45 protein-coding genes and 5 tRNA genes (2 of these 50 running past the window's edge) are annotated in these 57,671 nt (G+C 41.3%); 25 read left to right on the forward strand and 25 right to left on the reverse strand.

The window, feature by feature from the left end:
- From SD427_RS04865 to SD427_RS04885, 5 genes are all read right to left on the reverse strand, one after another.
- Positions 1-142: the 5' end (the start) of a porin gene (locus tag SD427_RS04865; protein ID WP_320560160.1), read on the reverse strand. 944 nt of this gene lie to the left of the window's left edge; only the first 142 of its 1,086 coding nucleotides appear in the window; the start codon lies at positions 140-142; the stop codon falls past the left edge of the window.
- 95 nt (positions 143-237) lie between these two features.
- A complete protein-coding gene (locus tag SD427_RS04870) occupies positions 238-786 on the reverse strand; it encodes a potassium-transporting ATPase subunit C (RefSeq protein ID WP_320560161.1) in 549 nt (182 codons plus the stop codon).
- Positions 787-886: 100 nt separating this feature from the next.
- Positions 887-2,926, reverse strand: a complete 2,040-nt coding sequence (gene kdpB / locus SD427_RS04875; protein ID WP_320560162.1) for a potassium-transporting ATPase subunit KdpB — start codon at positions 2,924-2,926, stop codon at positions 887-889.
- A gap of 121 nt (positions 2,927-3,047) precedes the next feature.
- Positions 3,048-4,742, reverse strand: coding sequence for a potassium-transporting ATPase subunit KdpA (gene kdpA, locus SD427_RS04880; protein ID WP_320560163.1), 1,695 nt, complete (start codon positions 4,740-4,742; stop codon positions 3,048-3,050).
- 448 nt (positions 4,743-5,190) lie between these two features.
- Complete coding sequence (locus tag SD427_RS04885) at positions 5,191-6,516, reverse strand: sigma-54 dependent transcriptional regulator (protein ID WP_320560164.1); 1,326 nt, start codon at positions 6,514-6,516, stop codon at positions 5,191-5,193.
- A 364-nt stretch (positions 6,517-6,880) separates the two neighbouring features.
- Between SD427_RS04885 and SD427_RS04890 the strand changes: the two genes are divergently transcribed.
- Entirely contained in the window at positions 6,881-9,748 is a 2,868-nt protein-coding gene (locus SD427_RS04890; protein WP_320560165.1) for a M16 family metallopeptidase, read from the forward strand.
- Positions 9,749-9,810: 62 nt separating this feature from the next.
- Here the strand turns inward: SD427_RS04890 and SD427_RS04895 are convergent, their stop codons facing one another.
- From SD427_RS04895 to ligA, 4 genes are all read right to left on the reverse strand, one after another.
- Positions 9,811-11,949: a S46 family peptidase gene (locus SD427_RS04895; protein ID WP_320560166.1), complete on the reverse strand. Its 2,139-nt coding sequence runs from the start codon at positions 11,947-11,949 to the stop codon at positions 9,811-9,813.
- A 368-nt stretch (positions 11,950-12,317) separates the two neighbouring features.
- Positions 12,318-12,962: an MgtC/SapB family protein gene (locus tag SD427_RS04900; protein ID WP_320560167.1), complete on the reverse strand. Its 645-nt coding sequence runs from the start codon at positions 12,960-12,962 to the stop codon at positions 12,318-12,320.
- 136 nt (positions 12,963-13,098) lie between these two features.
- On the reverse strand, positions 13,099-15,387 hold the full coding sequence (locus tag SD427_RS04905; RefSeq protein ID WP_320560168.1) for a leucine-rich repeat domain-containing protein: 2,289 nt from the start codon (positions 15,385-15,387) through the stop codon (positions 13,099-13,101).
- Positions 15,388-15,485: 98 nt separating this feature from the next.
- Positions 15,486-17,492: an NAD-dependent DNA ligase LigA gene (gene ligA / locus SD427_RS04910; protein WP_320560169.1), complete on the reverse strand. Its 2,007-nt coding sequence runs from the start codon at positions 17,490-17,492 to the stop codon at positions 15,486-15,488.
- A gap of 223 nt (positions 17,493-17,715) precedes the next feature.
- Between ligA and SD427_RS04915 the strand changes: the two genes are divergently transcribed.
- The 8 genes from SD427_RS04915 (at position 17,716) to SD427_RS04950 (ending at position 28,861) form a co-directional block, all read left to right on the forward strand.
- Positions 17,716-18,462 (forward strand): glycerophosphodiester phosphodiesterase, encoded by a 747-nt coding sequence (locus SD427_RS04915; protein ID WP_320560170.1) that lies wholly within the window; start codon positions 17,716-17,718, stop codon positions 18,460-18,462.
- Positions 18,463-18,789: 327 nt separating this feature from the next.
- Positions 18,790-21,765 carry a SusC/RagA family TonB-linked outer membrane protein gene (locus tag SD427_RS04920; protein WP_320560171.1) on the forward strand — a complete coding sequence of 992 codons (2,976 nt, stop codon included), beginning with the start codon at positions 18,790-18,792 and terminating at the stop codon, positions 21,763-21,765.
- Positions 21,766-21,776: 11 nt separating this feature from the next.
- A complete protein-coding gene (locus SD427_RS04925; protein WP_320560172.1) occupies positions 21,777-23,228 on the forward strand; it encodes a SusD/RagB family nutrient-binding outer membrane lipoprotein in 1,452 nt (483 codons plus the stop codon).
- A 31-nt stretch (positions 23,229-23,259) separates the two neighbouring features.
- On the forward strand, positions 23,260-24,843 hold the full coding sequence (locus tag SD427_RS04930) for a calcineurin-like phosphoesterase family protein (protein ID WP_320560173.1): 1,584 nt from the start codon (positions 23,260-23,262) through the stop codon (positions 24,841-24,843).
- Between the two features lie 307 nt (positions 24,844-25,150).
- Complete coding sequence (locus tag SD427_RS04935; RefSeq protein ID WP_320560174.1) at positions 25,151-25,864, forward strand: 3-ketoacyl-ACP reductase; 714 nt, start codon at positions 25,151-25,153, stop codon at positions 25,862-25,864.
- A gap of 265 nt (positions 25,865-26,129) precedes the next feature.
- Positions 26,130-26,957, forward strand: a complete 828-nt coding sequence (gene prmA, locus SD427_RS04940; RefSeq protein WP_320560175.1) for a 50S ribosomal protein L11 methyltransferase — start codon at positions 26,130-26,132, stop codon at positions 26,955-26,957.
- A gap of 4 nt (positions 26,958-26,961) precedes the next feature.
- Positions 26,962-27,807, forward strand: a complete 846-nt coding sequence (locus SD427_RS04945) for an SH3 domain-containing protein (RefSeq protein ID WP_320560176.1) — start codon at positions 26,962-26,964, stop codon at positions 27,805-27,807.
- Positions 27,808-28,012: 205 nt separating this feature from the next.
- Positions 28,013-28,861: a GNAT family N-acetyltransferase gene (locus tag SD427_RS04950; RefSeq protein WP_320560177.1), complete on the forward strand. Its 849-nt coding sequence runs from the start codon at positions 28,013-28,015 to the stop codon at positions 28,859-28,861.
- 194 nt (positions 28,862-29,055) lie between these two features.
- On the opposite strand, the gene SD427_RS04955 is transcribed toward SD427_RS04950, so the two are convergent.
- The 5 genes from SD427_RS04955 to SD427_RS04975 all read right to left on the reverse strand — a co-directional run bounded on the left by SD427_RS04955 (position 29,056) and on the right by SD427_RS04975 (position 29,936).
- Positions 29,056-29,129 (reverse strand) — tRNA-Arg (locus tag SD427_RS04955).
- A gap of 32 nt (positions 29,130-29,161) precedes the next feature.
- Positions 29,162-29,236 (reverse strand) — tRNA-Pro (locus SD427_RS04960).
- Between the two features lie 391 nt (positions 29,237-29,627).
- Positions 29,628-29,701, reverse strand: a tRNA-Arg gene (locus SD427_RS04965).
- 50 nt (positions 29,702-29,751) lie between these two features.
- Positions 29,752-29,826 (reverse strand) — tRNA-Pro (locus SD427_RS04970).
- Positions 29,827-29,851: 25 nt separating this feature from the next.
- Positions 29,852-29,936: transfer RNA gene (locus SD427_RS04975), tRNA-Ser, on the reverse strand.
- A gap of 135 nt (positions 29,937-30,071) precedes the next feature.
- Here SD427_RS04975 and SD427_RS04980 point away from each other — a divergent pair.
- The 4 genes from SD427_RS04980 to SD427_RS04995 all read left to right on the forward strand — a co-directional run bounded on the left by SD427_RS04980 (position 30,072) and on the right by SD427_RS04995 (position 34,670).
- A complete protein-coding gene (locus tag SD427_RS04980) occupies positions 30,072-31,097 on the forward strand; it encodes an N-acetylmuramoyl-L-alanine amidase (RefSeq protein WP_320560178.1) in 1,026 nt (341 codons plus the stop codon).
- 98 nt (positions 31,098-31,195) lie between these two features.
- The gene (aspA, locus tag SD427_RS04985) at positions 31,196-32,596 is read left to right on the forward strand and encodes an aspartate ammonia-lyase (RefSeq protein WP_320560179.1); all 1,401 of its coding nucleotides are present in this window, start codon (positions 31,196-31,198) and stop codon (positions 32,594-32,596) included.
- A 104-nt stretch (positions 32,597-32,700) separates the two neighbouring features.
- Complete coding sequence (locus SD427_RS04990; RefSeq protein WP_320560180.1) at positions 32,701-33,555, forward strand: glycosyltransferase family 2 protein; 855 nt, start codon at positions 32,701-32,703, stop codon at positions 33,553-33,555.
- A 74-nt stretch (positions 33,556-33,629) separates the two neighbouring features.
- On the forward strand, positions 33,630-34,670 hold the full coding sequence (locus SD427_RS04995; RefSeq protein ID WP_320560181.1) for a hypothetical protein: 1,041 nt from the start codon (positions 33,630-33,632) through the stop codon (positions 34,668-34,670).
- Positions 34,671-34,673: 3 nt separating this feature from the next.
- Here SD427_RS04995 and SD427_RS05000 read toward each other — a convergent pair whose 3' ends face one another.
- The 3 genes from SD427_RS05000 to SD427_RS05010 all read right to left on the reverse strand — a co-directional run bounded on the left by SD427_RS05000 (position 34,674) and on the right by SD427_RS05010 (position 37,755).
- Positions 34,674-36,152, reverse strand: coding sequence for a polysaccharide biosynthesis protein (locus SD427_RS05000; RefSeq protein ID WP_320560182.1), 1,479 nt, complete (start codon positions 36,150-36,152; stop codon positions 34,674-34,676).
- Between the two features lie 4 nt (positions 36,153-36,156).
- A complete protein-coding gene (locus SD427_RS05005) occupies positions 36,157-36,951 on the reverse strand; it encodes an FkbM family methyltransferase (RefSeq protein WP_320560183.1) in 795 nt (264 codons plus the stop codon).
- Positions 36,952-37,086: 135 nt separating this feature from the next.
- Entirely contained in the window at positions 37,087-37,755 is a 669-nt protein-coding gene (locus SD427_RS05010) for a DUF2461 domain-containing protein (RefSeq protein WP_320560184.1), read from the reverse strand.
- Between the two features lie 255 nt (positions 37,756-38,010).
- Here SD427_RS05010 and SD427_RS05015 point away from each other — a divergent pair, with 255 nt between their 5' ends.
- The 8 genes from SD427_RS05015 (at position 38,011) to SD427_RS05050 (ending at position 45,532) form a co-directional block, all read left to right on the forward strand.
- The gene (locus SD427_RS05015; RefSeq protein WP_320560185.1) at positions 38,011-39,714 is read left to right on the forward strand and encodes a DEAD/DEAH box helicase; all 1,704 of its coding nucleotides are present in this window, start codon (positions 38,011-38,013) and stop codon (positions 39,712-39,714) included.
- Between the two features lie 149 nt (positions 39,715-39,863).
- Positions 39,864-40,502, forward strand: coding sequence for a DUF47 domain-containing protein (locus tag SD427_RS05020; protein ID WP_320560186.1), 639 nt, complete (start codon positions 39,864-39,866; stop codon positions 40,500-40,502).
- A 20-nt stretch (positions 40,503-40,522) separates the two neighbouring features.
- Positions 40,523-41,665 (forward strand): inorganic phosphate transporter, encoded by a 1,143-nt coding sequence (locus SD427_RS05025; protein WP_320560187.1) that lies wholly within the window; start codon positions 40,523-40,525, stop codon positions 41,663-41,665.
- A gap of 85 nt (positions 41,666-41,750) precedes the next feature.
- Entirely contained in the window at positions 41,751-42,107 is a 357-nt protein-coding gene (locus SD427_RS05030) for a hypothetical protein (RefSeq protein ID WP_320560188.1), read from the forward strand.
- Between the two features lie 145 nt (positions 42,108-42,252).
- Complete coding sequence (locus SD427_RS05035) at positions 42,253-43,224, forward strand: polyprenyl synthetase family protein (protein WP_320560189.1); 972 nt, start codon at positions 42,253-42,255, stop codon at positions 43,222-43,224.
- A 68-nt stretch (positions 43,225-43,292) separates the two neighbouring features.
- Positions 43,293-44,252 carry a GSCFA domain-containing protein gene (locus tag SD427_RS05040; protein WP_320560190.1) on the forward strand — a complete coding sequence of 320 codons (960 nt, stop codon included), beginning with the start codon at positions 43,293-43,295 and terminating at the stop codon, positions 44,250-44,252.
- Positions 44,245-44,760, forward strand: coding sequence for a DUF4269 domain-containing protein (locus tag SD427_RS05045; RefSeq protein ID WP_320560191.1), 516 nt, complete (start codon positions 44,245-44,247; stop codon positions 44,758-44,760). The genes SD427_RS05040 and SD427_RS05045 overlap by 8 nt, the downstream gene beginning before the upstream one ends.
- Before the next feature lie 4 nt (positions 44,761-44,764).
- Positions 44,765-45,532: a TatD family hydrolase gene (locus SD427_RS05050; protein ID WP_320560192.1), complete on the forward strand. Its 768-nt coding sequence runs from the start codon at positions 44,765-44,767 to the stop codon at positions 45,530-45,532.
- A 41-nt stretch (positions 45,533-45,573) separates the two neighbouring features.
- Here the strand turns inward: SD427_RS05050 and SD427_RS05055 are convergent, their stop codons facing one another.
- From SD427_RS05055 to hpt, 7 genes are all read right to left on the reverse strand, one after another.
- On the reverse strand, positions 45,574-46,833 hold the full coding sequence (locus SD427_RS05055) for a DEAD/DEAH box helicase (protein WP_320560193.1): 1,260 nt from the start codon (positions 46,831-46,833) through the stop codon (positions 45,574-45,576).
- Between the two features lie 163 nt (positions 46,834-46,996).
- Positions 46,997-47,485, reverse strand: coding sequence for a DUF6438 domain-containing protein (locus tag SD427_RS05060; protein ID WP_320560194.1), 489 nt, complete (start codon positions 47,483-47,485; stop codon positions 46,997-46,999).
- Between the two features lie 43 nt (positions 47,486-47,528).
- Positions 47,529-47,732 (reverse strand): hypothetical protein, encoded by a 204-nt coding sequence (locus SD427_RS05065; RefSeq protein ID WP_320560195.1) that lies wholly within the window; start codon positions 47,730-47,732, stop codon positions 47,529-47,531.
- Positions 47,726-48,190 (reverse strand): porin family protein, encoded by a 465-nt coding sequence (locus SD427_RS05070; RefSeq protein ID WP_320560196.1) that lies wholly within the window; start codon positions 48,188-48,190, stop codon positions 47,726-47,728. The genes SD427_RS05065 and SD427_RS05070 overlap by 7 nt, the downstream gene beginning before the upstream one ends.
- A 117-nt stretch (positions 48,191-48,307) precedes the next feature.
- On the reverse strand, positions 48,308-49,291 hold the full coding sequence (gene obgE, locus SD427_RS05075; RefSeq protein WP_320560197.1) for a GTPase ObgE: 984 nt from the start codon (positions 49,289-49,291) through the stop codon (positions 48,308-48,310).
- Between the two features lie 81 nt (positions 49,292-49,372).
- Positions 49,373-49,951 (reverse strand): adenylate kinase, encoded by a 579-nt coding sequence (locus SD427_RS05080; RefSeq protein WP_320560198.1) that lies wholly within the window; start codon positions 49,949-49,951, stop codon positions 49,373-49,375.
- 125 nt (positions 49,952-50,076) lie between these two features.
- On the reverse strand, positions 50,077-50,631 hold the full coding sequence (gene hpt / locus SD427_RS05085) for a hypoxanthine phosphoribosyltransferase (protein WP_056221953.1): 555 nt from the start codon (positions 50,629-50,631) through the stop codon (positions 50,077-50,079).
- A gap of 922 nt (positions 50,632-51,553) precedes the next feature.
- On the opposite strand from hpt, the gene SD427_RS05090 reads away from it, so the two are divergent.
- Positions 51,554-53,059, forward strand: coding sequence for a T9SS type A sorting domain-containing protein (locus SD427_RS05090; RefSeq protein WP_320560199.1), 1,506 nt, complete (start codon positions 51,554-51,556; stop codon positions 53,057-53,059).
- Between the two features lie 369 nt (positions 53,060-53,428).
- On the opposite strand, the gene SD427_RS05095 is transcribed toward SD427_RS05090, so the two are convergent.
- Entirely contained in the window at positions 53,429-54,112 is a 684-nt protein-coding gene (locus tag SD427_RS05095; protein WP_320560200.1) for an SMI1/KNR4 family protein, read from the reverse strand.
- A 527-nt stretch (positions 54,113-54,639) separates the two neighbouring features.
- Between SD427_RS05095 and SD427_RS05100 the strand changes: the two genes are divergently transcribed.
- The 3 genes from SD427_RS05100 to SD427_RS05110 form a co-directional block, all read left to right on the forward strand.
- Positions 54,640-55,926 carry an adenylosuccinate synthase gene (locus SD427_RS05100; RefSeq protein ID WP_320560201.1) on the forward strand — a complete coding sequence of 429 codons (1,287 nt, stop codon included), beginning with the start codon at positions 54,640-54,642 and terminating at the stop codon, positions 55,924-55,926.
- Positions 55,927-56,231: 305 nt separating this feature from the next.
- On the forward strand, positions 56,232-57,068 hold the full coding sequence (locus SD427_RS05105) for an energy transducer TonB (RefSeq protein ID WP_320560202.1): 837 nt from the start codon (positions 56,232-56,234) through the stop codon (positions 57,066-57,068).
- A gap of 163 nt (positions 57,069-57,231) precedes the next feature.
- Positions 57,232-57,671: the 5' portion of a ParA family protein gene (locus tag SD427_RS05110; RefSeq protein WP_056214863.1), read on the forward strand. 334 nt of this gene lie beyond the right edge of the window; only the first 440 of its 774 coding nucleotides appear in the window; the start codon lies at positions 57,232-57,234; its stop codon lies off the right edge, out of view.

Here is a 57,671-nt window from a genome sequence, read left to right on the forward strand (position 1 = left end):
CGGGTTCATTAAAATCATACGTGTAGAAAAGCTCCGCGTATGCAGAAAAACTGATTTTAGGCTGGGCAGCCAGGGAATCTGAAGACTGCGCTTTCGGGAAAAACACGCCCAGAATGAATGCTGTGATGATGTATTTTTTCATTTGACTGATGTGTATAGCAATATCTATACTTTATTAAAACTTTATATATGGGTGATGTGATGTGATGTGATGTGATGTAGTTTTTTCAAGAAAAATTAATTCATCTGGTCTAAAGCGATATTTAATTTCAGGACATTGATTTTTGAAGGTCCGAACAGTGTTTGTTCTGTCTGTCTTTTGATGAGTTCTTCGATTCTTTCTGCCGCTATTTTGCGTTCTTCAGCAATTCTCAGAACCTGATACCGGGCTCCTTCTTCAGAAATATCAGGGTCCAGGCCGCTTCCGCTTGCCGTTACCAGTTCTACGGGAACCTTTGTATTGGCCATTCCCGGATTCTGCATTTTCAGGGTATCGATTCTTTTCTGAACCGTTTCCAGGTATTCTTCATTACTGGGCCCTTTGTTGCTTCCTGCGCTTCCTGCGGCATTATAATCCACAGCGGAAGGTCGGCCGTGAAAATATTTCGGAGATTTGAAATCCTGTCCGATATTGGCGTAAAATTTTTGGCCCTTATAACGGATGATTTCTGCGTTTCCCTGAGTGGGTAAAATTTTAGAACCTGCGTAAACAATACCTGAATAAATTCCCACGATAACGAGCATAACGAGGGTCAGCCTGAGTGCAGATAAAATATGATTTTTCATTTTGATTCAATTTTTTGGTTAATGAATGTAATAACAGGAGAGACGGATGATGGAAATTTATCGTCGGTATTCCTCCGGGCTTCCTACTTCGGCTTTCTGTCTAAAAGAACAAACTGATGAACAGATCAATCAATTTTATTCCGATGAATGGTGCGATAATCCCGCCCAGACCGTAGATCAGAAGATTTCTTCTCAGCAATGCACTGGCACCGATCGGTTTGTAAGCCACTCCTTTCAACGCCAGCGGAATCAGAACCGGGATAATAATGGCATTAAAAATAATCGCGGATAAAATAGCAGATTCCGGGCTGTGAAGTTTCATGATATTCAGTTTCTGAAGCGCCGGGATAAATGTGATAAAGAGCGCCGGGATAATAGCGAAATATTTAGCCACGTCATTCGCGATACTGAATGTGGTAAGCGTCCCGCGGGTCATCAGCAGCTGTTTCCCGATTTCTACAATTTCAATCAGTTTTGTAGGGTCGTTATCCAGATCAACCATGTTTCCCGCCTCTTTGGCGGCCGCAGTTCCGCTGTTCATGGCAACGCCCACATCAGCCTGGGCAAGGGCAGGCGCATCATTGGTTCCGTCTCCCATCATAGCCACCAGCTTTCCTTCCTGCTGTTCTTTTTTAATATAGTTCATTTTGTCTTCCGGCCTGGCTTCGGCAATAAAATCATCCACGCCGGCTTTTTCAGCAATAAATTTTGCAGTTAAAGGATTGTCACCGGTCACCATTACCGTTTTCACACCCATTTTTCTCAGCCGCTGGAAACGTTCCTGGATGCCGGTCTTGATAATATCCTGCAGCTCAATGACGCCCCATACTTTTTCATTAACGGAAACTACCAGCGGCGTTCCTCCGTTTTCAGAGATCTGGGTTACGGCTTCCTGGGTTTCTTGTGGGAAAATATTCCCGGCTTTTTCAGTAAGCTTTTTAATCGTATCATACGCACCTTTCCGGATTCTTGTGTTTTCAAAATCTATCCCTGAAGTTCTGGTTTCAGCGGTAAATTCAATGTAGACAGGATTAGGGACCAGCAATTCCTCAGATTTTAACTGGCTTAATTCGATGATGGATTTTCCCTCCGGTGTTTCATCCGCTACAGAGCTCAGGGCTGAGGCTCTGATGAATTCGTTGAGATCGGTTCCGTGGGCCTGGTGAAACTGTGTGGCTTTCCGGTTCCCGATGGTGATGGTTCCTGTTTTATCCAGAAGCAGGACATCGATATCACCGGCGGTTTCAACTGCTTTCCCGCTTTTGGTAATCACGTTGGCCCTCAGCGCCCGGTCCATCCCTGCAATCCCGATTGCAGAGAGCAGGCCGCCGATCGTTGTCGGAATCAGACAAACGAAAAGTGAAATGAATGCTGCAATGGTGATCGGCGTCTGCGCATAGTCTGCAAAAGGTTTAAGGGAGACGGTAACGATGATAAAGGTCAGCGTAAATCCAGCTAATAATATGGTTAATGCGATTTCGTTGGGTGTTTTCTGTCTTGAAGCCCCTTCCACAAGGGCAATCATCTGATCCAGGAAAGATTCTCCGGGCCTGGTGGTCACCTTCACCTTAATCCTGTCGGAAAGTACTTTGGTGCCTCCCGTTACGGAGCTTTTGTCACCTCCTGCTTCACGGATGACGGGGGCACTTTCCCCGGTGATGGCAGATTCGTCAATGGTAGCGAGCCCTTCGATGATTTCGCCGTCCATCGGGATCTGGTCGCCTGCTTCGCAGAGGAAGATGTCGCCCAGCGTCATATCGGCAGATTTTTTTAAAACCGTTTCTACCTGAAACCCCGGTTTTTGGTCAACGACTACTTTTGCAGGGGTTTCTTCACGGGTTTTCCTTAACGTATCCGCCTGGGCTTTTCCTCTGGCTTCAGCAATGGCCTCAGCGAAATTGGCAAATAAAACCGTAAAGAATAAGATGATAAATACCAGGAAATTATAAGCGAAGCTGCCCTGGGAATGATCTCCCGTTAAGCTGAATATGCTTACAATGAGCATGACCGCCGTTCCGATTTCCACCAGGAACATAACCGGGTTTTTAAACATGATTTTAGGATTCAGCTTGACGAAGGACTGTTGGATGGCCTCGTTAACCAGATCTTTCTGAAACAATGTCTGTGATTGATTTTTCATTGCTTGAATGGTTGTATTTTGAATTTAATTTGAACCCTTAAGAAGATGTAAGATATCAGGAACACGAAGTTTGCTGAATATTTCTATACTCCTCTTTTCCGGATGGTCCAAATAATTTTAATTATTTAGAAAAATGTTGTAGTTGTTCTGCAATCGGGCCTAGCGTCAGTGCAGGGAAGAATGACAGGGCGGCAATCAGCAGAATTACGGCTAAGGTCATAAATCCGAAGGTAGCGGTATCGGTCTTCAGCGTTCCTGCGCTTTCCGGGATGTATTTTTTTCCGGCCAGTAATCCTGCAATCGCAATCGGGCCGATAATCGGGATGAACCTTGAAAGCAGTAAGACGATTCCTGTTGAGATATTCCACCAGGGTGTATTGTCGCCCAGGCCTTCAAACCCGGAACCGTTATTGGCAGAAGAGGACGTGAATTCATACAGCATTTCACTGAATCCGTGAAATCCGGGATTGTTCAGCGTTTTGGCTCCTAATTCCGGCAGATATGCTGTCAATGCGGTTCCGGCAAGGATCAGGAACGGATGGAATAAAGCGACAATCATGGCGATCTTCATTTCTTTGGCTTCAATCTTCTTACCTAAAAATTCAGGTGTCCTTCCGACCATCAGGCCGCTCATAAATACAGCAAGGATAATAAAGATAAAATAGTTGAGGATCCCTACGCCGCAGCCTCCGTAGAAGCAGTTGATCATCATGGCCAGCAACTGGTTCATTCCGGAAAGCGGCATGGTACTGTCATGCATAGCGTTCACGGAACCCGTTGAGATTACCGTTGTAGCAATGCTCCAGTAGGCAGAAGCGGCGCTTCCGAAACGGATTTCCTTCCCTTCCATCGCGCCGAGGTGAGAATCGGTTCCCATTTGGGTAATCAGTGGGTTCCCGTTGGTTTCATTGATAACATTCGGAACGGTGAGGGCGAGAAATCCTACCGTCATGACGGTAAAAATGACCCATGAAAGTTTTCTTTTCTTCAAATAAAATCCAAGAGCAAATACCAATGCAAACGGAATAATCATCTGGGTAACCATTTCGGTTATATTCGTCAGGTAATTCGGGTTTTCAAGCGGGTGTGCCGAGTTGGCCCCGAAAAATCCGCCGCCGTTCGTTCCGAGATGCTTGATGGCAATAAAAGCTGCCGCCGGGCCTCTGGAAACTTCAACATCCTGCCCTTCCAGCGTAGTGATATGATCTTTGCCTTCAAATGTCATCGGGCTGCCGTTGGCAGAAAGAATAAATGCCACCACAATACTGATAGGAACCAGGATTCTGGTAACGGATCTGGTGAAGAAGTCGTAAAAATTACCGAGTTCCGTAGTCGTTTTATCTTTAAATGCCTTGAACAGTACAGCCATTGCTGCCATTCCTGTAGCGGCTGTTACAAACTGCAGGAACATCAGATACAGCTGGCTCAGATAGCTTACGCCCGTTTCCCCGGAATAATGCTGCAAATTACAGTTGACCAGGAAAGAGATGGCCGTATTGAAGGCGAGGTCCGGAGACATATCCGGGTTGCCGTCCGGATTGAGGGGAAGCCAGGACTGGTTGGACAAGATGAAAAACCCCAGTATAAGCCAGACTACATTGATGGTCAGCAGAGCATACATATTCTGCTTCCAGGTCATCTGCCTGTCAGGGTTGATTCCTGAGATTTTATAAATTAAGTTTTCAACCGGCTGAAAAATTCTGTCTGAAAGGTTTTTTTTATACCCGTAAACATCAGCAATATATTTCCCTAAGAAAATACCGATAACCAATGTGATGGCAAACATGGCAATTATGCCTAAGATTTCTGTATTCATGATTGTTGGTTAAAATTTTTCAGGTTTTATCAGGACGTAGCAGATATACCCAAATGCGAGTAGGGAAAGGAAAAATAAGCTCCACATAATTTTTATATTTGGTCAAAGAATTCAACGGATTTGTATAAGAGCCAGAACATGCCTGCACACAGCAGGATCAAACCGATGGTCATCATACCGCTGTAATTAATGTTAGGATGGTAAAGACTGCGTACGAAACAATCAGCCGGCTGAATACTGAGTGCTCCTGTTTTCTGAACGTTTTTCTTGAAACTGTCATTTTTTTAAATATTTTATTCTGTACGGTTAATGCCAAAATAAAGTCCATTATGCAGGTTTTTGGCTTAAGTAGTTTATCTTCAGTGGTTTGTTTGTTTTTAAGGTGCTTCCGGGAAACAAAAAAGCCTATCAGAATGATAGGCCCGTTATTAAAATGATAGGGTTTAATTTATCTCAGATTGTATTCTTCCAGTTTTCGGTACAGCGTAGCAATCCCGATTTCAAGTAGCCTTGAAGCCTCTGCCTTATTGCCTTTGGTATACTGCAAAACTTTTAAAATATGTTCTTTCTCCAGAGACCTGATGCTTAAGGAATCCTGATCCGCAGGAATTTTTGCTGCATACAGGGGAAGGCTTTCTCCATCCAGCATATTATTGTTCATAAGGATCAGGCTTCTTTCCACCGTATTGCGGAGCTCCCGGATGTTTCCTTTCCAGTCGTTTTTTTCCAGGATCTTATAATATTCCGGCAGTACCTGAATTGCAGGCAGGTGCATTTTTTCAGAAAAAATGCTGACAAAGCCTTTCGCCAGGGCTTTTATATCATCTTTCCTTTCGCGGAGCGCCGGCAGCCTGATTTCAAAGATATTCAGCCTGAAATATAAATCTTCCCTGAAATTCCCGTTCCTGATTTCTTCTTCGAGGTTTCTGTTGGTAGCGGCAATCAAACGGAAATCTGATCTGGAAACTTTGGTTTCCCCCATTTTGATGAACTCTTTGGTTTCCAATACACGAAGCAGCTTGGCCTGAAGTTCTACCGGCATTTCACCGATTTCATCCAGAAATAAAGTCCCTCCGGCAGCCTCTTCCACAAGGCCTTTCTTATCTTTTACCGCTCCCGTAAATGATCCGGCTTTGTGCCCGAAAAGCTCGCTTTCCAGGATTTCTTTGCTGAAGGCGGAACAGTTGATGGCCACGAAGCTGTTTTTCTTCCGGTCGCTTCCCTCATGGATGGCGTTGGCAAAAACTTCTTTCCCGGTTCCGGTTTCCCCGGTGAGGAGGACAGTCGCATCCGTAAGTGCAACCCTTTCCGCCAGCTTTTTGGCCTGGAGGATCTGGGGTGAAGTCCCGATAATGCTTTCAAATCCTTTTTGTGCCGTATTTTTCCGGACGATCCCGGATTTATTATGTTTTGCCTTTTCCAGGGCTTTGTATACCAGAGGAATAATTTTCTCATTGTCGTCACCTTTTACCAGATAGTCATAGGCTCCGTTTTTCATCGCTTGGACGGCATCCGTAATATTTCCGAAGGCCGTCATTAAGATTATTTCCAGATAGGGATATTTCGTCTTTACGGATTTGATCAGATCAACCCCGAATGCATCGGGGAGGCGGACATCGCTTAAGACCACATCAAACTCATGCTGTTCCAGCATGGTCATTGCCGAACGGGCCGTTGAGGCTTGTTTTACATTAAAATCTTCCTGGGAAAGGATCATTCCCAAAAGTTTCAGGAGCTTGATTTCATCATCAATAATCAGAATGGTTCCGGACATGGTATGGTGTGTGTTTTAGAAAACAGATGCAAACTTATTGAATTTATTCGGTAAGATGTGCCGGGGCCTGCATGTTTTTAGAATCTGCATCCTTTATGCCTGCCGTTCTGCCTTAGCCCGGATAGAAGCGGTTACCCCACAGCCGGAAGGTTCACGCGGAGGCGCGAGGCGTATGAGCGGATAGCCGGAAACAGCTCCTGAAACAGCTCCTGAAACAGTTGACCATCAGTTTTAACGGGAACTTTAGTTTTAATTTTTCACAAATGATGATTATAGATGCATTGGTTATAAAAACAATGACGGTTCTCTTATGATTGCTTACATTTGTATACCTCAGGTTTCTGAGTACAATGAAATGATAATTATGACGAAAAAAAAATACCAGGAAACGGTCCATACTGATCCCAATACCTACGAATATATCACTGTCACCAATGACGAAAACCAGGTAAGAATCTACACCCTTAAAAACGGACTGAAGGTTTTTCTTGCCCGGAATTCTGATGCTCCCAGGATCCAGACTTATATTCCGGTCAGAACGGGAAGCAATAATGATCCTGTTGACAATACCGGGCTTGCCCATTACCTGGAACATATGATGTTTAAAGGGACTTCCCGAATCGGGACCCAGGACTGGGAAAAGGAAAAAGTGCTGCTGAACCGAATTTCAGACCTGTACGAACAGCACAAAGCGGAACCGGATGCTTCAAAAAAAAGAGACATTTACAAGAAAATAGACGACATTTCCCAGGAAGCCAGCCAATATGCCATCGCCAATGAATATGATAAGGTGATTTCTTCTCTGGGTGCCTCCGGGACCAATGCCCACACGTGGTTCGATGAAACGGTCTATAAAAACAACATCCCGAACAACGAACTGGAAAAATGGCTGAAAATTGAAAAGGAAAGATTTTCAGAACTGGTTCTCCGGCTTTTCCACACGGAGCTGGAATCGGTATACGAAGAATTCAACCGTGCCCAGGATAATGATTCAAGACTTGTACAGTACGAAATGATGGATGCTTTGTTCCCGAACCATCCGAACGGCCAGCAGACGACCTTAGGAAAAGCAGAACACCTGAAAAACCCTTCCATGAAGGCCATCCACAAGTATTTCGATGATTACTATGTTCCCAACAACTTTGCTGTGGTTCTGGTAGGCGACCTTGATTTTGATAACACGGTTCAGCTTGTGGATCAGTATTTCGGGATGCTTCCCTATAAAGAGCTTCCGGAAAAAACACCGGTCAAGGAGGAGCCGATTACTGAAATTATAAAAAGAACCGTAAAAACCCCTACGACCCCAAGAATCCAATTGGCCTGGAGAACCGAAAGTTACGGAACCCGCGAAGCCATGCTTGCCGATATTGCTGCCAACATTTTGAGTAACAGGGGAGAGGCCGGACTGCTGGACCTGCATATCAACCAGACCCAAAAGATGCTTTGGGCGCAGGCCTATTCGGTAGGCCTGAAAGAATACGGATATTTTTCCGTTGTAGCAGTCCCTAAAGAAAGCCAGACATTGGAAGAAGCGGAGGATATGGTCATGAAAGAAATTGAACGGCTGAAAAACGGCGATTTCCCGGACTGGATGATCCCTGCCATCATCAATGACTTTAAACTGCAGAGAATGAAATCCCTGGAAACTGCGGACGGACTGGCTACCAATCTTTACGATACCTACATTAAAGGCAGAACCTGGGAAGAGGAACTGAATGAAATGGATGAATATGAGCAGTTTACCAAAGACGCTCTGGTGGCTTTTGCCCGGGAATTTTTCAGGGATAATTACGTAGCGGTATATAAGGAAAAAGGAATTAATGACCAGCTGTTGCGCGTGGACAACCCGGGAATTACGCCCATAAAAATCAACCGCGAAGCACAGTCTGATTTCCTGAAGGTGATCCTGGCTGAAAAGACAGCCGATATCCAGCCTGAGTTTATTGACTATGAAAAGGAAGTGCAGAGAGCAACCATTAAAGGAAAGCCGGTAAGCTTTGTTAAGAATAAGTACAATGACCTGGCCCAGGTCCATTTCATATTTCCTATGGGGAGCGACAACAACAAAAATCTGGTAATGGCTACGCAGCTTCTGCAGTATCTGGGGACTGAACAGTACTCACCTGAAGACCTGAAAAACGAGTTCTTTAAGATCGGCGTCAGCAATGATTTTAAAACGACCAGCGACCAGCTCCTGATTACCCTGAACGGCCTGGAAGAGCATATGGAACAGGGAATCAGGCTGCTGCAGCACTGGATGCAGCAGGTAAAGCCTGACCGGGAAATTTATGAGCAGTTTGTGGAAAACGTCCTGGAAAACCGGGCCGCTGTAAAGAAAGACAAAAACCGGATCATGACTGCACTGACCAATTATACCAAGTTAGGTGCATTTTCAAGGTTTACTGATATTATCTCCAAAGAGGAACTGGAAAGCAGCAGCCCCGAAATGTTTACCGACACCATAAAAACTTTATTCGGATACCCTTACCAGCTCTTTTTCTACGGAAAGGATTTTGAACATTTCAAAACTTATATTCCGGATTATATTGAGCAGGAAAGCCTTCAGATTCCTGAACCGAGGCTGTATCCCGAACCGGAAACTGCCGGGAATGTTTATTTCACCGATTATGATATGGTGCAGATGGAAATGAGCAAAGTGGGACGCGGAAATGAAGTGAATACAGGCAATTTCGGAAAAATCAATGTTTTCAATGAATATTTCGGAAGAGGGCTTTCATCCATTGTTTTCCAGGAAATCCGTGAAAGCAAAAGCCTTGCCTATTCTGCCTATGTTTCATATGCACCGAATGCCGAACTGGGGCACCACGATTATATCACTACCTATATCGGGACCCAGCCGGACAAACTTCAGATCGCTGTAGATACGATGGCTGAACTGATGGCTGAACTGCCGGATGTGCCCGCTCAGTTTGAGAATGCCCGGAGTGCGGCCCTGAAGCAGATCGCTTCTACCCGCATTACCAGAACCAATATTTTCTTCAATACTTTACGGCTGAAAAAACTGGGGATTGCCTATGATTTCAGAAAGGATATTTATGAACAGATCAGGAACCTGAAGTTTGAAGACCTGAAAACGTTTTACAATACGGAAATAATGCCTGTAAATTTCAATACCGCCATTATCGGGAAACGGGAGAACCTCAACCGGGAAGCTGCCGGGAAGCTGGGGACTTTCAAGGAAGTCAGCCTGGAAGATATTTTCGGCTATTAATAAAAAGCTTCGGCCGCTCCAAAGGAGCGGCCGAAGCTTTTTATTAAGTAAGTAAGATGAGGTTATTTTACTACTTTCATCTCATCGATCAGCCATTTGGAATCGGCAAACTTATCAATAATGAACAGGATGTATTTTGTGTCCACCATGATGTTCCTGCTGAAGCGCGGGTCATAATTGATGTCGCTCATCGTTCCTTCCCACTGTCTGTCGAAATTTAAGCCTACCAGGTTCCCGTTGGCGTCCAACGCAGGGCTTCCTGAGTTTCCTCCGGTTGTATGGTTGGTGGCGGTAAATCCTACCGGAACATCACCGGTTTTGTCTTTATAGTTTCCGAAATCTTTTTTCTGGTACAGGTCAATCAGCTTTTTCGGAACATCAAACTCATAATCTCCCGGCACATATTTTTCGATTACGCCCGCCAGATGGGTCTGGTAGCTGTAAGATACGGCATCCCTCGGTGAAGAACCTTTCACTTTTCCGTATGTTACCCGCAGGGTAGAATTGGCATCCGGGAAGAATTTGCGGTCTTTATCCGTAACCATCTGCTGGGCCATATAGGTTTTCTGCAGGGCATCTATTTTCGTCTGCAAAGCCGTGAACTGAGGATCCGCTTTCTCCGTATAGGTTTCCTTCATCGTCATGAAAAGCTGGTAAACAGGATCTTTTTTCAGGGTTTTGATCAGTTTGTCCTGGTTGGAAAAAGCTTTGTCGATATCTTTGCTTAAAAATGCTCCGTTGACTTCAGATCTTCCGGATATCACAGAGTTCTTAGAAAGGTCTTCAATCTTCTGAAGGTTCTGTGCTTCATTTTTATACTGATCGAAGCCTGCCGGTAAAAACTGGGGTGCTGTTCTGTTGGCGTACAAGGCCAAAAGCTTGGCTGTTACCTTGGCATCCAGTTCCGGATTGTAGTCTTTATAGAAAGAAGTCAGCCTGCTTTTAAAAGAACTGGTGCTTTTTTCATCTGTCTTTCCTGCTTCTACAGCCGTGATGTAATTGGAGTAGAGGTTAGCCAGGGTAAGCGTTTCCGCATTTCTGAGTACTTCCGTATAATAAGCATTGTTCAGTGCATAAGGTGCCTGGTCACTGTAAAGCTTGTTCAGCTGGTCCAGTGTAATTTTAACCTGGGTATTTTTTGTGCCTAAAGTATTTTCATAAGCCATTTTCTTAGCAACTGCATTGGATTTTTTCAGGCCTTCCACTTCGCCGATCCATTTTTTCCAGTAGTTGGCTACAGAAGCATACTTGGAAGCATACTGGATGCGGGTGGCATCATCAGAACGCATTTTTTCGTCTAAGGTTTTCAGGGCGACGTCCCGCACGGCAATTCTGGCCGGGTCGATCTCTTTCATGATCTTGTCTACCGCAATGGCAGGAAGGTATTCCGTAGTTCTTCCCGGGAACCCGAAAATGAAAGTAAAATCATTTTCATTTTTATCCTTGATGGAAACCGGAAGGTAATGTTTCGGTACGTACGGAACATTGTCTGTGGAATATTCTGCCGGCTTGTTGTTTTTATCGGCATAAATACGGAACATGGAAAAATCTCCCGTATGTCTCGGCCATACCCAGTTGTCCGTATCAGAACCGAACTTCCCGATACTTTGCGGCGGGGCCCCTACAAGGCGGACATCTTTATAGGTTTCAATGGTAAACGCATAAAACTTATTGCCGTAATACATTGATCTTACTGAAACCGACTGATAGGGTTCTGTTTTCTGACTGTTTTTATACACTTCCATATTGGAAGCAATCTTTTTTGAAAGGTCAGGCTCGGTAAGGCGCTCCGTTCCGTCCAGGATCTGAGAAGTAACTTCTTTGATGTCGACAATGAAATCAACGGTTACACCCGGATTCGGTAATTCGCCGGTCATATTTTTAGCCCAGAAACCATTGGTCAGAAGATCATTCTGAACCGTTGAATGATTCTGGATCTGTCCGTATCCGCAATGGTGGTTGGTAAGCAGCAGCCCTTTAGGGGAAATAATCTCAGCCGTGCATCCGCCGTTGAATTGTACCACAGCATCTTTAATACTGGGCTTCTGCGTGTTGAAGATATCTTTTGCAGAGATTTTCATGCCCAGCTCTTTCATTTCTTTTTCATTCAGCTCCGTTGGGATCCACATTCCGCCATATTGCTGGGCAAAGGTCATTACAGCCGGCAAAAGGAATACAGATAGAAGTATCTTTTTGGTCATAATTAAAATTTTGGCCTAATTTACAAAGAAATTGCGAGTTTCAGGGTCTGGGATCTGAGTTTTAGATTCTGTATCGGCTCTAACTGTATCAGAACAGCGGTGATGGCATTCTGGATATTAACTTCAAGTCCCTTCCCTGATCTGGTTATAAGATGAAAGTCTTCACGGTTTTTGATTGAATGTCCATGAAATAGTATAAACCGTGAGAGCCCGTTTGCATTTAGCTGAAAAATAATCTCCCGCAGGTCAAGGCAATTGATCGGGCGGATCTGAATACCAGTAAAAATCTGCTGGATCTGCGAGCATTTATTTTGAAAACAGGATTTAAATATGCTATGGAAAGGTAAAGTATAACTCTTAGACAGGCTCTAAAACTGATAGCTTATGATTTTTTCATCTTCCGCCAGGCTTCTCATCAGTGCTTCATGGCGGGCACTTTTGCCGGTAATCATCCATGAAGTGGTCAAGATTCCTTCTGAATATTGCTGTCTTGAAATGGTAAATTTCAGATGATGCCTTTCAAACAGATTTTTGCAGTAATCCATATCATGATGGTCGGCAACCGTTATCCTGTATTCCCGGATCTTATGCTCTTTATCGATAAGCCTTTCAAAAGAGGTAAGCGAACTTAAAATCAACAATACCAGAAGCGTCCCCAAAACAGCCAGGTACACATAACCTGAACCCACGGCCATCCCGATGGAAGCAGTTGCCCAGATGGTGGTTGCGGTGGTAATCCCGTCGATTTTATTGCCTCCTTTGAAAATGACGCCGGCTCCCAGGAAACCGATTCCGGTGATGATGTTGGCCGCAATCCGGTCCGGATCATCAACGCCAATCTTAATGGAAAGGATGGTAAACAGGCAGGTCCCGAAACAAATTAAAATAAAGGTCCGAAGACCGGCCGATTTATTCCGGTATTCCCGCTCTGCCCCGATCAGCACTCCCAGGATGACGGAAATAAAGATCAGCAGCAGTTCGTTATGAATAGAATTATCATGTAAAAATTCCATTGTTTTCCGTTTAAGTTTATCAGAATAAATGTAAGCAAAAATATATTTTGCTTTTTATGCCTGAAATCATTTTTCAGAGGGTGCAGGCATAAAAAAGGCTGCCTTTTGGCAGCCTGTGATCTATTGGTGTATTGTATTAATCCTTAATAAATTTCTGAATGACCGTTTTATCCTTTGCTGATAATCTGATGATATAGCTGCCTCTGGTAAGATCAGAAACATTGACGGAGTTTCCTTTGACATTTACTGAAGTAACGATTCGTCCTGCGGCATCGTACACTTCCGCTTTTACAATTTCTGTTTTAGACTGAATATACAGAACATCTTTAACGGGATTCGGGTATATCGTAATGTCTTTATTTTCCTTATTGGTTTCAGATGTGGCCAATACATTCTGGACATTAGTTGTATAGGTATTGGTTACAATGGGAGCATTATAGTCAAAATAAATTTTTGCCGTATTGCTGAAGCTGTCTCCAAGGCTTAAAGTAGATTTCGTTTTTATTTTAAACGAGACATATCCGTCATTGGTCGCATTGTTAAAAGGAAGCTGAATGTTTTCAAAGATAAATTCTACAGTATTTCCATTTGTAATTCTCGTTACAAAATTATGACTTCCGTTCATCGCCACCAAACTTGACAAATCGAATTTTGTAGTATCAATTTCATCTTTTACCACAATATTCTGTGCATTTGCAGTTCCCGTATTTTCAAACCGGATCAGGTAGTGAACGTAATCTCCGACTTTTGCCTGGGCAATTGAAGTTCCTTCCAAACAGGTTTTATCATTTGGGTCAAAAGAATTGATAACCGTTTGGTTTAATGTAAGTGTGTTGTCTGCGGGTGTTTCATCAGTTCCTGCATTTATCTGTGCTGTATAATGAAGGATATCGCCACTATTCAATGCAGGAATTTGTGTTGGAGTATTTAACGTAAATGATATGGTGATCTCCCTCGTTTCAAAAGGTGCAAGATTAGTGAAATTCCAGTTTAATAATCCTGTTGATTGTAAATTTGGAACTAACGTTGAGTTTAGATAGTTCATCAAATCATCATTGTAATTAAATATTAAAGTTCCAGATTGAGATATTGTTCCTTTATTGTAGTAAAAGATCTTATATTTAGCTTCAAAGCCAGGTCTTGCTGCATTTATTGGAAGAATTACTATTTCAAGATCATTATGTGTTCCGTTTGCCGCGAAACAGAAATTCTGAGTTATCGGACTTGCTTGTGCTGGAAAATTTACATTTAAACTTGCCGGTGAAATATTGAAATAAGTCGGGTTCTCTAATACAGGTGTAATTGTATGATTACCGGCTTGAACAGGAATTGAATAATTTCCTGAAGCGTTTGCTATAATATTTCCGGAATTAAAGCCATTTGTTATAGAGAATTTCTGAAATGCTTTTATAGGATCACTGATGTCGCAACCATTGTTATTAGAATCATATTTCGTATTTCCTTGTATTGTATAAAAATTTCCTCCGGGAGTGAAAGAACAGTATGAGTTTAATACAACATTAGGCTGATTATAAGAATATACTACCAGTGCATTTATCATTGCCAATTCAAAATCATCAACACATATAAATTTCAAGTTTGGAGTGTTTGAAAAATATGGAGTTGCACTTTGAGCATAATTATTTTTTCCGTTCTTAATATTAAAGTTTACAAGATTAGGATTATTAGAGAAATTAAAATTGTCAAGTTCTGTGAGTTGTCCGGCATCAATTGTAGTAAATAGATTATTATTAATGTATAGATTCGCCAGATTAGGAGCCTCCTCCAGAGAGATTGCTGTAAGCTTATTACTTGTTGCAGAAATATTAAGTAAATTATTATTGTTATTTAAAATTAATGTTGTAATTAAATTATTATTACATTCTAAGGTGACCAGACTTGGAAAATTAGAAATATCCACTGATGTTAATTGATTACCGCTACAAGAGAGAGTTTGCAGATTTGGTGTGTTAGTAAGTGAGAAATTAGTAAGTTGATTATTAGCGATACTTAAATTCTTCAGACTGCTTAAATTCTGAATAGAAAGAGTCGTAAGATTATTATTGGCTATATGTATAACCTGAAGACTGGATAATCCTGTTATTTGAAAACTTGTCAAAGCATTATTAAATGCAGATAAAGATGTAAGATTAGTAAACTGATTAATACCTGTAAGATCAGCAATCATATTACCGGTCTGACCAGGAATAAATAGCTTGGACACATTCAATGCTTCTGAAACCTGAATTTCTTGATCTCCATTTGTATCAATTACAATATTTTGGTTGCTACCGTTGGTTGCTATCCCGTTTGTTGCGTTGGCCAATAGAAGTTTGGCTTTGAAAACAGGGTCAGGAATATTCACAATCTGTGCTTGAAACCCAGCAAACATAATCATACAAATGATTAAGTAAATTTTTCTCATGGTTATTACTCGTTTTATATTTTTAATTTTTGCAAAAATAAGCCATTGAAAGTAAATCCCAATGACTTATTGTATCAATTTATTTTAGTAAAAAAGATTTATTGTTCTTCAATCAGATCCAGAAACTGCTGCTCGTCCAGGACTTCTATAGTCCCGATGCTTTGCGCTTTCTTCAGCTTGCTGCCGGCTTTTTCACCCACTACCAGGTAATTCAGGTTCTTGGAGACCGCTGAAATGTTTTTTCCGCCGTGTTTTTCCACCATATCTTCGGCTGCTTCCCGGGTAAATAATGATAATTTCCCTGTAAACAGAAATGTTTTTCCTTCCAGAACATTGGACAGGACTTCATTTGTACTTTCCCCTTTTTCCAGCTTTACGCCGTATGATTTCAGCCGTTCGATCATTAGAATATTCTCGGAATTGGCAAAGAAATCGACAATGCTCACTGCGATTTTTGTCCCGATGTCTTCCACCTGGCACAGTTCTTCTGCAGTGGCATTAATCAGTTCATCAATAGTCGGGAAGTTTTTTACCAGCTTTTTAGCCACCGTTTCTCCCACATGTTTGATCCCGATTCCGTACAGTACTTTTTCGAACGGGATTTCTTTTGATTTTTCAATCCCTGAAATAATATTCTGTGCTGATTTTTCCGCCATCCTTTCCAGAGGGAGGATCTGTTCTTTGGTCAGGACATAAAAATCGGCAGGGTTTTCAATCAGCCGTTCCCTGTACAGCTGTTCAATGGTTTCGCTTCCCAGGTTTTCAATATTGAGGGCCTTGCGGGATACGTAATGGATCATCCTTCCCACAACCTGAGGCGGACAGTGAAGCTCATTCGGGCAGAAATGAATGGCTTGGTCTTCTATTTTTACCAGTTCAGTCCCGCATTCCGGGCAGATTTTGATGTATTCGATTTCCTTATTTTCCGGATTTCTTTTTTCCGGGTTTACGGCAATAATTTTAGGGATGATCTCGCCGCCTTTTTCCACGTAGACAAAATCATGCTCATGAAGCCCAAGCTTCTTAATGATGTCTTCATTATGCAGCGATGCTCTTTTTACGATGGTCCCGGCCAGTAAAACAGGTTTCAGGTTGGCAACAGGGGTAATGGCTCCGGTTCTTCCTACCTGATAGGAAACACTCAGGAGCTCGGTTTCCACTTTTTCCGCCTTAAATTTATAGGCCATGGCCCAGCGCGGGGATTTTGCCGTATAACCTAGCTGGCGCTGCTGTCTCAAGGAATTGACTTTTAAAACGATGCCGTCTATTTCAAATGGTAAATTATGGCGTTCAAGATCCCAGAAGCTGATAAATTCCTTTACTTCATTCATGGTGGTGCAGAGGCGTGCCTGCCGGGAGGTTGTAAAGCCCCAGGATTTTGCTTTTTCCAGCAGTTCCCAATGGGTTTCTGTCGGGATTTCTTCAGAAATATATTGGTAGAGCACTGAGGAAAGACCCCGTTTCCGGACTTCACCGCTGTCCTGCATTTTTAAGCTCCCACTGGCGGTGTTTCTCGGGTTCATAAAAGGATCAAGGCCGTCTTCTTCACGCTGTTTATTGATCTTGTCGAAATTTTTCCGGGTTAAGTAAATTTCGCCCCGCATAAAAAAGTGCTCCGGGAAATCCCCTTTCAGTTTTAAAGGAACATCCGAAATCGTCCGGACATTGCCTGTAATTTCATCCCCCTGAAAACCGTCTCCGCGTGTAACCGCCTGTGCCAGCTTCCCGTTTTCATAGCGTATGGAAATAGAAGCACCGTCATATTTCAGCTCGGCTACAAATTCTACCGGATCGTTGATGGTTTTGATGATTCTTTTTTCCCAGTCTTCAAGATCATTGAAATCATAAGAATTATCCAGTGAATACATCCTGAATTTATGCTGAATGGTCGGGAAGACTTTGGTAATGCCGCCGCCTACACGTACGGTAGGCGAGTTCTCATCATAAAACTCCGGATGTTTTGCCTCCAGGTCACGCAGCTCTTCAAGCAGCATGTCGAAATCATAATCTGAAATCGAAGGCGCATCCATAAGATAATAGCTTTCATTATGCTGATGAAGCTCTTTGCGCAGGTCTTCTATTTTTTGTTGAATATTTTCGGGCATTGGATTTCTGTCTTTTCAGCAAAAATAATTAAACTCATATCATTAAAAGAATAACGGAATCAAAATATTTCAGCCGAATTAAAATACTGTTAAAACAAATATAGGCGAAGCAACAGGAAGTAATAATATCTTTGCAGTTACTTATAATGAAAAAATATCCCCGCAATTGAATGCGATCTTAGCAAAAGTTGCAGGACTTCATCTTTAATTATCAGATTATATTATGAAAAAAGTTATCTTAGGGTTAGCAGTTTTAAGCACCGTAATCATGAAGGCACAAACCCGGATTATTGCCCACCGAGGCTATTGGCAGACCCAGCCGCCGACTACCGAAAATTCTCTGAAATCACTGGAGAATGCGCAGAAATTGAAGATTTACGGTGCTGAATTCGATGTCAGAATGACGAAAGACGGCGTTTTGGTGGTAAACCATGACGAGCACCATGCGAAAATGGAAATTTCAGAGACTGATTTTAAAGAGCTCAGAAAAGTAAAATTATCAAACGGCGAAGACTTTCCTACACTTAAGGATTATTTAAAAAAGGGGAAAAAGGACGGTTCACTAAAACTTATTGTAGAAATCAAGCCTGATAAAACGAAAGAGAAAGAAGATGAACTGACGGCAAAAACGGTCAGGATGATCAAAGACATGAAGCTGGAATCCCAGAGTGAATTCATTTCTTTCAGCTTAAACATCTGTAAGGAAATCAAAAAGCTGGAGCCTGCTTTCAAAGTACAGTACCTGAAGGGCGAACTTTCTCCACAGCAGGTTAAAAACGAAGGACTGGACGGGATTGATTACCATTACAGTATCTTCCAGAAAAACCCAGACTGGATTGCCGAAGCAACGGCACTGGGATTAATTACCAATGCATGGACGGTAAATGACATCGCCGTATATGAAGAGCTGAAAAAGCAGAAAATAGGGTTTGTAACCACCAATATCCCTGATCAGCTAAAAGACAAATAACAGGAATCCACCAGTTTGAATCAGCCTGTCTCACTGAGACAGGCTGATTTTTTTTGCCTGAATACCAATTATAATGTAACCGCTAATCAATAATGGCATATATAAGGTATCTTATATTTTCTCATAAAAAGACAATAAAAATAGGCATAAAACCGGACGTGTTCATATTAAAAATCCGTAATTGTTTTAACCTGTTATTAACCAAACTTCTATGTTTCTTTGTTAAGCATAAATTCATATTTCGTTTAATAATTATTTAATTAATGTTAAAACCTTGTTAAACCCTTAGTCATAATGTCGTTCTAATTTTGCGCAAACAAAAAGGATATGCGTAAAGAGACACAAAAGCTGTTGATTCTTTCACTGTTAGGATTGGTAAGCGTCAATCTGGCAGCCCAGGAAAAAGCGAAGCGGGATACGATTAAGAATATTGACGAAGTGGTGGTAACAGCTTTGGGGATTAAAAGGCAGGACCGGTCTTTAGGATATGTGGCCGAAACCATTAAATCTGAAGAGTTATTAAGAACGCAGAACAACAACTGGTCCCAGGCGCTGGAAGGAAAAGTGGCCGGACTGAAAATTCAGACTGCCGGAGCAGGCCCGCTCGGAAGTTCCCTTATCAAACTGAGAGGTGACATCTCGATGAACCCGAACGAAAACAATGCCCTTATCGTAGTAGACGGCGTTCCGCTGAACAACAATATCACGGGAACAGGGTTTTCAGCATACGGAGCCGGATCCAAGGCAGACCTGCCTATTGACTACGGAAACGGGATCAACACCATTAATCCTGATGACATTGAATCCATTACCGTTCTTAAAGGTGCTACCGCATCTGCTCTTTACGGTTCCAGAGGGGCAGGGGGAGCCATCATGATCACGACAAAATCCGGAAAAAGCAGAAAAGGTAAAGTACAGGTAAGCTTGAATTCCTATTCAAGCTATGATTCTGTACTGAAATGGCCGGATTACCAGTATGAATACGGACAGGGAACCATGCAGAAAGATACGAAGGGGAATTATTTCTATTCTTACCAGGCTTCAGCAGACGGCGTGAATACAGGTTCTACCAGCAGCGCATTCGGGCCTAAGTTCGCCGGACAGTATTATTTCCAGTATGATCCCGCCACCCAGGGACAAAGTGCAACAAGGCAGCTGTGGCAGCCTTACCGGGATAACATCAAAGGGTTTTGGGAAACCGGAACTACTTTTTCCAATAACATCGCCGTAGAAGCGTCTAACGAAAATACATCATTCAGGTCATCTTTAACCTATTTAATGAACGAATGGATGATGCCCAATACAGGTTTCGACAGGTTTACCGCTGCTTTTTCAGTAGACCATAAACTAAGCGAGAAACTGAAGATCGGGATTAAATTAAATTACAGCAAAACAAAGAGTGACAACCTGCCGGCGACGGGATACAGCAACCAGTCTATTTCCTATTTCATGATTTTCCAGAATCCGAATGTGGATCTGTCATGGTACAGGCCGATCTGGAAAGCCGGACAGGAACAGGTAGACCAGATCCATCCCTTCAGTTCATTTATCGATAATCCTTACCTCATCGCTTACGAAATGCTGAATGGGGTCGATAAAAATTTCATCACCGGAAATGTAAACCTCAATTATAAAATTACAAAGGACCTTGACGTAATGGTGAGGTCAGGAATGGAGCTTAACAACGAACTGCGTACCCAGAAAAGGCCGTGGAGCTCTGCCAATTATCTTCAGGGGATGTACAGGGAGCAGCATATCAGGTTAATGGATCTGAATAATGATGTCCTGTTCACCTATAAAAACCAGTTCAATGATTTTGATTTCAGTGTTTCAGCCGGAGGGAATATCCGCTATACTGAATATGTGATGAATGATTATCTGGCAGAAGGATTACTGAAGCCGGGCGTATACACCATGCCCAACGGAATTGCAAATATTTCAAAATTTGCAAGGCCTAATGATAAGCAGGTAAACAGTGCCTATGGCCTGGCTACTTTAAGCTATAAAAACAAAATATTCCTTGACCTTACGGCAAGAAACGACTGGAGCAGCACGCTCCCGAAAGAAAACCGTTCCTATTTCTACCCTTCAGCATCAACGTCATTCATTCTCTCAGATATTTTCAAACTGACCTCGGACCGGTTTAATTACTGGAAACTCAGGGCTTCATGGTCCAGGGTAGGCAATGATACGGATCCGTACCAGCTGATCAAATATTATAACAACAGTGATTTCAACGGATCGGTAGAATCCCCCTCATTATATCCGAATCCAAACCTGAGGCCTAATATGATTACCAGTAAAGAGGCAGGGATGGAGTTCAGTATTCTTAAAAACAGGATCAGTTATACCGTCACGGCTTATCAGAACAACTCCAAAGATCAGATCGTAAGGGTACCTGTACTTTGGGAAACAGGTTACAGTACCCGTGTGATCAACACCGGAGAAGTAAGGAACAGAGGGCTTGAAATGACGTTGAACACCTATCCTGTTAAGAACAAGAATTTTTCATGGAGCGTTAATGCCAACTGGTCCCTGAACCGGAATAAGATACTTTCCCTTCCTGCGGAATTCAACGGCGAGCCTTATACGATGGGAAGTGTAGGCGGAGTGGTATACTTCAATGCATTTGTAGGAGGCTCATTGGGAGATATGTACGGATACGGGCTGATGTATTCACCTGACGGACAGGTAATCTTCAATGCCAATGACGGGTTGACGGCAAAGCCGACACAGATGAAGAAAATAGGGAACGCCTACCCGGAATGGAGGGCAGGGATCCAGAACGAATTCAGATACAAAGGCATTACGGTAAGCTTCTCTTTTGACGGGCAGTACAAAGGGATGGCCTACTCACAGTCGCACCACAAAATGTCGGAGCAGGGAAAACTGGGGCATACCTTATACGGAAGGGAAAATCCCGGAGGCTTAATTGTCGGAAATGGGGTAGTGCAGAATCCAGACGGCTCATTCTCTCCCAATACCAAAGGAATCCTGGTATCGGCTTACTATGCAGATTATTACAGGAGGGCAAATGTAGAAACCAATACATTTGATACTTCTTTCATCAAACTGAGGGATGCAAGGATTTCCTACACTTTCCCGAAAAGCATAACCGAACAGCTTAAAATAACAGATCTTACACTGGCCTTGTTCGGGAGGAACCTCTGGATGTGGACCAAATTCCCGCTCTTTGATCCGGAAGCAGCCACATTGAATGACAGCCAGATCACTCCGGGAGTGGAAGTAGGGCAGCTACCGACGGCAAGAACGGTAGGTATTCAGCTTAATGTTAAATTCTAAAACGTAAAATCATGAAAAAAGTACTTGTAAATACATTATTAATCGCCGGGCTGTCCTTGGTTCCGGTTTCGTGCAGCAGAAGTTTAGATGAGGTAAACTCGGATACCAGCAGGATCAGTGAGCCGGTAGCGTCAAAATTACTGGTTCCGGTACAGTACAATATGTCGGCGGTAAATTACATGAGAGCCAATGATTTCACCTTTGATATCATGCAGGTTTCTCTTGACTTTCCTAATGAAGGAAATACCCTGAGCCGGTATAATATCACGGAAAATACCGGGGCTGGCTTCTGGAACAACAGCTACAAATGGCTTAAGCAGGTAAAAGACATGAAGTTTGCCGCTGACCGGGACAATGACCCGAACTACCTGGCAATCTCAATGGTGCTTAATGCGTGGATTTATTCCAACCTTACCGATACCTACGGTGACGTTCCGTTTTCTGAAGCATCAAGCCTGGATGAAGGCATGACCCAGCCGAAATTTGACAGGCAGAAAGACATTTACGTTAAATTGCTGGATGATTTAAAAACGGCAAATTCCCTCTTCGTGACCACGAAAACCCTTAGCGGGACAGATATTTTTTACAAATCCGAAAGCGATGCCAACGGGATTGTCAACTGGAAAAAGTTCTGTAACTCACTTTCTTTACGGTTGCTGACCAGGATTTTAAGCAGGAACGGGGAGGTTAAGGTGCATGAGAGGATCAATGAGATCATCAGCAATCCTACGATTTACCCGATCTTCCAAAGCAATGCAGAAACCGCAAAGGTAAACGTAACAGGTGTGGCACCTCTTCTTCCACCGATCACAAGGCCGCAGGATTTCACAACGGGAAGGGCTGCCTCAACATTTTTTGTGGAAACTTTGAAAGCCAACAATGACCCGAGAATGGCGATGTTTTTCGGCCAGGCGAAAAGTATCCCGGCCAATGCGAATATCGGGTATAAAGGGGCTCCTTCAGGCTATGCGTACGGAACTGCTTTCAATTACCAGCCGTCCAACATGAACCAGAACCTGGCCAAAGCGCCTTTGAACATCCTGATTTACCCGTATGCGGAGCTGCAGTTTATCCTTTCGGAGCTGGCATTCAAAGGCGTTATTCCCGGAAATGCACAGACGTATTATGAAAACGGCGTAAAGGCAACCATTGAGCAGTGGGGTTCGGTAATGCCTGCCAATTATTTTGCCAATCCCAATGTTGCCTATAACGGGACATTGGAAAGGATCATGATCCAGAAATACATTGCATTGTTCTTTGTAGACCAGCAGCAGTGGTTTGAAAAAAGAAGGACGGGGTTTCCGGTGCTTCCCAATAACGGAGGCCTTTTAAACAACGGGATCATGCCTTCAAGGCTTATGTATCCGCCGAATCCAAGGGTATTAAACACCGGCAATTACCAGGCAGCGGTTCAGCAGATGGGCGGCGACGATATCAACGTAAAAGTCTGGTGGAATAAATAAATAATCAATATTAAAAAATCAAGAAGGAATAATGAATATAAAATTTTTAATGCCGTGCCTGTTAATTTCAGCAATGGCGTTCTCACAGGCTTCCGTTTCAGGGTATGTGTATGAAGACAGCAACAAAAACCAGAAAAAGGAAAACAGGGAAAAAGGAATCGCGGGAGTTGCCGTATCGAACGGGGTCCAGGTTATATTAACCGATAAAAACGGGAGGTACAGCCTTCCGGTTCAGGACGGGCAGACGATTTTTGTGATCAAGCCTTCAGGATACATGACGCCGGTTAATGCAAATAACCTTCCTCAATATTATTATCAGTACAAGCCGAATGGCTCACCGGCAGATTTCAAATACAAAGGAACGGCGCCAACCGGGACGCTCCCTGAAGAACTGAACTTTGCCCTGTATAAACAGAGTGAAAGCAAAAACTTTGATATCCTGGTTTTCGGCGATCCGCAGCCGTACACCGAGAAACAGCTGGATTATTTTAAAAGAGCCATTGTAAGCGAAGTTAAAAATAACAGGAAAAATGCAGTATTGGGAATCAGCCTCGGAGATCTGGTAGGCGACAATCTAAGCCTTCAGAAACCTTATGCAGACGTGATGAAAGAAGTAGGCCTGCCGTGGTACAATGTAATGGGAAACCATGATATGAACTACGATGCCAAAGAAGACCTTCTGTCAGACGAAACCTTTGAGTCTAATTTTGGGCCTGCCAATTATTCTTTCAACTACGGGAATGTCCACTTTATTATTCTGGATGATATCCTGTACCCGGATCCGCGGGACGGAAAAGGATATTGGGGAGGCTTCCGCGAAGACCAGCTGAAATTTATTGAAAACGACCTGAAGCTGGTGGATAAAAGCAAACTGATCGTTGTTTCTTTCCATATCCCGCTGGAGCATAAAAATGAAGATAATTTCAGGAATTCAGACCGCCAGAAACTGTTTGATTATCTGGCTCCGTTCAGGAATGCACTGATGTTATCCGCGCACACCCACATCCAGCAGCAGCTTTTTTACGGGAAAGAAGCAGGGTGGAACGGGTCAAAAGACCTGCATGAATACAACGTGGGAACTACCTGCGGCGACTGGTGGTCCGGAACATCCGATGATTTGGGGCTGCCGACTTCCACCATGAGGGACGGGACTGCAAAAGGATATTCTTTCATCAGTTTTAATGATGACCAGTACAAAGTGAAGTACAAAACTGCCGGGAAACCGGATGACTACCAGATCAACTTATATGTTCCGAAAGCCGTTCCCTATCCCGTAAAAACCTCGGCGAAAATCTTAGCCAATTTCTTTATGGGGAGCGGAAAGGATAAAGTGGAATACAGGATAGACGGCGAAAAGTGGGAAGCCATGCAGTATGATGAAACGGTAGATCCGAGCTTTGCCGTGTCGGTTTTCAAATGGGATACCACGCAGAATATTTTTCCGGGGAGAAGGCCTTCCAACCCGGAAATTTCAAAACACATCTGGACAGGGGATTTTTCCAAAAAACTTTCCCTGGGGAAACACAAAGTTGAGGTAAGGGCTTCGGATATGTACGGAAACCAGTTTACCGCTTCAGAAGAATTTGAGGTTCAGGACCAGATTGTTATTCCTTAAGCTTTTTATTTTTTTACTATACTTTCAATTGAAACCGGTTCTGGAAAGAGCCGGTTTTGTGATGTAAATACAGGCCTTCACAAATAGCAGAGCCTGCTTAAATTAATATCAGAAGATTGCAGCCTGTTAAATATATTCATACTGGTTAAATATCAGGTGCAATAAACATCTATGGATCCTATATATTTTATAAAATTTAAATAGACACTTTAAATAAGTGCGTTTGTGAAAAACATTCGTGTTCATTCAGATTAGAAAAATACCTTTTGTAAATTTGCACCTTAACAAATACATAAACCATAATAAGATGAACATAAGCGGAAAAAATGCCGTAATTACCGGTGGAGGAAGAGGATTGGGAAAAGCTGTGGCATTGGCGCTGGCCAGTGAAGGGGTAAATATCGGGATTACCGGGAGAAATGAAGAGAACCTTAAAATGGCGGCTGATGAAATCCGCAGGTTGGGCGTAAAGGCAGCATATGCCGTTTTCAGTATAGACAATGAAATCCATGTAAAGGCCGGAATAGAATCGCTGGCAGAACAGCTGGGAGGCATTGATATTTTAATCAACAATGCAGGAATCGGTGACTTCGGGTCTATCGAGGAAATGCCTTCGGAAACATGGGAACAGGTCATTAAAACCAATCTTTTCGGAGTATATTATACCGCAAAAGCAGTCCACCCTTTCATGAAAGAAAAAGGCGAAGGCGATATCATCAATGTAGCCTCAACGGCCGGACTGAAAGGCGGACCAAATATGTCAGCGTATGCCGCGTCCAAGGCAGCCGTGGTTTCATTGTCACAATCTATGATGGCGGAATGGAGGAAACAAAATATCCGTGTGGTTACGCTGACCCCGAGTACCATTGCTTCAGACATGTCGATCCAGGGAGGCCTCACAGACGGAGATCCTGAAAAAGTGCTTCAGCCGGAAGATTTTGCAGAATGGGTAAGGGATATCCTGAAAATGAACAGAAGGGCATTAATCGCCAACGGGTCTATTTTCTCTACCAATCCATAAAAATCAGTTTAAAATAATAATCAGAGCGGGCTTCGGTTCGCTTTTTTTTACGGATAATTTTCAGGAGCTGTTTCCAGCTTTCCGCTGCAATCTTTTTTTTCAAAAAAGGATTTCTGTTTCAATCGGGGCTAGGGCTTTGCCGGTATTTACCTGTTTGTCTTTACTAAGAGTGTCATTGCAAAAACTTTACATCAGCTGAATGCGGTTTTAAAACTTATTCCGGAAAATCAAAAAAGTAGTTTTATTTTTGCAGCAAATTATTCACATGCAACATTATTTAGAATTCGATTTCAAAATTTCTCCGCTTCAGCCGTGGAATGAAATCCTGATGGCAGAGCTTATCGAAATAGGTTTCGACAGTTTTACAGAAGAGCTGGAGGGGATCTTAGGGTATATCCAGAAAGACGTATTGAATGAAGAAGAATTAAAAGCGCTTCCCATCTTCCATAATGAAAATGTAAAAATTGAATACACATTTCAGGAAATGCCGAACATCAACTGGAATGAGGAATGGGAAAAGAATTTTGAGCCGATTAATATTGATGATAAAGTCATGATCCGTGCAGAATTCCATGAGTCGGTTCCTGGAATGCACGAAATTATCATACAGCCTAAAATGTCTTTCGGTACGGGGCATCACCCGACGACCCACCTGATGATCCAGCAGATGATGGCTGTTGATTTCAACGGTAAACAGGTCCTGGACATGGGTTGCGGGACTTCCGTGCTGGCCATCTATGCAAAACAGCAGGGTGCCGGCCATACAAAAGCCATTGATATTGATGAATGGTCTGTAGAAAATTCCAGAGAAAATGCAGCAAGAAACAGTGTGGAACTGGATATTGAACAGGGAACCGCCGACAATCTGGGTAAAGAACATTATGATGTTATTCTGGCCAATATCAACCGGAATATCCTGATCTCTGATATTCCAGCCTACGTTAATGTATTGAATGCAGGCGGACAGCTGCTGCTTTCGGGGCTTTGCTTCTTCGATGTGGATGATATACTGGAAGTCTGCAGGGAAAGCGGGCTGAAGCTTAAAAAACAGCTCCAGCGCGAAGAATGGGTAAGCTTGCTTCTTGAAAAATAGGAATATGAAAACGGTACTTATTTTTTTATTTCTATGTATGGCTCAGGCTTTTTCCGCACAGGAAGAAGAACCTGCCTATGCGAACGGCATTTTTAATTTCGAAGAGAATAAGCCTCAGAAAATATTTACCGACCAGGCCCGGATCAGGCAGTCTCCCGATGTTAAAGGCCAGGTTTCAGATTCTTTACAGTCCAACCAGCAGGTTTTGGTTCTTCACAGGGAAGATGCACTCTTAAAATTAGGCGAAAGGGCTGCGAACTGGTATAAAATATCCTACCAGAAAGATAATCAGACAAAAGAAGGCTATATCTGGGGCGGAAACCTGGCTGTGGGATACAGGAATAAAAACGGACTTGATTTTCTTTTCGGAATCTCCAAAACCGTCGACAAAAAAGATAAGGAGTTTAATCAGGCCTACCCACAGAATATTGCCGGTGTTAAAGTCCTGGAAGGGAATCGGCTGATCGGTGAAGTATCTTTTGATACAGGATCCGGGGAAAGCCTGAATTATGCCGCCTTTACCGTTGAAAGCAGCCATAAGCTTAAAGACGTGGAATTCACATTAAAAGCAACCGTTTCAGGAGAAGCGTGCGGGATTGCAGGGTATGACCAGTACATCTTATTCAATAAAGATAAAAAATTAACCGCACTTCCGCAGCTGATGAATGTAGGTGATGCCGATGCCTATTATCACAATGAAAAACTTATTTTTCCCAATGACAAAGGGGGAATTCCCAACGCTTTTATACTGAAAATGGAAGAAATGGAAAGGGACGATAAAGACAGGGAAAAGAAAAAACATTCCTCAAAAGCCTATCTCTGGGACGGAAATTCTTATAAATTGAAATAAGAAAATTTTAATACAAAATGAAATCACTGTATCTTTACGGTGGTTTTTTAATGATCAATTGAATCCGGGTTAAAAAGGGGAGTAACAATTGCAGAAAATTGCCGGAATTCCGGTGCTGATAAGTAATATAAAATTGTATTCAGCATAGACCTGAAATGTGAAGATTATTGTTCTGATTAATGGTATCTTTCAAACATAATGTTCAATGTTTAATCAACCTGAAACATATAATCCGGCCAACTGTATGAAACACCAGAAGCAAAATAAAACAAATGAAGATTCTCTTTCACGGTCTGAGATAAAATCTGAACAGACCGGTATACCTGATCGTCTTAAGTCAGGCATCGAAGGTCTTTCCGGCTATTCCCTAGATGATGTAAAGGTACATTGCAATTCTCCGCGACCGGAACTATTGAAAGGGCATGCGCATGCGCAGGATAAAGAAATTCAAAAAACAGAAACTGAGCCTGCGGACGTATCGGGTGAACCATTGCATCCAGTTCAGGAAGAACATGCAAAAGTAAACCCTTTCCCTGTATTGGTTACAGACAGACTGATATTAAGGCAATTTCAGGAAACAGATATTGAATCGGTATATTACGGGCTGTCTCACCCTGAGGTAATAAAGCATTATGGCGTACATTATAACAGCTTATCAGCTACTTGGGAACAGATTGCCTGGTTTAAAAAGATAGAAAAAGAAGAGACCGGGATCTGGTGGGCTGTCTGTGACCGCCATCACCATACTTTTCTCGGAGCCGTGGGATTTAATAACTGGAATAAAGAAAACCGGAAGATTGAAATGGGATATTGGCTGCTGCCGGAGTTCTGGGGTTCAGGGATGATAAAGGAAGCAGCACAGCCGGCCTGCAGTTATGCCTTTAAAAACATGCGTGTTCACCGGATCGAAGCTTTTGTGGAAACAGAAAATAAAAACAGCAAAAAGGTATTGAATCAGCTCGATTTTGAATTTGAAGGAACGATGAAGGACTGCGAAATAAAGGATGAACAGTTTATCAGCCTGGAAATCTATGCAAAGCTGAATATTAAATGAAATACACAAGGTGAATTCTTGGTGAAAAGGTAATTTCCTGTTCAGGTTGTTTAAACTTTTTGCTTAGCAACCCCAGATTTTGAAACTGATCCGTAATACCGGTCTGAAAGTTCAGAATGTAAAATATAACAGAAGCGCATAGAAAGAATATCTATAAACAAAAAACTCACAATTTCTTGTGAGTTTTTATACAGTGAGCGCGAAAGGATTCGAACCTTTGACCGTCTGCTTAGAAGGCAGATGCTCTATCCAGCTGAGCTACGCACCCATTACATAATTTTGAGAAAACTATTAAAACAGTCGGGGCGGCAGGATTCGAACCTGCGACCTCCTGGTCCCAAACCAGGCGCGATGACCGGACTACGCTACGCCCCGATTAGGCCATCTTTCAACAAGAATTACCTTGTTTTTTGTGGGTGCAAATATAAGGCAGTTTTCTGAATAATGAAAATAAATTTTCAACAAATTTTAACAATTGTATTTTGAATAGATTTACAATATTAAAAACCAATAGATTAACTTAATCTTAAAATAAAAATAAATTTTAGTTTAACGTGATACTACGGATAGTTATTTTAATACAATTGTAGAGGTGTTAATGAAATCTAATTCGAATCTTTGATCGTCCCGATGACAATCGGGATGCTCTGTCCGGTTGAGCTTCCGGCAAGAATTAAGATTTCAAATTTGTGATTTAATTTATATATGAAAAATAAGAATATCCGCAAACAAAAAAACTCACAATTTCTTGTGAGTTTTTATACAGTGAGCGCGAAAGGATTCGAACCTTTGACCGTCTGCTTAGAAGGCAGATGCTCTATCCAGCTGAGCTACGCACCCATTAAAAGATTTTGATTCTCGCTTAGTAATCAATAAGCGCGTTAAAAAAGTCGGGGCGGCAGGATTCGAACCTGCGACCTCCTGGTCCCAAACCAGGCGCGATGACCGGACTACGCTACGCCCCGAATATATTGTTTTAGAAAAAGAATGCGGAGGGTAAGGGATTCGAACCCTTGCGACACTTTCGCGTCGACAGTTTAGCAAACTGCTCCATTAACCACTCTGGCAACCCTCCTTTTATCTTTGATTTTAATGATCGTTGTTCCGTTATTGCGAGTGCAAATATAGAATAGATTTCTTTATTTACCAAATAATTTTCAAGAAAAATTTGCGTATTTTTGAGCTGATAAACGACTAAAAAAGTAAACAAATGCGTAAGACATTATATATCATCGGATTAAGTACTTTGCTTTTTTCATGTGGTTCCCAGCAGAACGCACGGAAAAAACAATACATCCCAAGAACGCCTTCCATACAGCCTAAAACAGCAGTAAAGACGTCTGGAGAAAAACCCAAGTCAAAAGTTACAACTGAACATGGAGTTGAATTTTTCACCACCAATATCGCGGACATTACAAAAAATGACAATACTGCCAGTTACGGTTCCATTGTTTCTGCAAAACCTGCCGGTTATAAAGTGGTAAAAACCTATTTCCCTGCCATCGCACAGAATTTCAGGCAGCGGTACCTGATTCTGCATTACACGGCACTGCCGGACGATAAATCAATCACCGTTCTTTCACAGCAGGCAGTAAGTGCACATTACCTGGTAAACAATACCGGAGACAACGAGATCTATCAGATGGTGGATGAAAACAAACGCGCCTATCATGCAGGAGTGAGTGCCTGGAGGAATGATAAGAACCTTAATGACACGTCTATAGGAATCGAAATTGTAAATACGGGCTATACCGCTGATGCTGCAGGAAAAAGGGTTTTCGTGCCTTTTGATGAAGCCCAGGTAAAAAAAGTGGCTGCACTGGTAAAAGATATTGCCTCAAGGTATCAGATCCCGGCCACCAATATCCTGGCACATTCAGATATTGCCCCGACCAGGAAACAGGATCCTGGCCCATTGTTCCCATGGAAAATGCTGTATGATGAATACCAGATCGGCATGTGGTATGATGAATCCATTAAACAGGGCTATTATGATCTGGCAACCTCTACGGATTTCCAGGTCCAGTATATTGATCCTGCATTTATCTTCAATGTTCAGACCCAGCTGCAGAAATTCGGGTATGCTTTGGACCTGAGCGGTAAATGGGATGATGCGACTAAGAAAACCATTGAAGCATTCCAGTACCATTTCCGCCCGCAAAACTATGACGGGATAATGGATGCCGAAACATTTTCAATATTGCAGGCTTTAATACAAAAATACCCGGTAAAATAAAAGGTAATTTGTCCTGCAGGATAATAATCTGCGGAAACTATACGGTTTATTATTAAATTGGCAGATTGTTAGATGGATGTATTACTTATAAATAAATTATGGAAAATTTCAGAAAAGAAAGTGATCTGTTAGGCGTGCTGGAAGTTCCGGTCAATGCCTACTATGGAGTACAGACCCAGAGAGCGATCAATAATTTTAAAATATCAGGACAGCTTTTATCATCTTACCCTCAGTTCATCAGAGGATTGGCCTACGTTAAAAAAGCAGCTGCCAAAACCAACTATGAGCTGGGTCTCCTGGATGAGAGCCTGTACTATAACATTGCTGAAACCTGTGATGAATTAATCAGGGGCGAGCTTCACGAGCAGTTCCCGGTAGATATGATTCAGGGCGGGGCCGGAACCTCTATTAACATGAACGCCAATGAAGTAATTGCCAACAGGGTTTTGGAGAAATTAGGGAAGAATAAAGGGCAGTACGAATTCTGCTCGCCTAATGACCATGTCAACCTTTCACAGTCTACCAATGATGCGTATCCTACAGCCATAAAAATGGGACTGCTGCAGATGAATGCAACGCTGGTTGAAAAACTGGAAAAAATCGTTGAGGCATTCAGGGCAAAAGGACAGGAGTTTCAGGATGTGATCAAAATGGGCAGGACGCAGCTTCAGGATGCTGTTCCGATGACATTGGGACAGGAATTTGAGGCATTTGCAGCTACCCTTGAAGAAGATATTTCTAAGCTTAACAGTAATGCTGATCTTTTTGTGGAAGTGAATATGGGAGCCACGGCAATCGGGACCGGAATCAATGCTCCGGTAGGGTATGCCGTTCTTTGTGCTAAAAATTTAGCCCAGATTACCGGTTTTCCGGTTGTTTCTGCGCCCAACCTGGTAGAAGCAACGCCTGATACGGGTTCTTACGTTATCTACTCTTCAGCCATGAAGCGCCTTGCCGTGAAATTATCGAAGATCTGCAATGATCTGAGGCTGCTTTCTTCAGGGCCCAGAGCCGGGCTGTTTGAAATCAACCTGCCGCCGATGCAGCCGGGATCGTCCATCATGCCGGGAAAAGTGAATCCGGTTATCCCTGAAGTAGTGAATCAGGTATGCTTTAAAATATTCGGGAACGATCTTACCGTTACTTTTGCTGCGGAAGCAGGACAGCTGCAGCTTAATGTCATGGAGCCGGTGCTTTCCCATGCCATTATGGAGAACATTCATTTCCTCTGCAATGCTTTGGATACGCTGCGGGAAAAATGCATTACCGGAATTACCGCAAACCGGGAAGTCTGCCTGAACATGGTAAAGCACAGCATCGGCATCGTAACGGCGCTCAACCCTTATATCGGTTATAAACATTCCACGGAAATTGCCAAAGAATCTTTGGAAACCGGTAAAAGCGTTTACGATCTGGTATTGGAAAAAGGAATCCTGTCTCAGGAAAAGCTGGACGAGATCCTTGATCCCCGGAACATGCTGAAACCGCACGACAAATAAAATAAACCAAATAACAAGTAGTGACTGATAAACTCAACCCTCTGAATATTATTCATTCATTATTTGTTACCCATTATTCATAAACCATCAATTATTTATCTGCTTTGAGATTTCTGATCATCATCCCTGCGCATAATGAAGAAGCGCATCTCTCACTGACACTGGATTCCTTACAGCGTCAGACGCACAGGGATTTTAAAGTAGTGGCTGTTAACGACGGTTCTACGGATAAAACTGCTGATGTGATTAAAAAATACACAGACCGGGATTCTCGTTTTGAGACCGTTGATCTTCAGAAATCAGAACACCAGCCGGGATCAAAAGTGGTCAGTGCTTTTAAGAACGGACTGAAAACTCATGATATCAGCCAATTTGACATCATCTGCAAATTCGATGCGGATATCATTCTCCCTGAAAATTATCTCAATACCATATCAGAAGCCTTCAAAAACAATCCCGAATATGGTTTGGCAGGCGGACTTTTATATGTTGAAAAAAACGGAAACTGGGTATATGAAGGAAATTCCAACAGACACCATGTCCGCGGACCGTTAAAAGCATACCGGAGAGAAAGCTATATCCAGATGGACGGGCTCCGCGAAACCCTGGGCTGGGATAATATCGATTCTATTTTACTGCAGAACCTGGGCTGGAGAGAAGCAGTACTGCCTGAGCTTCATGTAAAACTGATTAAAGTAAAAGGTGCCGACTACACCATAAGACCGGCGGAATATTACGGAAAGTATTTTTATTTTCTGGGACTAAACAGGTTTTTAGCCTACATCGCATCTTTCAAAGAAGCTGCAAAAAGCAGGTCTGCCTCATTCTTTTTTTTGATCATCAGGGCTTATGAACATTGCCGCTCTCAGCGGCTGGAATTAAAAATTTCCAGGGACGAACAAAAGACAGTCAACCGCCAGCGCTGGAATATGCTGAAGAAAAAATGGCTGAAAATGTAAATTATTAACGGATCTGATAAGGGAAAATTGCTCAACAAATCTTTGGTCACTACCATATTGAAAATCAGTAAAATTTGAAAAAAATAGCCTACATAGAACTGGATAACCACGCTGAAGTGACTCATGATTTCATGGCTATCATGCAGGGTTCCAAAAAATTCCATGTAGAATATTATCTTTCGGAAAAAATTAAAGGCCAGGTTAAAGAGGATGGTCAGGAAATCTTTTTGTCTGACAGTTCAATGATCCTGGACCAGCTTAGACAAAAGAAATACGACCTTGTCATCATCGGAACGGTCCACCGTTATTTCAGTACATTTCAGGAAATTGTAAAGAAGTACAATTCGGCAGTCATTGTCCATAACATTAATTTTATGAACAGTTCACCGCTGGATTTGCTCAAAAGCATATGGAAAGAAGATATCCTGTACAGGATCAAGCTTTTCTGGAAAGAAGGGCTTTCCGCTGCTCCGGAGGTGTATAAACAGGCAAAGCACCTGTTGGTGCTTGACGAAAGCCTGTCTTCCGGCCGGTTAAGATTCCTGCCTGTTTTTTATACCGGGAAATGGGAGAACCGTCCGAAAAGGGAATCGGTTATTGTCATTCCGGGCGGGGTATCGCATAAAAGAAGGGATTACAGCCATGTTTTTAAAACCATTAAGAATTTAAGAACGGATGAGCCTTTTAACTTTGTGTTCCTCGGCAAGGCAAAAGGTAGAGAACTGGAGCAGCTGAAAAAATTATCGTCAGATCTGCCTCAAAATATCAGCATCACCTGGTTTTCAGAAAGGGTGTCGCAGGATGTTTTTGAACAATGGATGCAGCGGGCAGACGTATTGTGGTGCCCGATTCAGCAGGAAACCGAATTCTTCAGCCGGAAAGAAATCTACGGGGAGACAAAAATGACCGGGAATTCCGGAGATGCCATAAAATACGGTAAACCTGCGATTTTTCCTGTGAATTATCCGTCTGCATCAGATTTCATCATTCCCGAAGATGAAAATATTCCGGAACAGTTTAAAGCGCTGAAAAATACTTCGTTTCCTTTTCAGGAAAAGTATGCTAAAGCAGCCGTTCAGGAACAAATTGAGAAAGTCCTGCAGAACCTGACCTGACCGCTATTTGAATTTGAAAATACTTTTAATAAAGTTTTTATTCAAATATTCCTCAAGCGGAAAAATCTTGGTGAAATAATTCCCGATAAAAATCAACAGCAAAACAACAGCAGGTTTATAAAGCAGGTTGATGAAATTGTTACTGAAGTTCGGCAGAACAATGGCTACCGTAATGGCCAGCGTGCAGATAATGGAAACGAAAATCATCTCAATCGTCAGTGGGGAAACCTTAAATACGAAATAATTGAAGACTACTTTCACCACATTATAAGTGGTTAAAGAGATCGCGGTGGATAAGGCAATGCCGATAAGCTGCAGGTCGGTATTTTTAATGAAATAAAGATTAAGCCCTACGGTCAGCCCGGCCAGTAAAAGCATTACCAAAATATTGAAGCGGTAGTGTTTTGAAAGTGAAATGATATTGCCGTTGAACCCGGTTGCCAGGTCTACAAGCACTGCCGAGCCCCAGATCCAGATCACCGGTTCATATTCCCTCAGCAGGACCCCGTTCTTAGGCATAAACTGGGTCAGAAAAGGAAATCCGACCATGATACAAGAGAATAAAACCGCACCTAAAAAATATAAGGTTAAGGACGTTTTCTTATGGAACCGGTCCAGGCCTTCCATATCTCCGTCCGCCAGGTTTTTACTGATGATCGGTGCTGAAATGCTAAACAGCCCCAGCTGGGGGATGGAAATCAGGGAAATCAGAGCATACAGAACAGAATAAATGCCATTCTCTTCCATTCCCATAAACTCGCCGATCATAAAGCTGTTGATGGCCAAATAGTTTCCGAACGTCCCCAGGAACCCGAAGAAACTGTAGTTCAGAAATTCTTTCCAGAAATTATCTTTCTTAAAATAGCCGGTGCTGAAATCAAGGCTGACTTTATCTAATTTATTGATGTAATAAATATACCCGGACAGCATCAGTGCAAAAATCCCAAAGAAAAAAGCCAGCGCAATATTTTGTGACAGTGCAAAATAAAAGAAAAGGCAAAATGCGCCGAGGTTGGCTATTTTAGGAAAAAGGTTATCAAAAATATTGGAAACCACAATGCGTTTGTAATTGGAGATGTATTTATTGAATACCGCACACAGAGACAAAACAAGAATCAACGGCAGGATAATCCCTTTAATCGTCCAGGCCTGGGTTTGCAGGAACTTCGGATACAAATAAGGGAGGATGAAAAATGCACCGCAGAAAAGCAGGAAATTAATGAAAACAGCTAGCAGTGACAGCGAGAGCATATTCTGGTTCCTGCCGTCCTTCTGTACGCTGTGGAAAAACTTTACGTTTGCGTAAGAGATCCCGAAGACCACAAAAGGGACAAGCATTTCTGCCGTCTGCATGCTGTACCGCAGTTTTCCGTAAAACTCAAAATCATTGGGGAAGATAAAAATCGCAGAGACGGTACCCAACAAGAACCCTACATAGCCGATGATGGAATATTTGAATCCCTGCCTTGCTACTACACTCATGCTTTTACTGACTTTTAGGAATGAAAATGATGTTGTTGATATATTCTGTCTTGTTTTTTTCGTCGCCGGTGTTTTTCAGCAGAACGGATTCCGTCAGTTTTTCAAGTTCAAAAGTATGGCGGTTCAGGTAATGGGCATTATAATTCCAGGATTCAACTTCGGCGATTTCTTTCCAGATCGGTGTATCGTGATGCCTCTGTTCCATTTCCACCATTAAAGTGGGGGAGAACTGCCGGATGATTTCCTTAGCACCCAGAAGGGTTTTCATTTCATTGCCTTCTACGTCTATCTTGATAAAATCCAGGCGTTGGAAATGCTCAATGGCAGCCCAGTCATCCAGCTTAATCACCTTTACCTGCTCGGTATAGCTTTTCTCTTCGCCTTTTTCCCTGTAGTCAACGTTCAGGGTTCCTCTGGATGCCACCGTTTTACCGTTGATCACAGGAACTTTAAATTCGGCAGTGGTATTTTCGTCAGACAGCGCAAGAGGAAGGATCCTCATGGCCGGGAACAGTCTTTTCAGACGTCTGTACAGCTTTTTATTCGGCTCAAAAGCATAAATATGCTCATGGTCCAGCCTGTTTTCCAACTGATACAGAAAAGTTCCCACGTTTGCGCCGATGTCAAGAATTACGGCATTCTTAGGTAAAAATTCCTTAATCCATACCAGTTCCGGCTCTACGTTTCTTTCAGAAAAATTTTCTTTATTGAGATGGGTCAGGCTTTTAAAAAATCTTTTCTTATAAAAACTCGGACTGATATACTGCAGTTTTTCGGCAATTCTTTGATACAGGGACATTGTTACACTTTTGACAGGTGGCAAATATACGCAAAAATGTTAAATTACTGTTAAAATATCGGCTATTTAAAATTTTGATTATCAGTGTTTTATATTTTATTCGGATGGTTACAAAATATAACCGATATAAAGCGGTTACGGGATGAGCGGGGCGTTAAGGAAATCATTCAGCGGTTTCATAATTGCATAAATTCCCGTTAATTTTTTTACAGCGTCTTTATCCATCAGTTCCCCGTCTTTCAGATAATGTACGACAATAAAGCTTTTCAGTTTCAGGTATTCTGCCATCGGGTCTTCTTTTTCAAAGCCCTGGGGAATCTTTTTCAGCTTGTCATCCTGGTCAAGTTTCGGAAAATATTTCTTGAAATCCTTATGGTTTAAAACTTTAAGGAATTCCTGCCCGTACAGGGAAATTTCTTTCCTTAATGTTTTTAAGTCAGAGGATTCAGGCATATAGATTCCTCCGGCAATAAAAGATTTTCCGGGTTCCAGGTGAAGGTAATATCCGCCTTTCCGGCTGCCTTTGCCCATTCCCAGGGAAGCACCGAAATTGGTTTTATACGGGACTTTATCTTTTGAGAACCGGGTATCACGGTAAATCCTGAACAGCGATTTCTTGGCATCGATCTTTGCCAATTCCGGATCAAATTCAGACATGGAAACGATCAGGTCTTCCAGGAATACAATGATGTTTTCCCGGGCTTCTGTATAAAGGTATTTGTTGTCAGCAAACCATTCGCGGTTGTTATGGACCGTAATTTTTTCAAGAAAATCAAAAACGTGCGGGGAAATTGAAGCCGGCATAAGATATTTTTAGGTCAAATATACTTAAAACGGATGATAAAAGTGGCTGTTGCAGTTATGGAAACAGGTTTCTAAGGGCAGTGAAATGAAGATAGGAAAGAATATTAATTAGATAAATAGTAAAAAAAACAGAGTTTTAATGTAAAAATTATAAAAGAATAATGGTATTTGAACGTTAAATTATTATATCTGTAACCAAAGTTAAAACATAATTCAAATAATAGTTGTATCTTTGCAAAAATTTTAAAATATTTAATGAATTTATTTACGGAGTCCAATTTAAGTCCTGACATTCTTAAGGCCATTGGCGAACTGGGTTATGAAAGCCCGACAGAAATCCAAAAACAGACTATCCCTTTCATTCTTTCAGATATTCGCGATTTGATCGCACTTGCGCAGACAGGGACAGGCAAAACAGCAGCGTTTTCGCTTCCGATTTTGGATATGATTGACGATACGAGTCGCAAAATCCAATTTTTGGTGCTTTGTCCGACACGGGAATTATGTCTTCAGATTACGAAAGACATTAAAAACTATTCCAAATACATGAAAGACATCAAGACTACAGCAGTCTACGGTGGAAGCAGTATTATGGATCAGATGAGGTCACTGAAGGACAAGCCGCAGATTATTGTGGGGACTCCGGGAAGGGTAATTGACCTTATCAACAGAAAAGCACTTGACTTTTCCGCCATTCACTGGCTGGTTTTGGATGAAGCCGACGAAATGCTTTCCATGGGGTTCAAAGACGAACTGGAAACTATTTTAAGTGAAACTCCTGAAACGAAGCAGACGTTCTTATTCTCTGCAACGATGAGTAAGGAAGTGGAAAGAATTTCTAAAAATTACCTGACACAACCACACAGGATTTCTGTAGGTTCCATTAACGAGGTTAAGAAGAACATCAAGCATGAATACTATGTGGCAGGGTACCGCCAGAAAAAAGAAGCGTTAAAGCGTCTTATCGATGCCAACCCCAACCAGTATTCAATTATTTTCTGCAGAACCAGGATGGAGACGCAGGAAGTTGCTGATTTCCTGATGCAGAACGGCTATGCGGCAGATGCGCTTCACGGTGATCTTTCCCAGGCGCAGAGGGATACGGTAATGAAGAAATTCAGACTGAAAAATATTGATATCCTTGTAGCAACAGACGTTGCAGCGAGAGGACTGGATGTAGATTCACTGACGCATGTTGTGCATTATTCTTTACCTGATGATCCTGAAGTATTCGTTCACAGAAGCGGAAGAACAGGAAGGGCAGGAAAAGACGGTATTTCTATTTCTTTGATTAAGCCTGAAGAAAGCAGAAAACTGAAGCAGATCAAGGCGGTGACTAAAATTGAAATTGCCGAAGGAAGAATCCCTACAGGAGACGAGATTATTAAAGCCCAGGTAGGCGGTGTTTTTGAAAGCCTTTTTGAAATACACGAAGATTTCTTTGAATTTGATGATTCTTTAATCCCTGATTTATCAGCCTTTACCAAAGAAGAACTTGCCCATAAACTTCTTCAGTTCCAGCTGAAAGACCTTGCACTGTACTACAAAGACAGACATGATGTAATTGAACAGAAGCTTAACAGCAGGGATGAAGCAGGAAGAGGAGACCGAAGAGACCGTGACGGCAGAGGACGGGACCGCGACAGAGGTGAAAGAACCGAAAGAAGCGGCGACAGAAGAGAACGCGGAGGCAAGCCTAAGAAGAGCAATGAAAACATGGTGAGATTTTTCTTTAATCTGGGTAAAAAAGACCAGCTGAAGAAACTTGATGTTCTGGATATCATCAACAAAGCAACCTCAACGGGGAAAAGCAAAAAAAGAGCCGAAATAGGCGATATTGAAATTTTAGAGAAATTCTCTTTCTTTGAAATTGAAAAATCGTTCAAAGGAGATCTTTTAAGCAATATTTCTTCCATGAAATTCAGAGGGAAAGACATGAGGGCTGAAGAGGCTAACTAAACTCATTCTCAGTAATATAAACCGGCTTAAAGGCCGGTTTTTTTGTACCCGGTCCTGTGGTATGTTCAATGTTAACAAAACTTAACGTTATATGCTTTTTGTTAAGATGCTTTTTTAGGAAATTTGCACAAAATTATAAATACTTAAAAATGGGAATTGGTAATATTTTCCACGCTTTTCAACCCAAAGATAAAATCTTCTTTGTGCTTTTTGAAAAAGTAACTGAAAACCTGGTTGCAATGTCTGAAGAGTTTAACACCGGAATCAAAGACTTCGATCTTAATGATGATTCCATGTTGAAGAAAATGAGCGACTATGAGCACAAAAATGATGAGCTGACACACGAAATCTTTGTAGAGCTTGGTAAAAACTTCATTACGCCTTTTGACAGAGAAGATATTCACACGCTGGCAACGGGACTGGATGATATTGCTGATTACATCTACGCTTCCACAAAATACATTTTCCTGTACAAATCGCCTGAAATGAAGGCATATTCAGATTTTTCCCTGCTGATTCACAAGGCATGCCTTGAAATCCAGAATGCGATGAAGAACCTGAAAGGCTTCAGAAACATGGAACAGGTAAAAGAGGCTTGTATCAAAGTGAATTCTATTGAAAACATCGCAGACGACCTGCTTTCCAACTCCATGGTGGAACTGTTCGAAACAAACGATGCCATTAATATCATCAAAATTTCATCCGTACTTAATTATCTTGAAGTGGTTACTGACAAAGCAGAAGATGTGGCCAACACGATTGAGAACATCATGATCAAATACGCTTAATTAATCATTATAATTAAAAAATGGAATTTCCTATTTTACTGATAGTTATTATTGCGCTGGCTTTGATCTTCGATTACATCAATGGGTTCCATGATGCCGCCAATTCAATTGCAACTATTGTTTCTACAAAAGTATTAACTCCGTTTCAGGCCGTACTTTGGGCAGCGCTCTGGAACTTTGCGGCTTTCTTTATTGCAGCATACATCATTGGAGAATTTAAAATCGGTAACACGATTGCCAAAACCGTCAACGAGAATTTTATTACCCTTGAAGTTATATTTTCAGGACTGGTTGCAGCCATTGCCTGGAACCTTTTAACCTGGTGGTTCGGGATTCCGTCCTCTTCGTCGCACACGTTGATCGGCGGGTTTTTAGGGGCGGCCTTAATGCATGCTTTTATGATGGATTACCATGATGTGGCAGCCGCCCAGCCCGGATTGGGATTCTGGGAGACTTCGAAGGAAGCTTTAAACCAGGTGACCCAGCAGAGTGTCGTGAAATTTGATAAGGTAATTCCTATTTTCCTGTTCATTTTCATGGCTCCTATCGTAGGGATGATTATCTCGATTATCATCACATTAATTATTGTTCACCTGTATAAGAGGTCAAACCCGTACAAAGCGGATAAATCTTTCAAAAGAATGCAGCTGGCTTCTTCTGCGCTGTTCAGTTTAGGACATGGCCTGAACGATGCCCAGAAAGTTATGGGAATTATCGGTGCTGCCGTTATCTATTACCACGTAAATATGCTGCAGGATGTTGAGTATCTTAAAATCCCATCTGCAGGGCGTTTTGATCATTTTGCACAACACTACATCTGGGTTCCTCTAGTTTCCTTTGTAGCCATTGCACTGGGGACCATGAGCGGCGGATGGAAGATCATCAAGACCATGGGGACGAAAATTACGAAGGTAACTTCACTGGAAGGCGTAAGCGCAGAAACTGCAGGAGCCATTACCTTGTTTATTACAGACCATTTCGGTATCCCTGTATCCACAACACATACCATAACCGGTTCTATCATCGGGGTAGGATTAACAAAAAGGATTTCTGCCGTACGATGGGGGATTACCGTAAGCCTTCTTTGGGCATGGGTATTAACCATTCCTATTTCAGCGATTGTTGCTGCAATTACCTATCTGGTGGTTACTTTTTTATCTTAAAACACATTCTAATATAATAATTGACTTTGCTCATTCATGTGGGCAAAGTTTTTTTTGGCTGATCCGATACGTATCGGTCATATTTTTGAAATCAGAGACTGTTAAGTTTTTTCAAAGGAATAATTTCTCACAGGTTATATACATTAGACAGGCCATAGCGTCCGGATCAAACAGTACCCAAAGCCGGGCACGGTACGAAATCGTAGATTCCGCATCAAATGATTCTTCAGTCTGTACTGTAGCTTCAAGAGGATACAGTGAACCGTCTACCGAAACAAACAATGATTCTTCAGGAGGCCCTGCACTGTGTATCATCAGTACAGGAACCTCCGCCAAAACGGTTAAGCTCAGGATTACAGGGAAAAGAAATGATGCGAATATAGTCACCGCTTCCATTGCAGACCCTTACGCGGAAACAGCGGTGATGATTCAGGAGCTGTAATATTTTCCATATAAATTCCGCATATTTATCAAGATTATTTCCCGGAACTGCAAAAGAAGTTTTAATTAAATCTTCATCCTTTGATGAAGATTTTTGTTTTACCAACCCCCGAAAAACCGTATTTTTGTTTAAACGATTAGATTTTATGGAATTTTTAGACCGATACCAACAGATTGTTGCGGATGCCATTACCAAATATACTTTTAAAGACAAGCCTGCCGAACTGTATGAACCGATGAACTACATTATTTCGCACGGTGGAAAACGCCTTCGTCCGATCATGGTTCTCATGGCCTGTGATTTATTCGGCGGAGATCTTAAAGAGGCGATCAAACCTGCCCTGGCCATCGAATTTTTCCATAACTTCACGCTGATCCATGATGATATTATGGATGAGGCTCCTTTAAGAAGAAACAAGCCTACGATCCATACCCTGCACGGGATCAATGTAGGGATTCTTTCCGGAGACGGACTGATGCTGAAAGCCTATAAATTTTTTGAAGACCTGGAGCCTGAGATTTTTAAGGCCTGTATCAGGATTTTCACGCACACAGGGTTGCTTTTATGCGAAGGCCAGCAGTATGATATTAATTTTGAGAGTCAGGAAAACGTCACTTTTGATGATTACATCAGAATGATTACCTATAAAACAGGAGTCCTGAGCGCCTGTTCGTTTGAAATCGGGGCCATGATTGCAAAAGCCAATTTTAAGGATGCGAAATCCATCTTTAATTTCGGGAAGCATATCGGGATTGCTTTTCAGATTATGGATGATTACCTTGATGTATTCGGGGACCAGGCACAGTTCGGGAAGAAGCATGCGGGGGATATCTATGAGAATAAGAAAACCGTTCTTTATCTGATGGCAAAAGAACATGCAACAGAGGAAGAAAGAAAAGAGCTGGATTACTGGTATTCTAAAAAAACCGATAATATTGATAAAGTGTATGGGGTGGAAAAGATTTTCAGAAGGACAAAAGTAGATGAAAAAGCATTGAGGCTTATTGAAAAGCACAATGAAATAGGGCAGAGCTACCTTGAAAAAATTGATATTCCGGACGAAAAGAAAAAACCTTTTACAGAACTGGCCAATTATTTGTTGAGAAGAGAGAGTTAGGTGAGCGGATTCAGGCCGGAGAATATGGATCTGTAATCTTGTAAAACACCTTTTTACCTTACCTGCCCATGAAATTCAGGACTGAAGTAGAGATTAAAGAATCGCAGAAAAAGATTCAGGTTGAAGATAAAATATTTTCAATAGGTTCCTGTTTTGCCTCTGAAATGTCAGATCTGTTTCAGCTCGGGCAGCTGCAGTCCCTTAACAATCCTTTCGGCACCATCTTTAACCCGTTTTCGATCAGCAATGCAGTGAAAAGGCTGCATGATGCTGAATTTTATATTGAAGACGAGCTGATCAGCTTTAACGAGGAATTCATTTCCCTCGATCATCATACAGGCTTTGATACACGGTATATTCACCAGACCTTAAAAAAGATCAATGCAGGAATAGAAGAAGGCAATTCTTTTCTTCAGGATACCGGTTGGGTCATCATCACGTACGGGACTTCATTTATTTATGAGTTTATTCCCAAAAATAAACTGGTGGGTAACTGTCATAAAATTCCGCAGAAATTCTTTAAAAAAAGGCTGCTGACCCATCAGGAGATCACAGATTCCATCTACAATACCGTTTTGAACCTGGATGATATCTGCAAAGACAATGTGCAGATCCTGTTTACCGTTTCACCTGTCCGGCATACCAAAGACGGGATGATTGAAAACCAGCTCAGCAAAGCAAAGCTGATTACAGCAATCCATGAGATGCTTCCCCAGTTTGAAAACTGCCATTACCTGCCGGTATACGAAATTGTAATGGATGACCTGCGTGATTACCGTTTTTATAATGAAGATATGATCCATCCCAACAGCCAGGCGGTTAACTATATTTTTGATCAGTTCGGGAATGCTTATTTTTCAGAGGATACGAAAGCGTTTATTAAAGAAAACCTTAACATCAACAAAGCTTTACAGCACAGGACAGATGATGAAAAAGACCCTAGATATATCGAATTCAGGGAGAAATTAAACCAAAGAATTGAGATCCAGCGTCAGAAGGTGAAGCACAGAATATTTTCAGATGACTGATTTTACCACCCTGGATTATTTAAAATCCGGAAATCAGAAACAGAAAAAAGCTCATGATGTTCTGATGAAACATCAGGTTTTTGAAAAGCTGAAAAATTATTCACCTGTTTTGGCAGGAACGGTCCCGATTGAAATCGATACGGATACAAGCGATCTGGATGTCATCTGTCGGTTTAAGGATGAAGACAGTTTTACTGCACTCTTGCGTCGGTATTTTCAGGGCTATAGTGGTTTCAGCTTAAGAAAAATAACCGTTAGCGGTGAAAAATCGGTGGTTTCAAATTTCACAGTGGAAGGTTTTACTATTGAAATTTTTGCGCAGGATAAACTGCCGGCAGAACAGAATGCTTACCTGCACATGATGGCAGAATACAGGATATTACAGAAAAAAGGAGAAGAATTTAAACAGAAGATAAAAGAACTTAAGAAGAGAGGGATAAAGACGGAACCTGCTTTCGGCATGATGCTGGGCTTGGAAAACCCTTATGAAGATCTATTGAAATTTTAATGAAATGATTGATACCCATACCCATTTATACGCGGAAGAATTTGATGAAGACAGAGCAGAAGCCATTCAGAGGGCTTTAGATAAAGGCATTACAGAATTTTACCTCCCGGCAATTGATTCGGAGTCGCATGAAAAAATGCTGCAGCTTGAAGCAGATTATCCCGGACAGGTTTTCTCCATGATGGGGCTGCATCCCTGTTATGTAAAGCCTGAGAGCTGGGAAAAAGAACTTGAAACCGTTAATAAGTACCTGAATGAAAGGAATTTTCCGGCCATCGGAGAGATCGGGATTGATCTGTACTGGGATAAAACCACACTGGATATCCAGGTAAAGGCTTTTGAGCAGCAGATCGACTGGGCCATTGAAAAAGACCTGCCGATTGTAATTCATACCCGGGAAAGTTTTGATGAAACCTTTGAAGTCCTGGAAAGAAAAAAACATCCGAAGCTCCGGGGGATCTTCCATTGTTTTTCAGGAAATATTGAACAGGCCAGGCATGCAGTGGATTTAAATTTCATCTTGGGAATCGGTGGCGTGGTAACGTTTAAGAATGGCAGGATTGACCAATTTTTAAGTGAAATCCCGTTGGATAAAATTGTACTTGAGACAGATTCTCCATATCTGGCGCCGGTTCCGCACAGAGGGAAAAGGAACGAAAGTTCATACCTTGATCTGGTAGCCGGAAAGCTGGTCAATATCTACAATAAAGATTTTGCTGAGATTGACAGGATCACTACGGAGAATGCGAAGAAACTGTTTGGGATTATATAGAACTAAAACTATAAAGCCTTCCGGTAGGGAAGGCTTTAATTTTATTTTTTCCTGAAGAAACTGCTCTTATTTTTCGGCTTCTTGCTGTGATCAGATTTCTGCTGGCCTGCCGGTTTCGGCCTTGGCGTAAAAGGCTTGTTGTTTGAATCCCTCTTTTCCACCACCAGGTTATCCGTATGGAAAGGATGGTTTTTCTCAACCGGAATTTTCATCCCGATCAACTTTTCAGTATCTTTTAGGTTCAGTAAATCCAGTCCGTCTACAAACGAAATTGAAGATCCTTCCGCCCCTGCACGTCCTGTTCTTCCGATCCTGTGAACATAGGTTTCAGCAACGTCTGAAAGTTCGTAATTGACAACATATTTAAGTTCATCGATATCAATACCTCTCGCGGCAATATCGGTAGCTACCAGAACACGGGTCCTTCCTGATTTAAAATTATTCAAAGCATTCTGCCTTGCATTCTGGGATTTGTTCCCGTGGATGGCTTCAGTAGAAATATTACTAGACTGCAATTTTCTGGCAATCTTGTCCGCACCGTGTTTTGTCCTGGAAAATACCAGCACGGAATCTGAAATGGTATTCTGTAAAATATGCGTCAGAAGGTCAAGTTTATTCTCTTTATCTACAAAATAAACAGCCTGCTTAATGGTTTCTGCCGTTGAAGAAATAGGAGTAACTGATACTTTTATCGGATTATTTAAAATAGAATCGGCCAGCTTCTGGATTTCTGTCGGCATGGTGGCAGAGAAGAAAAGCGTCTGTCTTTTGGGCGGCAGAAGCTTGATGATCCGTTTGACGTCGTGCACAAAGCCCATGTCAAGCATTCTGTCGGCTTCATCCAGTACAAAGATCTCAAGGTTTTTCAGGCTGATAATTCCCTGGGCAATAAAATCCAGCAGTCTCCCGGGAGTGGCTACCAGGATGTCAACGCCTTTTCTCAATGCTGTTTCCTGGCTTCCCTGTTTTACGCCCCCGAAAATAACCAGTTTTTTTAAAGGCAGGTTTTTACCGTATGAATTAAAGCTTTCCTCGATCTGAATGGCCAGCTCTCTGGTCGGGGTAAGGATAAGTGCTTTGATATGGTTGTTCTTTGGCCCTTTTCTTTCCATAAGGTTCTGCAGGATAGGGATGGCGAAAGCTGCTGTTTTCCCCGTTCCCGTCTGGGCAGTACCCAACACGTCTCTGTGTTCAAGGATAGAAGGAATAGATTGTTCCTGGATAGGCGTAGGTTTTTCGTAACCTTCCTTTTGAAGCGCATCTAAAATGGGCTTAATAATGTTTAAGTCTGTAAATAACAAAATTTAAATCGTGTATTAAAATAATGCGGTTGAAGCAGTATACTTCATCATTTTTAGCAGTTCTGCTAATTTTTTTAACAGAATTTTAAGTAAAATAGTTTACCGTCTGGCTGAGAATGCCGCGAAATATACTGCAAAGATAGTCTAAATTATTTTAAAGTGATTATTTAACTTTTGTCCACTGCTGATTCTTCCTTAAGTTTTCAAAAAACCGGTATAATTCCGAAAGCTTTTCACTTCCGCGTTTCCCGTAATCTTCAACATGCTTTGTTGTCCCGTCAGCAAACCGGATTCGCAGATGGGATGACGGAAGATCAGAAATATTTTTTTCGCCATAGTTGTCTTTCAGGTTCTTTACGTTCAGGCCGTCTAACAGAGCAGTTAGTTTATTATAATCCGCTTCTTTAATTGTTCCTTTAAAAGTTCCTTCACGGGGATTGGAAAGATTGTCTTTTGAAGGCTGATCTCCAAAATTAAAATGCTCCGCTTCAAAAACGGCAGTCCGGTCCGGATTCACCGTCATTTTAAAAACAGGGCAAAACCCGAAACACGGCGTGGCTTCATATTCGATCACCGAATATTTGGAATTTCCTTTCTGTGCTGTGCATGAAAACAATAAGATAAATGCGCACAGGCCTAATAGATACTTCATAACTTATATTTTGCCGTATCCATCAATAAGCGTTCCAACAGACCTATTGAAAGCGATATCCGATACCAGCCTGTAAAAAGCCCATTTTTGTCGGTAAGCCGCCTTTTTTATTCACTTCAATAAAATTGAAATGGTATCTGGCATCAGCAAAGAAATGATCATTAATTTTGTATTCTGAGCCTAAGAAAGGAAATAGATTCAGGGACTTGATATTGTCAAAGTTTCCGGATGTTGCACCGTTTACCATCTGTCCGGTTTTACCTTTTCAGAAATATTAAATCCGAAATTCATCCCTGCTGAAGCCGATAATGCAGGAATAAAATAATATTTAACAGAGATCGGGATCTGAAGCTGCGTCAGTTGATAATCAAACTGTATGCTTCCCCTTTCTATAACGCCGGAATCTGTAAAATCAACTACCGGGAAATCCTGCTTTCCGCCAAGCCGGGTGTAAAGTGCTTCTGCCTGGATGCTTACTTTTGATGACACAGGCTGTTCGGCAACAATTCCTGCATAGAAATAAGATTTGGAATCGAGTTTGTTCTCGGAAAATTTCATGCCGGACAAAGCGTACCCGCCTTTAATTCCAAAGCTCATTTCGGTGGCGCGGTCATCTGAGCCTGTTTTTGTGCTTTGCTGTGTTTCCTGTGCCTGTACAATGGCTGAAATTGCGGATAATGTAATCAGTAAAAAGTTTTTTTTCATGGTTTTAATTGTATGGTTTGATTTTTTATGAGAATAAAAAAAGTACACGGATGAACAGTGTACTTAATATATTTTAATCATCGCTTAACTTCAATCATCGCTTAACGGTTATCTGTATTATCCGTGCAGCTGCTTCCAGATGGCATCCTTCAGTTCTACAAGGCCTTCTCCTGTAATGCCTGAGAAAAACAGCGGCTGTTTGTTTTCAGGGAATTCTGTGGCGATTTCCTTTTTCAGTTCCTCGTCCAGCAAATCGGATTTTGAAATGGAAACAATGAAATCTTTATCCAGTAATTCAGGGTTGTATTCCTTCAGTTCATTCTCAAGGATTTTAAATTCCTGGAAATGGTGCTCGGAGTCTGCCGGAATCAGGAATAATAAGATGGAATTTCTTTCAATATGCCTTAAGAAACGGTGTCCCAGCCCTTTTCCTTCAGCCGCCCCTTCAATAATCCCCGGAATATCGGCCATTACGAAAGATTTGTAGTTCCGGTAATCCACGATTCCCAGATTCGGGGTTAAAGTGGTAAATGCGTAATCCGCAATTTTAGGCTTTGCAGCAGAAACCGCAGAGAGGAGGGTGGATTTTCCGGCATTCGGGAACCCGACAAGCCCTACATCCGCTAAAATCTTAAGCTCAAAGACCACATAGCCTTCCTGCCCGTCCATTCCCGGTTGGGCAAACCTGGGCGTCTGGTTGGTGGAAGATTTGAAATGCTCATTTCCTTTTCCTCCTTTTCCTCCTTCCATCAGGATGATTTCCTGGCCGTCTTCCATAATTTCGCCGATGATTTCCCCTTCTTCATTTTTAGCGATGGTCCCGATCGGAACTTCAATGTAGACATCCGCTCCGTACGCTCCCGTTAACTGGTTTTTTCCGCCGCCCTCGCCGCGTTCAGCTTTTACGTGCCGGGTATAACGCAGGGGAAGCAATGTCCATTCCTGGGCATTTCCTTTCATGATCACATGGCCGCCGCGTCCGCCGTCACCACCGTCCGGGCCGCCCTTCGGGATATATTTTTCCCGGCGGAGATGCGCAGAACCTGCACCGCCATGGCCGCTTTTACAATGAATTTTAACGTAATCTACAAAATTTGACATTTCTTATAATTAGGAGTTATGAGTTATGAAGCATGAGGCATGAATTGTAAGAAATTATAACTCATCACCCATAACTTTTAACTATTTTACTTTTTCTACCTCAGCAAACAGCTTTTCGGAAATCCCGCTGATATCCCCAACGCCGTTGATCTCAACATACTTTCCCTGTTTTTTGTACAGCTCAGCTACTTCTGCTGTTTTTGTGTAGTATTCTTTTATCCGGTTTTCAATGATCTCAACATTGCTGTCATCTGATCTCCCGCTGACTTCGCCTCTTTTCAGCAGCCTTTCCACTAAAATCCGGTCTTCAACAACCAGGGAAAGACAGACATCGATCTCGTCATTCAGTTCTTCCTTTACGATTTTTTCCAGGGCTTCCGTCTGGACGGCAGTCCTTGGATATCCGTCAAAGATAAATCCTGCCGCATCGCTCGGTTTTCTGATTTCGTCAATCAGCATATCCGTGGTTACCTGATCCGGTACCAGTTCTCCCTTGTCGATATACGACTTTGCCAGTTTTCCAAGTTCAGTATCATTTTTCATGTTGAATCTGAAAAGGTCGCCTGTCGAGATCTGCTTTAAATTGAATTTCTCGATCAGATTTTGTGCTTGTGTACCTTTTCCGCTTCCCGGAGGTCCGAACAGAACAATGTTTATCATAATGTTAGTGATGCTGTAAGCTTTAAGCGGTACGCTGCAGGCTTTTCAGCTTTTTCAGTTAATATTTCTTTTTACTTAGATCTAATTTAAAAGCCCAAAGCCGAAGCTAAAAGCTCATAACTATTTTAATGGTTGATCTGCCCGTCAGACAGCTGATATAAATTCGGTAGGTTCCTTCCCAGTTCATCGTAATCAAGGCCGTAACCCAGAACAAACTTGTTGGGTATTTCTTTCCCGATATAATCCAGTTTGAAATCTTTCTTGTATACTTCAGGTTTCAGAAGGAATGAAGCTATTTTTACAGATTTCGGACGCTGGGTCTCATTAAAATATTTAAAGAGGCTTTCCACCGTATTTCCCGTATCTACAATATCTTCCACAAGAATGATGTGGCGGTCTTTTACGTCTTTCGTCAGTTCCATTTTCTGGTAAACGATCCCCGTGGATTCCGTGCCTGCATAAGAGCTCATCTGTATAAAAGCGATCTCACAAGGCCCCGGATAATGCTTCAGAAGGTCTGAGAAGAACATGATCACTCCGTTCAGCACCCCAATGAAAACAGGAACTTCGTCCTTGTAATCTTCATGAATTTTCAAAGCGGTTGCTTTTACAATCTCCTGAATTTCGGCATCCTCTAAATAAGGAACAAAAGTTTTATCGTGAACTTTAATACTTTCCATAAAATTTTTAGTAGGCGGCAAAGTTACGGATTTTTGACGGAAATATTTTCGTGTTTATTTTCATATCCATAAAATAAGGGATATTGGGTGTATTCTTTTTTATCTGACCTGATTTCCAGTGAATATTTTTTGCAGATACCGCAATTCCTGTTATTCCGAAAAGGCAGCAATCTTAACGATGATGTCTGTAACCTGCGGCTGGAATGTTTATCTGTTCGGTTATCAACACTTACCATACAGCAGCGGAAATTCTGAGTGATTATTGACGGGCGGCTACATCAACAGCACAATTTCCCTAGCCCGGATTGCAGCGGCATCCTTTTTCTGGACAGGCTTTGGAAAAAAGCTTTGGCGAAAAAGATACAGCGGAAAGCCGGAAACAGCTCCTGAAAACGGATGCTAATTAATTACTGTGAAAATTATTCTTTCAAAATGACAAAATTGTGTGATTTCAAAACGAAAAAAAGAATTCCATTATCTTTTCCTTTCACAAATCCCAAAATAAAAACAATGCAGAATACAGTTTCTTTCAGATATAACAGAACAATAACAACCGGTTATTGAAGCCTAGCCCTAATTAATTCTGTCAACTTAACAATACCGGATCACACAAAAACCGATTCCGGCCGGAAACAACAGTACGGAAAATCCTAAGTATAAAATTTTGTAGAAAAATATCTACAATGCTGATAATCAAAATTATATAAACAATAAGTAATTTTGTAGAATATCATTTAAACACATTTAACACACAGATATGAAAAATCAATTTTATTTATTAGCCCTGCTTATCATATTCGGGCAGCAAATTTCAGCTCAAAATATCAGCATTTCGGATGTAAATTTTAAGAACAAAATTCTTTCTTCAAATCCGGGAAATACGGTCGCAAAAAATTTAGCCGGAAACTACTTTTCTGTTGATATGAACGGAGACGGTGAGATACAGCAGAGTGAGGCATCACAGGTTAAAAGCCTCGACTTAAGCTCTTCAAATATTTCTTCCATGGCTGAAATAACTGATTTTATAAATTTAGAAATGCTTGCCTGCAATAATAACAATATCGACAAACTATATCTCAGCAGTATGAACTCTATAAAATGGGTAAATGCATCATATAATAATTTAAATAACGGTGGGATAAGCGTAGGCCCCAATATAGAGTATATTGACCTGCACAATGTGTCTTTAAGTCCGGGTGAATTAAATCTGAGCAATAAAAATAAGCTTTCATACCTTAACTTACAAAACAGTGATATTTATGATCTGAATTGCAGTAATAGCAAGTTAACAACTTTGCTGCTGAATGGTTGCAGCAATCTTCATGTGTTGAACTGCAGTAATAACCTTTTAACATCTTTGGATCTCAGCGGGCTGAACATAACGGGAGAAGCATATTATCTTGGTTCCGGGCCGGGAACCCTCACTTCCTATAAGGGAGGTGTGGATTGTAGTCATAATAATCTTACAAGCTTAAATATTAATAACCTCACTACTAATTTTTTAAACTGCAGTTACAATAATTTAGGACTTTTAAATGCCACAAGTCTAACGCTGGTTAAAATGCCTACTGTACATGTATACGAAATTCCTGAACCCAGCATTTACTTTGACTGCAGTCATAATCAGCTGACTTCCTTATTAACAAACGGTTCTTTTATTGTTCAATATTTTGATTGTAGTTATAATAATTTAAATACACTCAATATTCCAAATATTGTAACCCAGTTTTTCAGCTGTAATAACAATAACCTAACCTCTCTGAATATCAGTAACTCTTCAAAAATAAATAGTCTAAATCTTAGTCATAACCTGCTGACTTCTTTTGTGAGCCCAGCGTTGCCTGAAGTAGATAATCCATATGCATTTGCAGATATTTATAACAGCACCCGTGCTCTTAACTGCAGTGATAATCAACTCACATTTTTAGATTTAAATAATACACAAATTATTTCAGTCAATGCTTCAAATAATAACATCAATACATTGCTCATCAAGAATGGAATTTTCAATGAATTTATTAATTTACAGAACAATTTGAATATTGAATTCGTTTGTGCAGATAATATTCCGTTAGATTCTTCCAGTCCATCTTATACCGAAGTCAATTATTACCAAGACATGCTTCCGGGAGCTACAGTAGGATCTGACTGTAATAACATAGTCCTGGCAACTGATGTAAGTAACCTGGTAAAAGAAAATATAAAGATCTACCCAAATCCTTCAAAAGATTTTATAAATATCAGTGCAGATTCAATAATTAAATCTATAGAAATTTATGATGTTCAGGGAAGGGTTGTTAAAGCCATTTCCGGGAATAATTCCAAAATAGTAAGAGTAGAAATAGAAAATATAAGTGTAGGGATATATATACTCAAGGCGGTCACTGAAAAGGGCAGTTTCACTGAAAAAATTCATAAGATTCAATAATCTGATAAGTATTTTAATATGATATAATAAATAAACAGGCTGTCCAAATTTTAGACAGCCTGTTTATTTATTGAAATTAAGATGAGATTAATATTGATAACCCGATATGATTATTCCTGATAACCCGGCAACTGATTCAGACCTCTAAAATATAGAAATTCTTACCGATTCTGTTAAGGATTATCGTGGAACTGTGGCGGTAATTTCCCATGATGAGATGTTTTTAAGGGCGATTAGTATAATAAATGAGATTATTTTTACAGAGTAATTGAGAATTTCTAAACCTCACGGGTTTAAAAAACCCGTGAGGTTTAATAGTTGAAACCTTTGGGATAATCCCGCATGATGAATTGATTGATAAAATTACTGTTAAAAAAAGTATTTGATTTTTTCAAAAATAGATAGATCTTTATCTAAAGTTGCAGACTTAGCCTTGAAATCTGATTTCAGTTTTTTATATTGCTGATTTATCTGTTTTTTTTCTTCCTGAAGTTGTTTCTGCCTAAATTCTTCTGATTGTTTTTTCTGAGAAATCATTAAGTTTATTTCTTTAATTATCCACTCATGAAAACGGAGTCTATTTTTTTGTGCGTTTTTTTCAGGACTGACTTCGGAGTTTGAAGCATAGTTATCTACCCAAGTATTTCCATATTCTTCTCCATTGACAACGATAAATGAATAGCAGCCACAGCCATATCCTGCTAATTGAATCGTTCCGTTAATGAAATCTTCATATTCATCAGTTTTGAAATTGAATTCATTATTTAGTTTGAAAGGTAACGAAGGATTGTGCTCATCTTCTTCATAATAATAATCTGAAAAATTAATTCTGTCAGTCAGATTAAAATTATGCTGATCAGTATTTATGATTCCATTTGCAATATTCAATAAGAACCATCTAAAGTCATCAGGGATTTTAACGGAAAACTTGTTCTCAAAATTTTCTATTGACCTTGGATTAGCTGTAGGTAAAAATTTATAGTCATTTTTAAAACGTTCTTTAAATTTTTGGATATGTATTTCAATTTCTGAGATTATATCTGGACTGATCATAATGTAATTTTTTATTCATTTAATCGCTACGAAATATCCATTTGCTGATGAAGAAGTGTTATGATTTCTATTTCTTCATTTTCAATATTGACTTTATAAAATACAAAATGCGATTTATCATTGAACAGAAATAATCTTTTCTGACTTCACTATAATCTTTTCTGGATTTTGGATGTTCATATAAATATTCAATTTCATTCAATTCATTCATTAATCAAAATAACAATCTGCCTGTCCTTCTGACCAAGTTTCAGAAGTATACAGCCAAATTTTTTCTAAATCGTTTAATGCTTCTTTAGTCATTTTGAATTTCATTATTCAGCAGAACATTTTTGATAAATATTTTCCAAAAATTCTTTACGGTCAAAATTCTCAACAAATCCGGATTTATTTCAAAGATATAGAAAATTATGTTTTTAACTCTTAAACCACATGATTTCCACCCGTCCAAAAATAAAATCCCCCTCAAATTTGCCCACCCAATTTTTTAAAAGTAATTTTGCATGAATCTAAAATAAAAGTAAAATATGTCAACTTACGTAGTTGTAGGTCTTCAGTACGGAGATGAAGGGAAAGGAAAAATCACGGATGTTTTATCGGCAAAATCGGATTATGTGGTGCGCTTCCAGGGTGGAGACAACGCAGGTCACACGGTATATGTGGGTGAAGAGAAATTCGTATTGCACCTTCTTCCGTCGGGAGTTCTTCAGTGCAAAGGGAAATGTATCATTGCAAACGGCGTGGTGGTAAATCCTAAATCTTTCATTAAGGAGGTGAATCAGATCGAAAGCAAAGGCTTGAGAACGGATCACATTTTTATCAGCAGAAGAGCGCATGTCATCATGCCTTACCACATTCTTTTGGATACCTACCGTGAAGAAGAGCACGGAGGAACGCAGATCGGGACCACTAAAAAAGGAATCGGGCCGTGCTACGAAGATAAGATCGCCAGAATCGGGATCCGGATGGTAGACCTTTTAAATCCTGAAATTTTAAGAGATAAAATTGAGAAAAACCTGAAGGTTAAGAATTCTCTTTTTGAAAAATACTACGGAAAACCGACTTTGGATGTTGAAGAAATTTACAATGAATTTTTAGAAATCGGGAAACAGCTTCAGGACAGGATCGTGGATACGGAACTGGAACTGAACGAGGCCATCAGAGACGGTAAAAACGTTTTGTTTGAAGGCGCGCAGGCCTTGATGCTGGATATCGACTTCGGAACTTATCCTTATGTAACATCATCTTCACCTTCTACGGGCGGGGTTTGTACTGGAGCGGGAGTGCCGCCTACCTCGCTTCAGAATTTAATCGGTGTTGCCAAAGCCTATTGTACAAGAGTAGGAAACGGGCCTTTCCCTTCCGAGCTGGACAATGAACTGGGGGAAAGCATCAGACAGATCGGCGGTGAATTCGGAGCTACAACCGGAAGACCAAGAAGAACGGGATGGTTAGACCTGGTTTCTTTAAAGCATGCCTGTATGATCAACGGGATCAATAACCTGGTCATTACCAAATTAGATGTTCTTACGGGAATTGAAAACCTAAAGATCGTAACCCATTATAAAACGGAAGACGGAAAGATCATTGATTATTTCACATCATCAACCGAAAAATTATACAACTACGAGCCGATCTACCAGGATCTGCCGGGCTGGAACGAAGACCTGACGAAAGTAAGAAGCTACGACGAACTCCCGGATACCGCTCAGAAATACATCGAATTTATCGAAAAATACCTGGGAATCAATGTTTATCTGGTATCCGTAGGACCGGAAAGAAGCCAGAACATCATCAGAAAAGAATTATTTTAAGAGATAATCATCCATTAAAATACAAAAAAGAGACGGTCAGCTTGACGGTCTCTTTTTTTGTTTTAAAAGGTTTCAAATGCCATTCAAAGTAGATATTTTAAGATCTTATTTTTTATACTATGCATCATCCGATATTAAACGCATGATTGTTATTTGTAGCATAGTTAAAATTTTATATTTGCATGTAATTTTTTAAATTAATGGTGATTCGATAATTTTATGGCAAATTTTTTGATGTTAAAATATTATTTATCAATAAAGGGTAATAAACTAATAATCTTAATCAATGCTTAAAAATTAAAAGGATGAAACACATGCATCAGAATCAGGAATTTCGTTTTAACGAAGTTCTCTTTGAGCACCGTAACAAAGAATACGGTGCTTACGCCTTAAGAAACGAATCGGATAAAATTTTAACAAAAGCTCTTTTCATAGGTGCAGGTTTGTTAGCGGCAATTTCTTTAACGCCGCTGGCAGTTAATCTATTTAAGAGCGGGCCTTCAATACATATACCGGTAGATGGCCCGCCGGTAGTGATCAAATTGAAAAAGATCGACCAGATTGATCCTCCTCATGTACAGGTAAAACCGCAACCTGCTGTTATAAGAATCAAGACTGTTGATCAAACAGTTCCAGAGCCAAAAGCAGTTGTAACGAATGAGAAAAAAGATATTCCTAAAAATCATGAGAACGCAGTTGCAGGTATTCAGACATCTGACGGAAAAGAGATTACAACACCGGAATATATTCCAATTGCGCCTCCTGTAAATACGTCAGGAACATCTACAGCTCCGGTACAGACTGAAGTACAGCTCAAACCTGAAGACAATACACCTAAGACCATAGTAGATGTTGAGGCCAGTTTTATGGGTGGTATCGATACATTCAGAAATAAAGTAATGAATAATTTTGACGGCTCCGGAATGGAGTCTGACGGTATTATGAAAACTACCGTTACCTTTATTGTAGAAAAAGACGGGACTATTTCCGGACTTAAAGCAGATGGTAAAAATGCTGATTTTAACAGTGAAGCCCTGAGAACGGTTAAGTCCATTAAAGGAAGATGGGTTCCTGCCAAAGTCAAAGGCCAGCCCGTAAGAAGTTATTTCAAGTTTCCGATAACAATGAAGTTTGAGGGATAATTCCCTTTAACATAAATAAACACTTATCCACAAAGAATTTTTTTTGTGGATAATTTTTTTTATCGTTAAATCGCTTATTAACAATATTTTAACTCAATTTTCGTTTTATTGATTCATTAAGAGCAAGGAAAAATGTGTATTTTTGAGCCTTAAAGTTCGAATAATGGGAAAAATCATAGGTATCGCTAATCAGAAAGGGGGAGTAGGGAAAACAACAACAGCTGTTAATTTGGCCGCGGCATTAGGGGTATTGGAAAAAAAGATCTTAATCATTGATGCTGATCCTCAGGCCAATGCCACTTCCGGGCTTGGCGTGGAAGATGTTAAGTATTCTACATATAATCTTCTGGAACACAGTGTTGAAACCAGAACCTGTATCAAACGTACGGCAACGCCGAACCTTGATATTGTTCCTTCCCATATTGACCTCGTAGCGGCAGAAATTGAGCTGGTGGATAAAGAAGACCGTGAGTACATGCTGAAAAAAGCATTGCAGGAGGTAAAGGATGATTATGACTATATCATTATCGACTGTGCACCGAGTTTAGGACTGATTACGGTTAATGCGCTTACCGCAGCCGATTCTGTGATTATTCCGATCCA

The organism is Chryseobacterium sp. JJR-5R (assembly GCF_034047335.1).
Lineage (GTDB): Bacteria > Bacteroidota > Bacteroidia > Flavobacteriales > Weeksellaceae > Chryseobacterium.

Excerpts from the sequence above, each read along its gene's own strand:
- SD427_RS05010 (WP_320560184.1), bottom strand. The coding sequence starts at position 37,755 with ATGCCGGCTTCAATTTCCCCGCACGTTTTTGATTTTCTTGAAAAAATT.
- SD427_RS04925 (WP_320560172.1), top strand. The coding sequence starts at position 21,777 with ATGAAAAAAGTACTTGTAAATACATTATTAATCGCCGGGCTGTCCTTG.
- SD427_RS04980 (WP_320560178.1), top strand. The coding sequence starts at position 30,072 with ATGCGTAAGACATTATATATCATCGGATTAAGTACTTTGCTTTTTTCA.
- SD427_RS05020 (WP_320560186.1), top strand. The coding sequence starts at position 39,864 with ATGGGAATTGGTAATATTTTCCACGCTTTTCAACCCAAAGATAAAATC.
- SD427_RS04870 (WP_320560161.1), bottom strand. The coding sequence starts at position 786 with ATGAAAAATCATATTTTATCTGCACTCAGGCTGACCCTCGTTATGCTC.
- SD427_RS05060 (WP_320560194.1), bottom strand. The coding sequence starts at position 47,485 with ATGAAGTATCTATTAGGCCTGTGCGCATTTATCTTATTGTTTTCATGC.
- SD427_RS04890 (WP_320560165.1), top strand. The coding sequence starts at position 6,881 with ATGACGAAAAAAAAATACCAGGAAACGGTCCATACTGATCCCAATACC.
- SD427_RS05035 (WP_320560189.1), top strand. The coding sequence starts at position 42,253 with ATGGAATTTTTAGACCGATACCAACAGATTGTTGCGGATGCCATTACC.
- obgE (WP_320560197.1), bottom strand. The coding sequence starts at position 49,291 with ATGTCAAATTTTGTAGATTACGTTAAAATTCATTGTAAAAGCGGCCAT.
- SD427_RS05005 (WP_320560183.1), bottom strand. The coding sequence starts at position 36,951 with ATGTCCCTGTATCAAAGAATTGCCGAAAAACTGCAGTATATCAGTCCG.
- aspA (WP_320560179.1), top strand. The coding sequence starts at position 31,196 with ATGGAAAATTTCAGAAAAGAAAGTGATCTGTTAGGCGTGCTGGAAGTT.
- SD427_RS05080 (WP_320560198.1), bottom strand. The coding sequence starts at position 49,951 with ATGATAAACATTGTTCTGTTCGGACCTCCGGGAAGCGGAAAAGGTACA.
- hpt (WP_056221953.1), bottom strand. The coding sequence starts at position 50,631 with ATGGAAAGTATTAAAGTTCACGATAAAACTTTTGTTCCTTATTTAGAG.
- SD427_RS05045 (WP_320560191.1), top strand. The coding sequence starts at position 44,245 with ATGACTGATTTTACCACCCTGGATTATTTAAAATCCGGAAATCAGAAA.
- SD427_RS04905 (WP_320560168.1), bottom strand. The coding sequence starts at position 15,387 with ATGAGAAAAATTTACTTAATCATTTGTATGATTATGTTTGCTGGGTTT.
- SD427_RS04920 (WP_320560171.1), top strand. The coding sequence starts at position 18,790 with ATGCGTAAAGAGACACAAAAGCTGTTGATTCTTTCACTGTTAGGATTG.
- SD427_RS04895 (WP_320560166.1), bottom strand. The coding sequence starts at position 11,949 with ATGACCAAAAAGATACTTCTATCTGTATTCCTTTTGCCGGCTGTAATG.
- SD427_RS05070 (WP_320560196.1), bottom strand. The coding sequence starts at position 48,190 with ATGAAAAAAAACTTTTTACTGATTACATTATCCGCAATTTCAGCCATT.
- prmA (WP_320560175.1), top strand. The coding sequence starts at position 26,130 with ATGCAACATTATTTAGAATTCGATTTCAAAATTTCTCCGCTTCAGCCG.
- SD427_RS04915 (WP_320560170.1), top strand. The coding sequence starts at position 17,716 with ATGAAAAAAGTTATCTTAGGGTTAGCAGTTTTAAGCACCGTAATCATG.
- SD427_RS05090 (WP_320560199.1), top strand. The coding sequence starts at position 51,554 with ATGAACGGAGACGGTGAGATACAGCAGAGTGAGGCATCACAGGTTAAA.
- SD427_RS05100 (WP_320560201.1), top strand. The coding sequence starts at position 54,640 with ATGTCAACTTACGTAGTTGTAGGTCTTCAGTACGGAGATGAAGGGAAA.
- SD427_RS05040 (WP_320560190.1), top strand. The coding sequence starts at position 43,293 with ATGAAATTCAGGACTGAAGTAGAGATTAAAGAATCGCAGAAAAAGATT.
- SD427_RS05050 (WP_320560192.1), top strand. The coding sequence starts at position 44,765 with ATGATTGATACCCATACCCATTTATACGCGGAAGAATTTGATGAAGAC.
- kdpB (WP_320560162.1), bottom strand. The coding sequence starts at position 2,926 with ATGAAAAATCAATCACAGACATTGTTTCAGAAAGATCTGGTTAACGAG.
- kdpA (WP_320560163.1), bottom strand. The coding sequence starts at position 4,742 with ATGAATACAGAAATCTTAGGCATAATTGCCATGTTTGCCATCACATTG.
- SD427_RS04885 (WP_320560164.1), bottom strand. The coding sequence starts at position 6,516 with ATGTCCGGAACCATTCTGATTATTGATGATGAAATCAAGCTCCTGAAA.
- SD427_RS05105 (WP_320560202.1), top strand. The coding sequence starts at position 56,232 with ATGAAACACATGCATCAGAATCAGGAATTTCGTTTTAACGAAGTTCTC.
- SD427_RS05065 (WP_320560195.1), bottom strand. The coding sequence starts at position 47,732 with ATGGTAAACGGTGCAACATCCGGAAACTTTGACAATATCAAGTCCCTG.
- SD427_RS04900 (WP_320560167.1), bottom strand. The coding sequence starts at position 12,962 with ATGGAATTTTTACATGATAATTCTATTCATAACGAACTGCTGCTGATC.
- SD427_RS04945 (WP_320560176.1), top strand. The coding sequence starts at position 26,962 with ATGAAAACGGTACTTATTTTTTTATTTCTATGTATGGCTCAGGCTTTT.
- SD427_RS05095 (WP_320560200.1), bottom strand. The coding sequence starts at position 54,112 with ATGATCAGTCCAGATATAATCTCAGAAATTGAAATACATATCCAAAAA.
- SD427_RS04930 (WP_320560173.1), top strand. The coding sequence starts at position 23,260 with ATGAATATAAAATTTTTAATGCCGTGCCTGTTAATTTCAGCAATGGCG.
- SD427_RS05015 (WP_320560185.1), top strand. The coding sequence starts at position 38,011 with ATGAATTTATTTACGGAGTCCAATTTAAGTCCTGACATTCTTAAGGCC.
- SD427_RS05025 (WP_320560187.1), top strand. The coding sequence starts at position 40,523 with ATGGAATTTCCTATTTTACTGATAGTTATTATTGCGCTGGCTTTGATC.
- SD427_RS05000 (WP_320560182.1), bottom strand. The coding sequence starts at position 36,152 with ATGAGTGTAGTAGCAAGGCAGGGATTCAAATATTCCATCATCGGCTAT.
- SD427_RS04950 (WP_320560177.1), top strand. The coding sequence starts at position 28,013 with ATGTTTAATCAACCTGAAACATATAATCCGGCCAACTGTATGAAACAC.
- ligA (WP_320560169.1), bottom strand. The coding sequence starts at position 17,492 with ATGCCCGAAAATATTCAACAAAAAATAGAAGACCTGCGCAAAGAGCTT.
- SD427_RS04935 (WP_320560174.1), top strand. The coding sequence starts at position 25,151 with ATGAACATAAGCGGAAAAAATGCCGTAATTACCGGTGGAGGAAGAGGA.